General features: G+C 63.3%; 55 protein-coding genes (2 of these 55 running past the window's edge). 31 read left to right on the top strand and 24 right to left on the bottom strand.

Annotated features, from left to right (window positions below):
- Both rimI and AACZ17_RS15090 read left to right on the top strand, forming a co-directional pair.
- Positions 1–116, top strand: the end of a protein-coding gene (gene rimI / locus AACZ17_RS15095) for a ribosomal protein S18-alanine N-acetyltransferase (RefSeq protein ID WP_290741519.1). 340 nt of this gene lie to the left of the window's left edge; 116 of the gene's 456 nt are visible here — the last part of the coding sequence; its start codon lies off the left edge, out of view; its stop codon occupies positions 114–116.
- Between the two features lie 7 nt (positions 117–123).
- Entirely contained in the window at positions 124–534 is a 411-nt protein-coding gene (locus tag AACZ17_RS15090) for a hypothetical protein (RefSeq protein ID WP_290741521.1), read from the top strand.
- Positions 535–560: 26 nt separating this feature from the next.
- Here AACZ17_RS15090 and AACZ17_RS15085 read toward each other — a convergent pair whose 3' ends face one another.
- From AACZ17_RS15085 to metG, 7 genes are all read right to left on the bottom strand, one after another.
- A complete protein-coding gene (locus AACZ17_RS15085; RefSeq protein WP_290741523.1) occupies positions 561–1,274 on the bottom strand; it encodes an electron transport complex subunit E in 714 nt (237 codons plus the stop codon).
- On the bottom strand, positions 1,271–1,939 hold the full coding sequence (gene rsxG, locus AACZ17_RS15080) for an electron transport complex subunit RsxG (RefSeq protein WP_290741525.1): 669 nt from the start codon (positions 1,937–1,939) through the stop codon (positions 1,271–1,273). The genes AACZ17_RS15085 and rsxG overlap by 4 nt, the downstream gene beginning before the upstream one ends.
- Complete coding sequence (gene rsxD, locus AACZ17_RS15075) at positions 1,939–2,967, bottom strand: electron transport complex subunit RsxD (protein ID WP_290741526.1); 1,029 nt, start codon at positions 2,965–2,967, stop codon at positions 1,939–1,941. Before rsxD ends, rsxG begins: the two co-directional genes overlap by 1 nt.
- The gene (gene rsxC, locus AACZ17_RS15070) at positions 2,967–4,700 is read right to left on the bottom strand and encodes an electron transport complex subunit RsxC (RefSeq protein WP_290741529.1); all 1,734 of its coding nucleotides are present in this window, start codon (positions 4,698–4,700) and stop codon (positions 2,967–2,969) included. Before rsxC ends, rsxD begins: the two co-directional genes overlap by 1 nt.
- Positions 4,697–5,311, bottom strand: a complete 615-nt coding sequence (gene rsxB, locus AACZ17_RS15065) for an electron transport complex subunit RsxB (protein WP_290741531.1) — start codon at positions 5,309–5,311, stop codon at positions 4,697–4,699. The genes rsxC and rsxB overlap by 4 nt, the downstream gene beginning before the upstream one ends.
- 4 nt (positions 5,312–5,315) lie before the next feature.
- On the bottom strand, positions 5,316–5,891 hold the full coding sequence (gene rsxA, locus AACZ17_RS15060; RefSeq protein WP_205622557.1) for an electron transport complex subunit RsxA: 576 nt from the start codon (positions 5,889–5,891) through the stop codon (positions 5,316–5,318).
- Positions 5,892–5,985: 94 nt separating this feature from the next.
- Positions 5,986–7,656 carry a methionine--tRNA ligase gene (gene metG, locus AACZ17_RS15055; RefSeq protein ID WP_339638725.1) on the bottom strand — a complete coding sequence of 557 codons (1,671 nt, stop codon included), beginning with the start codon at positions 7,654–7,656 and terminating at the stop codon, positions 5,986–5,988.
- On the opposite strand from metG, the gene apbC reads away from it, so the two are divergent.
- Together apbC and dcd are read left to right on the top strand one after the other, a co-directional pair.
- Positions 7,657–8,631 (top strand): iron-sulfur cluster carrier protein ApbC, encoded by a 975-nt coding sequence (gene apbC / locus AACZ17_RS15050; protein ID WP_339638723.1) that lies wholly within the window; start codon positions 7,657–7,659, stop codon positions 8,629–8,631.
- Positions 8,632–8,648: 17 nt separating this feature from the next.
- A complete protein-coding gene (dcd, locus tag AACZ17_RS15045) occupies positions 8,649–9,215 on the top strand; it encodes a dCTP deaminase (protein WP_290741533.1) in 567 nt (188 codons plus the stop codon).
- A 10-nt stretch (positions 9,216–9,225) separates the two neighbouring features.
- Here the strand turns inward: dcd and AACZ17_RS15040 are convergent, their stop codons facing one another.
- Genes AACZ17_RS15040 through purM form a run of 3 tightly spaced genes read right to left on the bottom strand, consistent with a single transcriptional unit; the run spans position 9,226 to position 11,646 of the window.
- Positions 9,226–9,996: a DUF3108 domain-containing protein gene (locus AACZ17_RS15040; RefSeq protein WP_290741535.1), complete on the bottom strand. Its 771-nt coding sequence runs from the start codon at positions 9,994–9,996 to the stop codon at positions 9,226–9,228.
- On the bottom strand, positions 9,914–10,609 hold the full coding sequence (purN, locus tag AACZ17_RS15035) for a phosphoribosylglycinamide formyltransferase (RefSeq protein ID WP_290741537.1): 696 nt from the start codon (positions 10,607–10,609) through the stop codon (positions 9,914–9,916). Before purN ends, AACZ17_RS15040 begins: the two co-directional genes overlap by 83 nt.
- The gene (purM, locus tag AACZ17_RS15030) at positions 10,609–11,646 is read right to left on the bottom strand and encodes a phosphoribosylformylglycinamidine cyclo-ligase (RefSeq protein WP_290741539.1); all 1,038 of its coding nucleotides are present in this window, start codon (positions 11,644–11,646) and stop codon (positions 10,609–10,611) included. Before purM ends, purN begins: the two co-directional genes overlap by 1 nt.
- Before the next feature lie 165 nt (positions 11,647–11,811).
- Between purM and AACZ17_RS15025 the strand changes: the two genes are divergently transcribed.
- The 4 genes from AACZ17_RS15025 (at position 11,812) to AACZ17_RS15010 (ending at position 15,788) form a co-directional block, all read left to right on the top strand.
- Positions 11,812–12,852, top strand: coding sequence for a DUF2066 domain-containing protein (locus AACZ17_RS15025; RefSeq protein WP_290741541.1), 1,041 nt, complete (start codon positions 11,812–11,814; stop codon positions 12,850–12,852).
- A complete protein-coding gene (locus AACZ17_RS15020; protein WP_290741543.1) occupies positions 12,840–13,922 on the top strand; it encodes an AI-2E family transporter in 1,083 nt (360 codons plus the stop codon). The genes AACZ17_RS15025 and AACZ17_RS15020 overlap by 13 nt, the downstream gene beginning before the upstream one ends.
- A 4-nt stretch (positions 13,923–13,926) precedes the next feature.
- Entirely contained in the window at positions 13,927–14,628 is a 702-nt protein-coding gene (gene hda, locus AACZ17_RS15015) for a DnaA regulatory inactivator Hda (RefSeq protein ID WP_290741545.1), read from the top strand.
- 131 nt (positions 14,629–14,759) lie between these two features.
- The gene (locus tag AACZ17_RS15010; protein WP_290741547.1) at positions 14,760–15,788 is read left to right on the top strand and encodes an OmpA family protein; all 1,029 of its coding nucleotides are present in this window, start codon (positions 14,760–14,762) and stop codon (positions 15,786–15,788) included.
- A gap of 37 nt (positions 15,789–15,825) precedes the next feature.
- Here AACZ17_RS15010 and AACZ17_RS15005 read toward each other — a convergent pair whose 3' ends face one another.
- Genes AACZ17_RS15005 through AACZ17_RS14995 form a run of 3 tightly spaced genes read right to left on the bottom strand, consistent with a single transcriptional unit; the run spans position 15,826 to position 18,216 of the window.
- Positions 15,826–16,602, bottom strand: coding sequence for an amidohydrolase (locus AACZ17_RS15005; RefSeq protein ID WP_290741549.1), 777 nt, complete (start codon positions 16,600–16,602; stop codon positions 15,826–15,828).
- The gene (locus AACZ17_RS15000) at positions 16,590–17,732 is read right to left on the bottom strand and encodes a methionine aminotransferase (protein ID WP_290741551.1); all 1,143 of its coding nucleotides are present in this window, start codon (positions 17,730–17,732) and stop codon (positions 16,590–16,592) included. Before AACZ17_RS15000 ends, AACZ17_RS15005 begins: the two co-directional genes overlap by 13 nt.
- Before the next feature lie 7 nt (positions 17,733–17,739).
- Positions 17,740–18,216: an Lrp/AsnC family transcriptional regulator gene (locus AACZ17_RS14995; protein WP_290741553.1), complete on the bottom strand. Its 477-nt coding sequence runs from the start codon at positions 18,214–18,216 to the stop codon at positions 17,740–17,742.
- Between the two features lie 124 nt (positions 18,217–18,340).
- Here AACZ17_RS14995 and AACZ17_RS14990 point away from each other — a divergent pair, with 124 nt between their 5' ends.
- Positions 18,341–21,844 carry an indolepyruvate ferredoxin oxidoreductase family protein gene (locus tag AACZ17_RS14990; RefSeq protein ID WP_290741554.1) on the top strand — a complete coding sequence of 1,168 codons (3,504 nt, stop codon included), beginning with the start codon at positions 18,341–18,343 and terminating at the stop codon, positions 21,842–21,844.
- Between the two features lie 29 nt (positions 21,845–21,873).
- The gene (locus tag AACZ17_RS14985; RefSeq protein ID WP_290741555.1) at positions 21,874–22,965 is read left to right on the top strand and encodes a Glu/Leu/Phe/Val dehydrogenase dimerization domain-containing protein; all 1,092 of its coding nucleotides are present in this window, start codon (positions 21,874–21,876) and stop codon (positions 22,963–22,965) included.
- 247 nt (positions 22,966–23,212) lie between these two features.
- On the opposite strand, the gene AACZ17_RS14980 is transcribed toward AACZ17_RS14985, so the two are convergent.
- From AACZ17_RS14980 to AACZ17_RS14960, 5 genes are all read right to left on the bottom strand, one after another.
- Positions 23,213–25,372: a GAF domain-containing hybrid sensor histidine kinase/response regulator gene (locus AACZ17_RS14980; protein WP_290741557.1), complete on the bottom strand. Its 2,160-nt coding sequence runs from the start codon at positions 25,370–25,372 to the stop codon at positions 23,213–23,215.
- A 5-nt stretch (positions 25,373–25,377) separates the two neighbouring features.
- On the bottom strand, positions 25,378–25,746 hold the full coding sequence (locus AACZ17_RS14975) for an Hpt domain-containing protein (RefSeq protein ID WP_290741559.1): 369 nt from the start codon (positions 25,744–25,746) through the stop codon (positions 25,378–25,380).
- Complete coding sequence (locus AACZ17_RS14970) at positions 25,743–26,489, bottom strand: response regulator transcription factor (protein ID WP_290741562.1); 747 nt, start codon at positions 26,487–26,489, stop codon at positions 25,743–25,745. Before AACZ17_RS14970 ends, AACZ17_RS14975 begins: the two co-directional genes overlap by 4 nt.
- A gap of 120 nt (positions 26,490–26,609) precedes the next feature.
- Positions 26,610–27,398, bottom strand: a complete 789-nt coding sequence (locus AACZ17_RS14965; RefSeq protein ID WP_290741565.1) for a queuosine precursor transporter — start codon at positions 27,396–27,398, stop codon at positions 26,610–26,612.
- 1 nt (position 27,399) lies between these two features.
- On the bottom strand, positions 27,400–28,104 hold the full coding sequence (locus tag AACZ17_RS14960; protein WP_290741568.1) for an SDR family oxidoreductase: 705 nt from the start codon (positions 28,102–28,104) through the stop codon (positions 27,400–27,402).
- Between the two features lie 192 nt (positions 28,105–28,296).
- Here AACZ17_RS14960 and AACZ17_RS14955 point away from each other — a divergent pair, with 192 nt between their 5' ends.
- A complete protein-coding gene (locus AACZ17_RS14955) occupies positions 28,297–28,779 on the top strand; it encodes a 6-carboxytetrahydropterin synthase (protein ID WP_290741570.1) in 483 nt (160 codons plus the stop codon).
- Positions 28,780–28,788: 9 nt separating this feature from the next.
- On the opposite strand, the gene prlC is transcribed toward AACZ17_RS14955, so the two are convergent.
- Complete coding sequence (prlC, locus tag AACZ17_RS14950; RefSeq protein WP_290741572.1) at positions 28,789–30,819, bottom strand: oligopeptidase A; 2,031 nt, start codon at positions 30,817–30,819, stop codon at positions 28,789–28,791.
- A 136-nt stretch (positions 30,820–30,955) separates the two neighbouring features.
- Positions 30,956–32,290, bottom strand: coding sequence for a DEAD/DEAH box helicase (locus tag AACZ17_RS14945; protein WP_339638706.1), 1,335 nt, complete (start codon positions 32,288–32,290; stop codon positions 30,956–30,958).
- 162 nt (positions 32,291–32,452) lie between these two features.
- On the opposite strand from AACZ17_RS14945, the gene AACZ17_RS14940 reads away from it, so the two are divergent.
- Both AACZ17_RS14940 and AACZ17_RS14935 read left to right on the top strand, forming a co-directional pair.
- Entirely contained in the window at positions 32,453–33,436 is a 984-nt protein-coding gene (locus tag AACZ17_RS14940) for a quinone oxidoreductase (RefSeq protein WP_290741575.1), read from the top strand.
- The gene (locus AACZ17_RS14935; RefSeq protein WP_290741577.1) at positions 33,433–34,032 is read left to right on the top strand and encodes a GNAT family protein; all 600 of its coding nucleotides are present in this window, start codon (positions 33,433–33,435) and stop codon (positions 34,030–34,032) included. Before AACZ17_RS14940 ends, AACZ17_RS14935 begins: the two co-directional genes overlap by 4 nt.
- 12 nt (positions 34,033–34,044) lie before the next feature.
- Here the strand turns inward: AACZ17_RS14935 and cysK are convergent, their stop codons facing one another.
- Complete coding sequence (gene cysK, locus AACZ17_RS14930; RefSeq protein ID WP_290741579.1) at positions 34,045–35,013, bottom strand: cysteine synthase A; 969 nt, start codon at positions 35,011–35,013, stop codon at positions 34,045–34,047.
- Positions 35,014–35,213: 200 nt separating this feature from the next.
- On the opposite strand from cysK, the gene gspC reads away from it, so the two are divergent.
- The 16 genes from gspC to AACZ17_RS14850 are packed head-to-tail and all read left to right on the top strand — an operon-like array spanning position 35,214 to position 51,537.
- A complete protein-coding gene (gene gspC / locus AACZ17_RS14925) occupies positions 35,214–36,254 on the top strand; it encodes a type II secretion system protein GspC (RefSeq protein ID WP_290741581.1) in 1,041 nt (346 codons plus the stop codon).
- A gap of 45 nt (positions 36,255–36,299) precedes the next feature.
- Complete coding sequence (gene gspD / locus AACZ17_RS14920; RefSeq protein WP_290741740.1) at positions 36,300–38,327, top strand: type II secretion system secretin GspD; 2,028 nt, start codon at positions 36,300–36,302, stop codon at positions 38,325–38,327.
- The gene (gspE, locus tag AACZ17_RS14915; protein WP_290741583.1) at positions 38,327–39,832 is read left to right on the top strand and encodes a type II secretion system ATPase GspE; all 1,506 of its coding nucleotides are present in this window, start codon (positions 38,327–38,329) and stop codon (positions 39,830–39,832) included. The genes gspD and gspE overlap by 1 nt, the downstream gene beginning before the upstream one ends.
- Positions 39,833–39,845: 13 nt before the next feature.
- Complete coding sequence (gene gspF, locus AACZ17_RS14910) at positions 39,846–41,066, top strand: type II secretion system inner membrane protein GspF (RefSeq protein ID WP_290741585.1); 1,221 nt, start codon at positions 39,846–39,848, stop codon at positions 41,064–41,066.
- A gap of 4 nt (positions 41,067–41,070) precedes the next feature.
- Positions 41,071–41,517, top strand: coding sequence for a type II secretion system major pseudopilin GspG (gene gspG, locus AACZ17_RS14905; protein ID WP_290741587.1), 447 nt, complete (start codon positions 41,071–41,073; stop codon positions 41,515–41,517).
- Positions 41,518–41,521: 4 nt separating this feature from the next.
- The gene (locus AACZ17_RS14900; RefSeq protein ID WP_290741590.1) at positions 41,522–42,124 is read left to right on the top strand and encodes a GspH/FimT family pseudopilin; all 603 of its coding nucleotides are present in this window, start codon (positions 41,522–41,524) and stop codon (positions 42,122–42,124) included.
- Positions 42,111–42,569: a type II secretion system minor pseudopilin GspI gene (gspI, locus tag AACZ17_RS14895; protein ID WP_290741592.1), complete on the top strand. Its 459-nt coding sequence runs from the start codon at positions 42,111–42,113 to the stop codon at positions 42,567–42,569. Before AACZ17_RS14900 ends, gspI begins: the two co-directional genes overlap by 14 nt.
- On the top strand, positions 42,550–43,203 hold the full coding sequence (gspJ, locus tag AACZ17_RS14890) for a type II secretion system minor pseudopilin GspJ (RefSeq protein ID WP_290741594.1): 654 nt from the start codon (positions 42,550–42,552) through the stop codon (positions 43,201–43,203). Before gspI ends, gspJ begins: the two co-directional genes overlap by 20 nt.
- Positions 43,184–44,200, top strand: a complete 1,017-nt coding sequence (gene gspK / locus AACZ17_RS14885) for a type II secretion system minor pseudopilin GspK (RefSeq protein ID WP_290741596.1) — start codon at positions 43,184–43,186, stop codon at positions 44,198–44,200. Before gspJ ends, gspK begins: the two co-directional genes overlap by 20 nt.
- Positions 44,201–44,243: 43 nt before the next feature.
- Positions 44,244–45,437 (top strand): type II secretion system protein GspL, encoded by a 1,194-nt coding sequence (gene gspL, locus AACZ17_RS14880; RefSeq protein WP_290741598.1) that lies wholly within the window; start codon positions 44,244–44,246, stop codon positions 45,435–45,437.
- Positions 45,437–45,907 carry a type II secretion system protein M gene (locus AACZ17_RS14875; RefSeq protein WP_290741600.1) on the top strand — a complete coding sequence of 157 codons (471 nt, stop codon included), beginning with the start codon at positions 45,437–45,439 and terminating at the stop codon, positions 45,905–45,907. The genes gspL and AACZ17_RS14875 overlap by 1 nt, the downstream gene beginning before the upstream one ends.
- A complete protein-coding gene (gene gspN / locus AACZ17_RS14870; protein ID WP_290741602.1) occupies positions 45,904–46,668 on the top strand; it encodes a type II secretion system protein N in 765 nt (254 codons plus the stop codon). Before AACZ17_RS14875 ends, gspN begins: the two co-directional genes overlap by 4 nt.
- Positions 46,669–46,697: 29 nt before the next feature.
- Positions 46,698–46,877, top strand: coding sequence for a rubredoxin (locus AACZ17_RS14865; protein ID WP_290741604.1), 180 nt, complete (start codon positions 46,698–46,700; stop codon positions 46,875–46,877).
- Positions 46,878–46,907: 30 nt separating this feature from the next.
- A complete protein-coding gene (locus tag AACZ17_RS14860; RefSeq protein WP_290741606.1) occupies positions 46,908–48,692 on the top strand; it encodes an aminopeptidase P family protein in 1,785 nt (594 codons plus the stop codon).
- A 60-nt stretch (positions 48,693–48,752) separates the two neighbouring features.
- Entirely contained in the window at positions 48,753–50,102 is a 1,350-nt protein-coding gene (locus AACZ17_RS14855; RefSeq protein ID WP_290741608.1) for a sodium-dependent transporter, read from the top strand.
- Positions 50,103–50,148: 46 nt separating this feature from the next.
- On the top strand, positions 50,149–51,537 hold the full coding sequence (locus AACZ17_RS14850; RefSeq protein ID WP_290741610.1) for an alanine/glycine:cation symporter family protein: 1,389 nt from the start codon (positions 50,149–50,151) through the stop codon (positions 51,535–51,537).
- Between the two features lie 23 nt (positions 51,538–51,560).
- Here the strand turns inward: AACZ17_RS14850 and cls are convergent, their stop codons facing one another.
- From cls to AACZ17_RS14835, 3 genes are all read right to left on the bottom strand, one after another.
- On the bottom strand, positions 51,561–52,991 hold the full coding sequence (gene cls / locus AACZ17_RS14845; protein ID WP_290741612.1) for a cardiolipin synthase: 1,431 nt from the start codon (positions 52,989–52,991) through the stop codon (positions 51,561–51,563).
- Positions 52,992–53,008: 17 nt separating this feature from the next.
- Positions 53,009–53,917 carry a tyrosine-protein phosphatase gene (locus AACZ17_RS14840; RefSeq protein WP_290741614.1) on the bottom strand — a complete coding sequence of 303 codons (909 nt, stop codon included), beginning with the start codon at positions 53,915–53,917 and terminating at the stop codon, positions 53,009–53,011.
- Between the two features lie 64 nt (positions 53,918–53,981).
- Positions 53,982–54,776: a class II aldolase/adducin family protein gene (locus AACZ17_RS14835; protein ID WP_290741616.1), complete on the bottom strand. Its 795-nt coding sequence runs from the start codon at positions 54,774–54,776 to the stop codon at positions 53,982–53,984.
- A 137-nt stretch (positions 54,777–54,913) separates the two neighbouring features.
- On the opposite strand from AACZ17_RS14835, the gene AACZ17_RS14830 reads away from it, so the two are divergent.
- The gene (locus tag AACZ17_RS14830; RefSeq protein ID WP_290741618.1) at positions 54,914–55,219 is read left to right on the top strand and encodes a metalloregulator ArsR/SmtB family transcription factor; all 306 of its coding nucleotides are present in this window, start codon (positions 54,914–54,916) and stop codon (positions 55,217–55,219) included.
- A 2-nt stretch (positions 55,220–55,221) separates the two neighbouring features.
- A protein-coding gene (locus tag AACZ17_RS14825) for an efflux RND transporter permease subunit (protein ID WP_290741620.1) crosses the window boundary here: on the top strand, positions 55,222–55,603 show its start. It continues 2,936 nt past the right edge of the window; 382 of the gene's 3,318 nt are visible here — the first part of the coding sequence; it begins with the start codon at positions 55,222–55,224; the stop codon falls past the right edge of the window.

Genomic DNA, 55,603 nt, shown 5'->3' with positions numbered 1-55,603 from the left:
GCGCGGCGCGCAAGCTGTATGAGCAGATGGGGTTTCACGTCGACGGCATGCGGCGCAACTATTACCCCCTGCCGACCGGACGTGAAGATGCGGTACTGATGTCACTGGACCTGTGAGAGACCGATGGACGTAGTGGAAACCGAGTGGTGGACGATGGCATTGGCGCCCGAGTGGTGGGCTGATGTGGAAGAGGACGGCACGGTGCTGGTCGCAGATGAGGACGACGTGGGCTGCCTCGAGATGACCACCTTGCACAAAACCGATGGCCAACTCACCCCGGCCGAGCTCAAGCAGATAGCGGTAACCGAATCGCCTTCGGTGCCTGCCTGGAAGGCCGTAAACTGCGGCGACTTCCGCGGCTTCACGGCGAGCTTTTCCGAGGCGGAGGCTGCGGTGCGCGAGTGGTACCTGGCGTCCGGGGGCCTTCTGCTATTTGTCAGTTACAGTTGTGATCTGGATAACCGCGGTATGGATGACGCGGCGGTGGACGCGCTGCTTGATACCCTTGCCCGCAGCGCGCCCGCCGCTGTGTAAAGCTGGCCCGGCCCGGCACCCTCAGCTCAGCTGATGGTGCCGGTGACGCGCACCCGCTTGGCACCCTTGACCGGCCTGGCCTTCAGGGCGTCCTGGCGGCGTTTGATATGTCCGTCGACAAGGTTTTTACCGGCGATCATCAGCCCGGTGAAGATGAATGCGCCCGGCGGCAGTACGGCCAGTAGAAAGGGTTGGTAATCGTCGATCAGCACCAGTTTCCAACTCGCCGCTGCAGGTCCGAACAGCAATTGCATATCGGCAAACAGTGCGCCGGTGCCGAGCAGTTCGCGCAGGGCGCCGAGCAGCACCAGTACCACCCCGAACCCCAGCCCCATGATCAGCCCATCGTACAGCGCCGGCGCGACGGCGTGTTTGCTGGCAAAGGCATCGGCGCGCCCGAGAATGACGCAGTTGGTGGTGATCAGTGGCAGGAAAATCCCCAGAATCTGGTACAGCTCAAAGGCAAAAGCCTGCATCAACAGTTCGGTACAGGTCACGGCAGAGGCGATAATCATGACAAACACCGGCAGGCGCACCGCATCCGAGACGACATTGCGGATCACCGAGACGGCCGTGTTGGAGCAGGCCAGCACCAGGGTGGTGGCGGCGGCCAGCCCGAGTGCGTTGACCACGTTGCCGGTGACCGCGAGCAGTGGGCAGAGGCCCAGCAGTTGCACGATCGCCGGGTTGTTCTTCCACAGGCCGTTGAGTGTCAGCTCGCTGTAGGCGGGGGTGCTCATGCGGTGGGGCCCTCCTCGGGTGTGCTGTCGCGGCCTGGTACTCCGGGGCCGAACAGCGTGGCGCGTTCGCGTTGCACGTAGCGCAGTGCCCGCTGTACCGCAGCGACCACGGCGCGCGGCGTAATGGTCGCGCCGGTAAATTGGTCAAAGTTGCCACCGTCCTTGCGCACGGCCCAGCCTGCCGGCTTCGGGTTATCCAGCGAGGCGCCGGTGAAATCAAGTATCCACTGCGATTTACGCAGATCGACCTTGTCACCGAGACCCGGGGTTTCGCGGTGCTTGACGGTGCGGACGCCGGCGATGGTGCCATCGGCGTTCACCCCGACGATCAACTCGATATCGCCGCTGTAACCGTCTCGCGCCACCACCGGTACGATCACGGCCACGGCCCTGCCCCCCTGGCGCGCAATGTACAGCGGACGCGGTTCGCGTAGCCCGAGATCTGTGAACTCCGGCCGCAGTGTGCGTGTGTCATCCAGCATACTGTTGTCATGGCGCTCACGCGGCACGATTTCCAGCAGGGCTTTCTCTTCGGCATGTCGCTGCTCGAGGGCAATGGTGTCGCGGGTGGCCAGCCAGGTACCACCAATCAGCAGGGCGGTGAACAGGGCGAACAGGGCGAGCAGCGCGCTGTTGCGGGTGATGGATTGCCCGAGTAGCTGCATCAGCCTGTGCCCCCTGATTTGCCGTGGCCGTAGACACGGGGCTGCGTGTAGTGGTCGATGAAGGGCGCCGCGAAGTTGGCGATGAGCACCGCGAATGCCACGGCATCGGGGTAGTTACCCCAGACGCGAATCAGGTACACCAGCACGCCGATCAGCGCGCCGAATACCAGTCGCCCGCGCACCGAAACGGCAGAGGACACTGGGTCGGTGATGATGAAAAAGGCGCCGAACATGGTCGCGCCGCTGAGCAGATGAAACAGCGGCGAGCCGCCACTGCTGGAACTGCCGCCGTCGTAGAACAGGGCCGCCATCAGCGCCAGACTGGCGAGCATGGCCACCGGCGCATGCCAGGTGAATATGCGTCGGTACAGCAGCCAGAGTCCGCCAGCCAGGAAAGCCAGGTTGACCCACTCCCAGCCAATGCCTGCCCAGCGTCCGAACTGCGGTGTCTGTGCCCAGAGATCTTCAAGCAACAGCCCCTGGTTCTGGCGCAGTACATCCAGCGGCGTCGCCATGGTGACCGCGTCGTACCGGGCGGGCAGGAAGCAGGCCTGCAGTGCCTCCCAGAGGCCGGGCACCTCGCCCAGGCCGCGTGGTGGTGTCCAGGCGGTCATTTGCACCGGGAAGGAAATCAGCAGCACTACGTAGCCAACCATGGCGGGGTTGAACGGGTTGTAGCCCAGCCCCCCATAGAGTTGCTTGGCCATCAGTATCGATGCCGCCACCCCCACTGCAATCAACCACCAGGGTGCGTAGGGCGGCAGGGCGATGCCCAGCAGTACGCAGGTGACCAGCGCGCTGCAGTCCTTCAGGTAGAAAGCCAGGGACCGGCCGCGCAGCAACAGGGCGACAGACTCACAGGCCAGGCCCACGAGACAGGCCCAAAGCACGTTGACCAGGGTGCCAAAGCCAAAGAACAGCGTCAGCACAAACACGCCCGGCACCGTGGCCAGAAGCACCTGGCGCATGACCATGCCGGTGCTGTAGCGACCGTGGGCATGGGGTGAACTGACGCGCATCAGTGCCATCAGTCGGTGCCCGATTCCGTTGCCGCTGCTTCCGCTTCGGCCAGTTTATCCTTCAGTCGCTGCACGGTCGCCTCCAGGGCGCTGACGATCTTGGCATCTTCGCCGGCAGCGATGCTTTGCGCCAGGCGCTGTTCCGACTTTGCCAGTTTCTGCCGCAGCGCCACTTCCGGGGATGCCTTCACCGGGGTGGCAGCCGTGCCATCGCCGGCCTGCTGTGCCGCCTTTTTCGCCTTGGCGCGCTCAATGGCAGCCTGGATGGGGTCCTCTTCGCCGCCCTGCTCGGCGAGGGCCGCACGCTTTTCCGCAGCCGCCTTGCGTGCGGCACGCTTCGCTTCGCGCTCTTCCTCTTCCTGGGCAAGCCGCGCCTGGCGCGCCTCAAACCGCAGCCGCGCCTGTTCCGACTTGGCGTGTTCGCGGCGTTGCTGCAGGATGTCCGCTTTCGATGCGCGGTAGTACTGTACCAGCGGTATATGGCTGGGGCACACCCAGGAGCAGGCGCCACATTCGATGCAGTCGAACAGATTGTGTTGCTCCAGCTTTTCGAATTCCTTGCCCTGGGCGAACCAGAACAACTGCTGTGGCAGCAGGCTTGCCGGGCAGGCCTCCGCACAGAGGCCGCAGCGGATGCAGGGCTGCGCGGGCGGTGGGGGTGGCAGTTCCTCGGGGGTCGGGGCAAGTATACAGTTGGTGGTTTTGACAACCGGAGCTTCGGCTGTGGTGACGGTGAAGCCCATCATCGGTCCGCCCATCACCAGCCGCTCGCAGCGCTCGGGGTGCAGGCCAGCAAGATCCAGCAGGTACTGCATCGGCGTGCCCAGCAATACCTCGAAATTCTGTGGGTGGTCCACGGCATTGCCGGTGACGGTGGTTATGCGGGAAATCAGCGGGCGCCCGTGGCAAATGGCGTCGCGTACCGCGACGGCCGTGCCCACGTTCTGGCAGACAATGCCCAGGTCTCCGGGCAGGCCACCGCTGGGTACCTGCAGCCCGGTGAGTATCTCGATGAGCTGTTTTTCACCGCCCGAGGGGTACTTGGTGGGAAAGGTCACCACCTCTATGGCACTGCCGGCTGCGGCCGCCTGGAGTGCGGCAATGGCCTCGGGTTTATTGTCTTCGACGCCCAGCAGGGTCTCCTGCGGCTGCAGGATATGCTGCAGTATGGCGATGCCGGCAACGATGTCGTCAGCGCGCTCGCGCATGAGGATATCGTCGGCCGTGATATAGGGCTCGCACTCGGTACCGTTGATGATCAGCGTCTTGACGCTTTGCCCGGACTTGCCGGCGAGCTTGACCGCGGTGGGGAAACCGGCTCCGCCCATGCCCGCGATGCCGGCGCTGCGAATCAGTTCAAGCAATTCGGTGGCTTCGCAATCCCTGTAGTTTGCCACGCCCTGCAGTGGCGCCCATGCATCCTCACCGTCACAGTCGATGACGATGCAGGGCGCAGGGAAGCCAGAGGGGTGCGGGATCGGGCGTTCTTCGATGGCGCTGATATGTCCAGAGCTCGGCGCGTGCAAGGGCACACTGACGTGGCCGACGGGCTCAGCGATCATCTGCCCTTTCAGCACCCGGTCACCGACCGCCACGACCGGTCGGGCGGGTGCACCAATGTGTTGGGAAAGGGGCAGGATCAGCTGCTGCGGTATGCCCGCCTGCTGGATTTTGCTGCCCAGCGACTGGTGTTTGTTTTCGGCGGGGTGTATGCCGCCGTGAAAACCGTAAACCCGCCTCATGCCGCACGCTCGGCCGAGGGCGCGTCGGTGGCGATGATATCCAGGTTGCGGCTGCGCGGTGCGGGCAGTTGCCAGTGCCAGGTTTGCAGGGTTTCCTCCTGCGGAATCATGTCGATGCAGTCGACCGGGCAGGGCTCCACACACAGGTCGCAGCCGGTGCACTCGCTGGCGATCACGGTGTGCATCTGCTTGGCAGCGCCCAGAATGGCGTCCACAGGGCAGGCCTGAATGCACTTGGTACAGCCGATGCACTCGTCCTCGCGGATGAACGCGACAGCCTTGACCTTTTCTTCCCCGTGTTCTTCATCCAGCGGCGGGGCCTCGACATCCAGCAGGTCGGCCAGCGCCTGGATCGTGGCTTCGCCGCCCGGGGGACACTTGTTGATCGCCTCACCACCGGCAATCGCCTCGGCGTAGGGACGGCAGCCCGGAAACCCGCACTGGCCGCACTGTGTCTGCGGCAGTATGGCGTTGATCTGGTCGGCGATGGGGTTGCCTTCGGTACGGAAACGCACCGCGGCAAAGCCCAGTAGCGCCCCAAACGGCGCACCGAGGCCGACCAGCGCCAGCAGCGCCGCCAGCAGCGGGTAATCAGCAATCCAGTTCGGCATCGCGCTACACCAGCCCCGCAAAGCCCATAAAGGCCAGCGACATCAAACCGGCCGTGACCATGCCAATGGCGGCGCCCCGGAAGGGCTCCGGTACATCGGCAACCGCAAGCCGCTCGCGCATCGCAGCAAACAGAATGAGCACGAGGGAAAAGCCGAGGGCGGCGCCGAACCCGTAGAACAGGGCCTGCAGGAAACTGTGATCCTTGTTGATGTTGAGCAGCGCCACGCCCAGTACGGCACAGTTGGTGGTAATCAGCGGCAGGTAAACGCCCAGGACACGGTGCAGCAGGGGGCTGCTTTTGCGCACCACCATTTCCGTAAACTGCACCACCACGGCGATCACCAGGATGAAGGAGATGGTGCGCAGGTATTCAAGGCCCAGCGGTTCCAGCAGCAGGTAGTAGGTCAGGTGGCTGCAGGCCGATGCCAGGGTGAGCACAAACGTGGTCGCCATCGACATGCCCATGGCCGTTTCCAGTTTGTTGGACACGCCCATGAACGGGCACAGCCCAAGGAACTGTACGAGCACGAAGTTGTTGACCAGAATGGCTCCGATCAGAAGGATGGAATAGTCGGCCAGCACAATAGTGTCATCAAGGGGTCGTCAAATCGCCTAATGGTAAGTAGTTATCCCGGTGGAAACAATCGCCACCGGGGTATAAAGCCGCCGCGGTTCAAACCTGGCTGGCCTGCGCCTCGTTCGCACTCGCTGCGAGCAGCGCCTCCACCTGGGCGGGATCTATCCGCGTCAGCAACGGCTGGAAGGGCTCCAACTGATGCCCCAGCAAGGGCCCCTCCACCAGCGCTGTCCAGTCCAGCGAACAGTTGAGGAAAAGCTCGGATTTGTCTGCCATCGCGGGCAGTACCGGCTTCAGGTAGGTCATGAGTACTCGAAACAGGTTGATGCCGACACTGCACACGGCGTGCACCTCAGCCTCACGGCCGCTTTCCTTGGCCAGAACCCATGGCTTGCGCTCATCGATGTACTGGTTGGCCCGATCGGCCAGCGCGACGATAGCCCGAATCGCCTTGCTGTACTCGCGTTGTTCATAGGCGTCCGCGATCGACTCTCCCTCGTCGAGAAACAACTGTAGCAGCTCCGGCTCTGCGCAGTCAGTGCTGGTCCTGTTTTCAAAGTTCTTGCGCAGGAAGCCGGCGCAGCGGCTCGCGATATTGACCACCTTGCCGATCACATCGGCGTTGACGCGCTGCACGAAGTCGGTCAGGTTGAGGTCGATATCGTCCACAGCGGCGCTGAGCTTGGCGGCAAAGTAGTAGCGCAGGTATTCGGCGTCCAGGTGGTCCAGGTAGGTGCCGGCGTTGATGAATGTGCCGCGGCTCTTGGACATCTTGGTCCCGTTCACGGTCAGGAAGCCATGCGCATAGATTGCGGTAGGCGTGCGCAGGCCGGCGGAATGCAGCATCGCCGGCCAGAACAGGCCGTGGAAGTTGATGATGTCCTTGCCGATAAAGTGAAACAGCTCGGCGTCGGCGTCGGCATGCCAATAGGCCGCAAAGTCCCGCCCGGTGCGCTCGCAGTAGTTCTGGAAGCTGGCGATGTAGCCGATGGGGGCATCGAGCCAGACGTAGAAGTATTTGCCCGGCTCCCCCGGAATCTCGAAGCCAAAGTAGGGGGCGTCGCGGCTGATATCCCACTCCTGCAGACCCGCTGCCGTCCATTCACGGAGTTTGTTGGCAATCTGCGGCTGCAGGGTGCCGGAGTCGATCCACTCGGCAAGCATGTCAGACAGCGCGGGCAGGTTGAAAAAGAAGTGGGTCGACTCCTTGTCCACCGGGCGTGCACCGGAAATGGCGGAAACCGGGTCAATGAGGTCTGCGGGCGTGTAGGTTGCTCCGCAGGCTTCGCAATTGTCGCCGTACTGGCCGGGCGTCTTGCAGCGCGGACAGGTGCCCTTGATAAAGCGATCCGCGAGAAAAAGCTGCTTTTCGGGGTCGAAGGCCTGCACGATATCGCGGCGCGTGATGTGCCCGTTGGCCTGCAGGCGACGGTAGATTTCCTCGCTCCAGTAGCGGTTTTCCTCGGAGTGGGTGCTGTAGTAGTTGTCGAACCCTATGCAGAAGCCCGCTGCGTCCCGCTCGTGTTCTGCCTTGATCTTTGCAATCTGCTGCTCGGGGGTGATGCCCAGCTTCTCGGCTGTGAGCATGATGGCGGTACCGTGCGCATCGTCGGCACATACGTAGAGGCAGTCGTGGCCGCGCGACTTCTGGAAGCGAACCCAGATGTCGGTCTGCACCATCTCCAGCATGTGGCCCAGATGCAGTGGGCCGTTGGCATAGGGTAGGGCGCTGGTGACCAGTATCTTGCGCGCGCGGCTGTCCGGCATGTGCTTGTCGATTCCCTGCAGTTCAGAAAAAGGGGGGCGTATCATAGCGGGTTTGGGCTCCTCAGTCATTGTCGGGGCCCCTGCAACTGCCTATACTGCCAAGCCATACGCGGGGCCTTCCTCCCCGCCGGTACGCGCATTTCACGGATCCCGGCAGTCATGAACACAATCAGGCACATTATCGCCGTTGCCTCAGGCAAGGGCGGCGTGGGTAAATCGACCACAGCAGTTAATCTGGCCCTGGCGCTGCAGTCACTGGGCAGCCGCGTGGGCCTGCTCGATGCCGATATCTACGGGCCGAGTCAGCAGCGCATGCTGGGCATCGCCGAGGGCACCAAGCCGGAGCAGAAGGATGGCAAGTGGCTGCTGCCGGTCATGGCGCACGGCTTGAAAACCATGTCGATGGGTTTCCTCGCCAGCGAGCGCACGCCGATGGTCTGGCGTGGTCCCATGGCCGGAGGTGCCCTGGTGCAGATGCTGGAGCAGACACTCTGGGGGGAGCTGGACTACCTGGTGATTGACATGCCACCGGGCACGGGTGACATACAGCTCACCCTGTCGCAAAAGGCCACGGTCGCGGGTGCCGTCATCGTGACCACACCGCAGGACATTGCCCTGCTGGACGCGCGCAAGGGTATCGAGATGTTTCGCAAGGTGGATGTGCCCATCCTGGGCATTGTCGAGAACATGGCAGTACATGTCTGCGGCCAGTGCGGCCACGTCGAACATATCTTCGGCAGCGAGGGCGGCGAGCGTGTGTCCCGGGACTACGGCGTGCCGCTGCTGGCGAGCCTGCCCCTGGCGCTGTCGATACGGGAGCAGACTGACAGCGGCACCCCTACCGTCGTGGCGGCACCCGACTCCGCCGAGGCGCAGCTTTATCTTTCGGCCGCGCGCGCCATTCAGGCGGCACTGTCGGGTACAGCGTCCGCGGGAGACTCGCAGGTGCCCACTATTCGAATAACTGACGACTGACCGGAGCGTAAGACAGCGTGAGTATCAAGGCAGACAAATGGATTCGCCGCATGGCGGAGCAACACGGCATGATCGAGCCCTTTGAGCCGAGCCAGGTGCGCAACGACGGAGATCGCCGGCTGATCTCCTACGGTACATCCAGCTATGGGTACGACGTGCGCTGCTCCGACCATTTCAAGGTGTTCACCAACATCAACTCCGCGACGGTGGACCCCAAGGCCTTCGACGAGAACAGCTTCGTGGACGTGCGCGGTGATGTGTGCGTGATTCCACCCAATTCCTTTGCGCTGGCGGTGACCGTTGAATACTTTCGCATTCCGCGCAATGTGTTGACGATCTGCCTGGGCAAGTCCACGTATGCCCGCTGCGGCATAATCGTTAATGTCACGCCCCTGGAGCCGGAGTGGGAGGGGCATGTGACGCTGGAGTTCTCCAACACCACGACCTTGCCGGCGAAGATCTATGCGAATGAGGGCGTCGCCCAGATGCTGTTCTTCGAATCGGATGAAGTGTGTGAGACCAGCTATCGCGACCGCGGTGGCAAATACCAGGGGCAGCGCGGCGTAACCCTGCCGCGCGCCTGAGTTTGGCGGTTCAGGGCACCAGCGCCTGCAGCGGAGTGCCCGCCATGCTGCCTTCAGCCAGCAGCACTTCAACAGGCTTGTCGTCCTCGACGTGGATGGTTTTCACCATCAGGTAGTCCCAGTCCGGCGCCAGCCACATGGCTGATTCACGGTCAGGCTCTTCGTGCAGGCGCTCGAAATGCAGCGTGTTCACCGGGCCCAGGGGCGTATCGACGACTTCCTCACCCACATAGACCAGTTCGTAGTCGCGGATGCGCTTGCCGTCGGCGATGCGCACCTGCAGGTTCTCGCGCGGGTTTTCCTTGGCCATCAATTGCAGGCGCAGCTGCTCCTGCTGGCTCATGCGATCCAGTGTGCCTTCGGTATACGGGAGCTCATACCACTCGTCCTTGTACAGACTGCGGACCGTGTCGGAGCCGGGCGTGAAATGCACCTCACGGCGCCGGTTGATCAGCCCCGTGCCCTGGTAGATGTAGGACTTGGGATGGATTTCACTGCCTTCGACGCTGAATACGGCGACCTCGTGGAAGCCCACGACGAGCAGCTTGCCACCGTTGGTGAGGGTGTAGCGCCCCTCGCCTTCGTCTTTCAGTTCACGCTCCAGGGTAACCGTCATGCCCCGCGCCGAGGTGGAATACTTGACGAGATAGGGCTGCAACACCGGCTCGCCGGCGACTTTGGCCGCCGACAAGGGTGCGCTAACCAAGGCCGCCAGCAGCAGCGTCACCAGTGACAGAGGGCGGCCGATATTGAAGCCCGTTCGCGGGTATCGTCTGGCCATCGAAAAGTGCTCCTTGTTTGTCCAGTGTGAGCCTGCCCTGCAGGAACCAGAGGGCGGCCAGCGGGTAGATGGCGTGCTCCATCTCCAGTACACGCTGCGCCAGGCTGTCTGCGGTGTCATCCGCCCGTATCGGCACGCGTGCCTGCAGCACGGGCGGGCCGCCATCCAGTTCGGGTGTCACAAAATGAACCGTACTGCCGGCTTCGCTGTCGCCGGCGTCAATCGCCCGCTGGTGCGTATGCAGCCCCGGGTACTTTGGCAACAATGACGGATGAATGTTCAATAATCTACCGGCAAAAGGTGTGATAAATACCGGCGTGAGGATGCGCATGAACCCGGCCAGGGCCACCAGGTCCGGGTCTACCTGTTGCAGCCGGTGGACCAGGGCGGCATCGAAGGCTTCGCGGCTGGGGTAGTCGGCATGGGCGATGCAGGCGGTTTCAATGCCGGCTTCCCGCGCCGCCTGCAGGCCTTCAGCGTCAGCGCGGTTGCTGACCACCAGGCTGATCTCTGCCGGCAATGTGCCATGATTGCAGGCGTCGAGCAGCGCTCGCATATTCGAGCCCCGCCCGGATATCAGCACGGCGATGCGAGCGCGGGGCGAGGCCGACATCAGGCCAGATCCACACCGCGCTCGCCGCTTTCGATGCGCCCCAGCCGCCAGGCGTTCAGGCCCTCATCGGACAGCAGTTGCAGGGTGGCGGGGGCATCGGACTCTGCGACGCAGAGGACCATACCCACACCGCAGTTGAAGGTCCGGTACATTTCCGGCGTGGCGACGTTGCCCTGCGACTGCAGCCAGCTGAAAATCGGCGGCCAGTTCCAGGATGCGGTGTCCACCACGGCCCGGCAGTCAGCGGGGAGGACGCGCGGCAGATTCTCGGGCAAACCACCGCCGGTGATGTGGCTCAGTGCCTTGACCTCCACCCGGCGGAACAGCGCGAGCAGTGCCTTGACATATATCACGGTCGGGGTGAGCAGCGTCTCCCCCAGGGTGCTGTCGCCAAAAGGCTCGTCGAGGCGGGCGCCACTGACCTCGAGTATCTTGCGGATCAGGGAGTAGCCGTTGGAGTGTGGCCCGCTGCTGCCGATACCGATCAGCGTGTCACCCGCCGCGACTTTGCTGCCGTCAATGATCGCGGATTTCTCTACGACGCCAACGCAGAAACCCGCCAGGTCATAGTCTTCACCCTCGTACACGCCGGGCATTTCCGCAGTTTCCCCGCCGACCAGCGCGCATCCTGCCAGTTCACAGCCCTGCCCAATGCCGGCGACAACCGCTGCGGCGGTGTCAACATTCAGCGCGCCGGTGGCGTAGTAGTCGAGGAAGAACAGAGGTTCGGCGCCGGCGACCACCAGGTCGTTGACGCACATGGCCACCAGGTCGATGCCGATGGTGTCATGCACACCCATCTCCATCGCCAGTCGCAGTTTGGTTCCCACGCCATCGGTGCCCGATACCAGCACCGGCTGGCGATAGCCGGCGGGAATTTCGCACAGTGCGCCAAAGCCGCCCAGTCCGCCGAGCACCTCGGGGCGTGCCGTGCGCCGGGAAACGTGCTTGATGCGCTCCACCAGAGCGTTGCCGGCGTCGATGTTGACGCCGGCGTCCTTGTAGCTGAGGGCCTTGCCCTGGTTGTCTGTGCTCATGGTGTGCGGGGTCCGGTTCAGTTGCGGGCAGCTGTCGTTGCAGGGTGGCGTATTCTAGCCTTAATCGAGGGGCGATTCACGCCTGCGGCAATTTTCACGCTGAGCATCTCGCCAGCACCCGCCTGCTGTTACACTAGGCGTTTACCCTATACGCCGGAGGCCGACTTGCGGGCGCCCCTGAACTGGCTGGCAGCGTTGCTGCTACTCTTCGTCATCAACGCCTGGCCGGCGGAGCTGGTCCGCGACCTGTACGTGGCTGACATCCCGGTTGCCGACCGTGGCGAGGCGGAGCTGGCACGCGCCGCCACAGAGGGGTTGGCCCAGGTACTGGTGAAGGTGTCCGGGTCCGTGGACGTGCTGCAGCGACCGGAGATCGCGCCGGCCCTGCAGGGCGCCCGGGGGCGCGTGCAGCAGTACTCCTACAGCCGGGTCGATGCCGGTTCGGGGGAGTTGTCGGCACGGGTCGAGTTCGATGCAGCGCAGGTGCGTGACATGCTGGTGAGCGCAGGGGCACCCATCTGGACCGCAACGCGCCCAGCGGTGCTGGTATGGCTGGTGGTTGAGGAGGCCGGTGAGCGCCGCTTTCTCAGCCCCGGTACGCATCCCGAGCTGGCCACTCAGCTGGCTGAGGGGTTCCGGCGGCGCGGGGTGCCGCTGCGGTTTCCCTTGCTGGACCTGACCGATGCGGCGGCTCTGGACCCCGCAGAGGCCTGGCACCTGCCCTCGCCGTTGCTGGTTGCCGCGTCGACGCGCTACCGCGCAGGCGAGGTGCTGGCGGGTCGACTGGCGGTACTCGCCTCCGGCGACGTGGTTGGCGATTGGGCTTACCTGTCAACGCAGGGTCGGCAGGGACGCAGTGTGCCTCGCACAGAGCCGGGCCTGTTCATGCAGGCCGGCGTTGAGCTGGTGGTCGAGGACATGGCCGCACGCTACGCGATCAGTGGCGTGGAGGCCAGCGGTGCCGTCTCGCTGCGTGTACGCGGCGTATCCAGCTACGCTGACTACGCGGCAATCATAAGCTGGCTGGAGGGTTTGGAACCTATCAGCCAGGCGCGGCTTACGGCACTGGACGAGGGGACCCTGACGCTGGCGATCGTTGCGGCGGCAGACCTCGCGCAATTGGCGTCTATCATCGAGTTGAACCCGCGTATGCGGCCGTTGCCTGGCAACAGCGGGGAAGGTTTGGAGTACCAGTGGCGCAACTAGAACCTGAAAACGCATTGCCGGTGCAGCGGTGGCCATGGGCGCTGGCGGCGCTGGTGGCGGTCTCATTGGCCTTTTACCTGTTAAAGCCCATCCTGCTGCCGTTCGTGCTGGGTGCGCTCATCGGTTATCTCGGCGATCCCCTGGTGGATGCCCTGGAGCGTCGCCGGCTGGGGCGTACCACCGGTGTGCTGGTGGTGTTCGTTCTGTTCTCTGCGCTGGTGGTGGTGGGCGTGCTGGTTGCCGTGCCCCTCGTGTTGCAGCAGCTCGATGCGCTTGTGCAGAAAATTCCTGTTTTATATCAGTGGCTTACAAAAACCCTGCTGCCCTGGCTGCAGGAGCGGCTGAGTGTGCCGGCGGCCCAGCTGCCACAGATCGACTGGTCAGGGCAGCTCGCCGAGCATTGGCAGTCCCTGGGCAAGGTGACGGCATCAACGCTCAAGAGCATCACGGGCTCCGGGGCAGGTTTTCTCGCGGGTTTGTTCAATCTGGCACTGGTGCCCGTGGTGGCATTTTACCTGATGCGCGACTGGGACATCCTGATGCAGAAGGCGCTCGGTATTGTGCCGGTCGCCTGGCACAAGAACGCGATAGCCCTGGTAAGCGAGGCGGATGAGGTGCTCAGCGCCTTCCTGCGTGGACAGTTCCTGGTCATGTGTTCGCTGGGCGTGATCTACAGCACCGGGCTGTGGCTGGTCGGGGTGCAGTTTGCCCTGGTGCTGGGCGTTGTCGCCGGGCTCGCCAGCATCGTGCCTTATCTGGGCTTTGTGGTGGGCATTCTCACGTCCTGCATACTGGCGTACGTGCAGTTCCAGGACTGGACCGTTCTGCTTTGGGTCGCTCTGGTGTTCGGCGTCGGCCAGGTGCTCGAAAGTGTCCTCCTGACACCGGTGCTGGTAGGCGATCGTATCGGCCTGCACCCGGTGGCGGTGATCTTTGCGCTGATGGCAGGCGGCCAGATTGCAGGGTTTGTCGGTGTGCTGGTGGCACTGCCCGTATCGGCGGTGATCATGGTCTTCGTGCGCCATGCGCTGGCCTATTACCGCGCCAGCCAGCTGTACAGCGGGGATTGAGGTCGTGTCGGTGGCGCCGGCCAGTCAGCTGGCCTTGAACATGCGGCTGCGTGACGACGCCACCTTTGCCAGCTTTCTCGCCACCGCGGCGCACGAACCCCTGCTGGCGGCGCTGCGCGGGCAGGGCCTGGCCACGGGAGAGCCGGCCATTTATCTCTACGGCCCTCACGGCGGTGGCAAATCACATCTGCTGCAGGCGGCGTGCCACCTGATCCCTGACAACAGCTCATACCTGCCGCTGACAGAGTTGCAGGCCGCGCCCGCGGCGGAGTTGCTCAGCGGGCTGGAGCGGCAGGGCCTGGTGTGCATTGACGACCTGGACCGGGTTGCGGGCAATCCGGCCTGGGAGGAAGCGCTGTTTCATTTCTACAATCGCGCGCGCGAGCGCGGTTGTCGCCTTCTGTTTGCGGGCCGCAACAGCCCCCGTCAACTGGCAGTGACGCTGGATGACCTGCGCTCGCGTTTGGGGTGGGGACCGGTGTTTCAGCTGCCCGCACCGGATGACGAGCAGCTACAGGCCATCCTGCAGTTCCGCGCGCGCTGCCGTGGCCTCGACATGCCGTCCGAAGTTGGTCGCTTTCTGGTCAGCCGCGCCCCGCGGGAAATGGCGGCGCTGATGCAGGTCCTGGACCGGCTCGATGCCCGCTCCCTCGCCGACCAGCGCGCACTCACCGTGCCGTTTGTGAAGCAGGTGCTGGGCGTCTAGTTGCTGAAATATTCCGCATTAAGACTGTGAATTTTTTAACCCCGTCGTGCTGGAGATTGGCGCCCGACTCTGTATCATTGCGTAATGGCCATTGTGTAGGGGGCCTTGTCCGTTCAACAGGAGTGTATGTAATGAAACAACAATTTCTTGCCGGCGTTGCCGCAGTGGCAACTGCCGCATCCATGTTTGCTGCACCGGTCTCCGCGGAGGTCCCGCTGACTTTCAACGTCGGTATCGGCCAGTTCGTGTTTGACGGCGATCGGCGCCTGAAAGACACCGAAACTCCCGTCGTCGGCCTGGAGTACGCCTTCACTGACAACTGGGCGGCTGAAGTCATGTACGCCGAAGACAGCACGCGCTACAACGATGGTACCGAAACCGACGTCGCAGCCTGGCAGGTCGGCATGATGTACTACACCGGCAGCTACATCGGTGGCGGCAACCGCGTTCGCCCCTACCTGGCTTTCGGTATGGGTGAGATCGACATCGACGCCGATGTCTTTGATACGGTTGAAACCACGGCCAATGCCGGTGGTGGTTTGCGCTGGATGCTGACTCCGCGCTTCGGTGCCCGTCTGGATGCGCGCATGCTGCACAGCCTGGACGAAAGCGAGAACGATTTCCTGCTCACCGCTGGTCTCAACTTCTACTTCGGCAAGGTCGAAGCGGATCCTGAGCCGACCCGTGTTGCAGCAGCTCCGGTTGATTCCGATGGTGACGGCGTCACTGACGACCGCGACCAGTGCCCCGGCACGCCTGCTGGCACCCGCGTAGACGCGACGGGCTGCCCGCTGCCGGTCGCCCAGGTGGCGTCCATCAAGCTGAAGGTCAACTTCGACTTCGACTCCACCAAGGTGAAGGAAGTGTACTTTGGCGACATCAGCGAGCTGGCCGCGTTCCTGAAGCGCTTCAGCGACCTGCAGGTTGACGTCGAAGGCCACACCGACAGCGTGGGTCCCGAGAACTACAACCAGCAACTGTCCCAGCGTCGCGCGCAGGCAGTGGTTGATCTGCTGGTCAACCAGCACGGCATCAGCGCTGACCGTCTGGAAGCCGTTGGTTACGGTGAGTCTCGCCCGGTTGCGAGCAACGACACCAGTGAAGGCCGCGCCGAGAACCGTCGCGTAATGGCTACGCTGGAAGTTGAATACAAGGAGTAAATCGGCGCCCTGACGCCGCAAGCGGTGGGACGACTGTTCAGCGCAGCTGGAAGTCGTCCGCATCCAGGTGGCAGGGAAATCGGGTCCGGTAAGCAAGAAGATCGGCACTGTTCAGTACGACGCTGACAGTGCCGTTTTCATTTGTAAGGTCCGCCAGCATGTTGCCGTCTGCCGCAATGGCGAGACTGTCACCCGCGTAATCCACGTCTTTGGCATCCCTGCCGATCCTGTTCACACCCACCACGCAGGCCGCGTTTTCAATCGCCCGAGCCGGCAGCAGCGCACGCCAGTGCAGACGTCTGGCTGCAGGCCAGTTGGCGACATACAGCGCCAGATCGTAATCTCCCCGGTTCCGGCTGAACACGGGAAAGCGCAGGTCGTAGCACACCTGCAGCAGAATGCGCCAACCACGCCAGGTCACAGTGACCCGCTCCTTGCCGCCGGCATAGCGCTCGTGTTCGCCCGCCATGCGAAACAGGTGGCGTTTATCGTAGTGGGTAATGCCGCCGTCGGGAGTGACAAACAGCATGCGGTTGTAAACGGCATCGCCCTCGGTGCGCACGGCGATGCTGCCGGTGATGGCGCAGTCGTGTTGCCGCGCCAGCCGCTGCATCCAGCGCTCGGTGTCGCCGCCGGTTGGCTCGGCATTGGCCAGCGCATTCATCGAAAAGCCGGTGGTGAACATTTCCGGCAGCACCACGAGATCGCTGCCCGCTGCGCTGCGTTCAAGCAGCGCCTCGAGGTGCCGCCGGTTGTCGGCAGGTGCTTCCCAGGCCAGTTCACATTGCACCAGGGTAACCGTCAGATCTTGCATAGTCGCTCCGCGGCCTGCTGCAGCACGGCGTCCTGCTTGGCGAAGCAGAAGCGCAGCAGGTGCTGCTCAGGCGGTTGCTGGTAAAACACTGAAATGGGTATGGAGGCCACGCCAGGGTCCTTCGTCCACAGCTCACAGAGTTGGGCGTCCGGTGTGTCAGTGATGTCAGTGTAGTCGAGAAGCTGGAAATAACTTCCGGCGCTGGGTTCCAGGCGAAACGGTGAGCCCGTCAGTGCGCGGTTGAACAGGTCGCGCTTGCCCTGGTAGAGCGCAGCAAGGGTAAGCGGATAGTCCGGCTCCGCGCACATGAAGTCGGCCAGGGCCTGCTGCACCGGCGTTACCGCGACAAAGCAGACGAATTGGTGAACCTTGCGCAGCTCTGCCGTCAGCGCCGGCGGGGCAACACAATATCCGGTTTTCCAACCAGTCACGCCGTAGGTTTTGCCAAAGGAGAACACGGCGAAGGTGGCCGCGCGCAACGCGTCAAACTGCAGCGCGCTGTAGTGCACCCGGCCATCGTAGACCAGATATTCGTACACTTCGTCGCTCACCACCAGAAGGCCGTAATTCGCGACCAGTGCGTTCAGGGTTTCAAGATCCTCTTTTTCCAGCATTGCCCCGGTAGGATTGTGTGGCGAGTTGACCACCAGCATGCGCGTGCGGCGGCTGATTGCGGCTTCGACCCGCGCCCAGTCCGGTCGGAAGGTGCCCGGAGTAAGAGGTATGTGGACAGGCACGCCCCCCGCGAGGAGCACCGCCGGTCGATAGCTGTCATAACAGGGGTCAAGCAGGATGACCTCGTCACCGAGGTTGATACAGGCGGTGATCGCGCAGTAGATGGCCTCCGTCGCGCCGGGCAGCACCGTGATTTCACTTTCCGGGTCACATTCGACGTTGCGGTGCCGCGCCAGCTGTGCCGCAATTGCCTCGCGCAGCTCGGGCAACCCAGCCATCGGTGCGTATTGGTTGTGCCCCTCCAGGGCATGGCGCGCCAGTGCTTTACGCAGGGCCTCGGGGGCCGCGAAATCCGGGAAACCCTGTGAGAGATTCAGCGCGCCCTGCTTCTGGGCCAGTGCGGACATGCGCGTAAAAATGGTGGTGCCCACTGCCGGAAGTTTGCTCTGCAACATGGTCGACCTACAGTTGTGTGTCCAGCGGCAATTCGGTGGTGTTCTTGATTTCGGTTACCGCCATATGGGAATGCAGCTCGCGGATGCCGGGGCTGGTGGTGAGCGTGTTGCGCACAAAGTCTTCGTAGTGGCGGATGTCCCGGGTGACGATTTTCAGCATGTAGTCCCAGATGCCCGTCATGGTGTAGCACTCCACGACTTCGGGATGATTGACGATTTCCGTTTCAAAACTGACCAGGTTCTGCCGCCCGGTGGCGGTCAGGTTAATCGTGGCGAACACCACCACATCCATACCCAACTGCGCGCGGTCCAGCAGGGCGACACGCCGCTGGATAATGCCATCTTCCTCAAGGCGATTGATGCGCCGCCAGCAGGGTGACTGGGACAGGTTGATCCTCTCGGCGATGCTGGCGGTACTGGTGGTGGCATCCCGCTGCAGGATCTTCAGTATCTCGATGTCCTGATTGGCCAGCTTGTTAGTCATTTTTGCCTTTAATCGTCATTGAAATGCATATTTTATTCATAATATGCCCCAAACAGCCGGAAAATCAAATAACAAATCCTCGCCGTCTGGCGCAGAATTCCACATCCGTGCAGGAGCAGCCGTCATGACAAACGATAACCGCAAGGCTCTAACCAAAGTGTCGCTGGACGACAAATACGCGCTGGACACGACCCGCGCGTACATGACCGGCATCGAGGCGCTGGTCCGGTTGCCGATGCTGCAGCAGCAACGCGACCGCCGCGCGGGTCTCAACACGGCGGGTTTCATTTCCGGATACCGCGGCTCACCCGTGGGCGGTGTCGACCAGGCCATGTGGAAGGCGGAGCCGTGGCTGAAGCAGCACAATATCCACTTCCAGCCGGGATTGAACGAGGACCTGGCGGCAACCTCGGTGTGGGGAAGCCAGCAAACCAATCTGTTTGCAGGGGCGCGCTACGACGGTGTGTTCGGTATGTGGTACGGCAAGGGGCCCGGGGTTGACCGCAGCATGGATGTCATCAAACACGCCAACGCCTTCGGCACTTCGCGTTATGGCGGCGTGCTGGCGGTGGCCGGCGATGACCACGCCTGTAAATCGTCTACCCTGCCTCACCAGTCGGAGCACATGTTCATCGGCGCCTCAGTGCCGGTGTTGAGCCCGGCCAACGTGCAGGAAGTGCTCGATCTGGGTATTTTTGGCTGGGAGTTGTCGCGCTACAGCGGTTGCTGGGTGGCGCTCAAGGCCATCACCGAGAATATGGACTCGGCGATCTCTGCCGACATCGATCCCAATCGTATCAACATTGTCCTCCCTGAGGACTTCCAGCTGCCGGCAGACGGTGTGCATGCCCGCTGGCCCGACAAGCCACTTGAGCAGGAACTGCGGCTCAACAAGTTCAAGATCTACGCGGCCCGCGAATTTGCCCGGGTTAACGGCATCAATCGCATTGTCGTGGACTGCCTGAATCCACGCCTCGGCATCATCACGACGGGCAAGGCCTACCTCGATGTGATGCAGGCGCTGGAGGACATGGGCATTGATGATGCGGTCGCGGCGGAGATCGGCCTGCGCGTCTACAAGGTGGGCATGCCCTGGCCACTTGAGCCGCGTGTAACCCACGACTTTGCTGAGGGGCTGGAAGAAATCCTGGTCGTGGAAGAGAAGCGCTCCATCATCGAAGACCAGCTTACCGGGCAGCTTTATAATTACCCTGTCGCAGCGCGGCCGCGTGTCATCGGTGAGTTTGATGAGGCCGGCAGGGACCTCCTGCCCAATCTGGCAGAGTTGACCCCGGCCATGGTGGCGCTGGCCATCGCCAGCCGGATTCGCCGCTTCTACCAGTCCGACAGCATGGATCGACGTATCCGCTGGATAGAGGAGAAAGAACGCTCCCTGGCGCAGCCGCGCGAGACCATTGAGCGCGTGCCGCATTTTTGCTCGGGGTGCCCACACAACACGTCAACCCGGGTGCCCGAGGGCAGTCACGCCCTGGGGGGTATCGGTTGTCACTACATGGCGACCTGGATGCCTGACCGGCAGACCCACACCTTCACACAAATGGGGGGAGAGGGCGCCACGTGGATCGGGCAGGCACCGTTCACCGATACCCGGCATGTCTTCCAGAATCTTGGGGACGGCACCTATTTTCACTCGGGTATTCTCGCCATTCGTGCGGCTGTCGCGGCGGGCGTGAATATCACCTACAAGATTCTCTATAACGATGCGGTTGCCATGACCGGCGGACAGCCACTGGATGGCACCCTGACTGTGGGCGATCTGGTGCGCCAGGTCGCCGCCGAGGGCGTGCGGCGTATCGCGCTGGTCAGCGATCATCCGGAAGCCTGGAGCGGACAGTTCCACGGCATTACCGACTATTACAGTTTGCATGACCGCAGCGAGATGGACGCCCTGCAGCGGGAGCTGCGGGAATTCGCCGGGACCTCGGTGATCGTTTACGTACAGACCTGTGCAGCGGAAAAGCGCCGCCGCCGCAAGAAGGGGCAGCTGGAAGATCCCGCCAAGCGCCTGTTCATCAATGACGCCGTCTGTGAAGGCTGCGGCGATTGCAGTATCAAGTCCAACTGCCTTTCGGTACTGCCCAAGGAAACGGAGCTGGGGCGCAAGCGCCAGATAGACCAGAGTTCATGCAACAAGGATTACAGCTGCGCCAACGGCTTTTGTCCGAGCTTTGTGTCCGTGGTTGGGGGCAGGCTGCGCAAGCCGGAAGGCGCCGCGGGCGGCGTTGAAGCCCTGTTTGACCCGCTGCCGGAGCCCAGTCTGCCTTCACTGGACAAACCGTGGAATACCGTGGTGACGGGTGTTGGTGGTACCGGTGTCCTGACGATTACGGCACTGGTGGCGATGGCGGCACACATTGAGGGCAAGGGCTGCGCGACCATGAACCAGACCGGGCTGGCACAGAAGTTCGGCGCTGTGGTCAGCCATGTGCGGGTCAGCGCAAGGCAGGAGGACATCAAGGCAGTGCGCATTCCTGCCGGGGAAGCCGACCTGCTGCTGGGCTGCGACCTTGTCGTCACCTCGACGTATGAGGCACTGGGCAAGGTCGCGCACGGTCGCACGCACGCCGTGGTCAACGATGCTGAAGTGCCCACGTCGGCTTTCATCCTGGATCCGGACGCGCGCTTCCCCACGGCGTCGATGAAAGCCAAGGTCAGTGACGAAGTGGGTGAGGCGTCTGCGTTCTTCATTGATGCCACGAGGATTGCCACACAACTACTGGGCGACTCCATTGCCGCCAACCTGTTTCTGCTCGGCTATGCCTGGCAGCAGGGCCTGGTGCCGGTTTCGGCCGCTGCGCTGGAAGAGGCGATAGAACTGAACGCGGTTGCCGTCAACTTCAACAAGCAGGCGTTCCTGTGGGGACGCCGCTGTGCAGACCAGCCGCAACAGGTGCTGGCCCTGGTGGAAGAACTGGCGCCTCGCGCCGCTCCCCGCCTCGAGCAGGTGGACGAGATCGCAGCCGACCGCGCTGCACGTCTAACGGCGTACCAGGATGCCGCTTACGCGGAGCGTTACCTGCAGCAGGTGAACAGTGTGCGCGCTGCGGACCCGCGGGCGGAGGAGCCTGGCAGCCTGAGCGCAGTTGTCGCCAGGGCACTCTACAAGTTGATGGCTTACAAGGATGAGTACGAAGTTGCCAGGTTGTACAGTGATGGCGAGTTCCTGCACAAGGTGCAACAACAGTTCGAGGGGGATTTCGAACTGCGCTTCAACCTGGCGCCGCCTCTGTTCAGCAAGCGTGACCCATCTACCGGCCACCTGATCAAGCAGGAGTTCGGCCCGTGGATGCTGAAGGCCTTCGGCTGGCTGGCCAGGCTGCGCCGGCTGCGTGGAACGCGTCTGGATATCTTTGGGTACACGGCAGAGCGTCGCCAGGAGCGCGCGGACATTGATGACTACATCGCGCTGCTTGCGGAGCTGTGCGCAGGTCTGAACCCCGACAATTACGCCACGGCTGTGGCGCTGGCGGCCCTGCCGTCCCGCTTGCGCGGCTTTGGTCACGTCAAGGATCGCAACCGCGAAAACCTGGCGGAGCAGCGTGCGGCGCTGCTGCGGCAGTTTCGAGGGGACACTGCTGATCCGGTCACCATCGTCAACGCCGCCTGAGTACAGGCGGTAGATAAAAGGAACTCTTCATGAGCGTGTTTTCAGCCCCCGCCTGGGATAGCCACGAACTGGTGGCGTTTGGCAGCGATGCCCGCACAGGACTGCGAGCGATTATCGCCGTGCACGACTCCACGCTCGGCCCGGGCGTCGGGGGCTGCCGCATGTTTCCCTATGCCAGTGATGCCGATGCCCTGCACGATGTGCTGCGCCTGTCCCGCGGCATGACCTACAAATCGGCTCTGGCCGGGCTGCCCATGGGCGGCGGCAAGTCGGTGATCATAGGCGACCCCCGTCGTGATAAAACGCCCGCGCTGATCAGCGCCATGGGCGATTTTGTGCATGCCCAGGGAGGTCGCTACGTCGCTGCAGAAGATTCGGGAACCGGTGTGGAGGACCTGCGCAGAATGGCCGGGCGCACCCCCTATGTCAGCGGTATAGACGACAATGAACACGGTGGCGATCCGTCTCCGAGTACCGCCTACGGCGTATTTCTCGCGATTCGTACGGCAGTGCAGCACCGCCTCGGCGTTGCCAGCACGTCGGGGCTGCGCGTGGCGGTGCAGGGCCTCGGCCATGTCGGATACCACCTGGCCCGTCATCTGCGCACGGACGGTGCCGTGGTCTACGGCGCCGACGTCAATCCGGCAAACATTGCACGTGCAAGTGACGAGTTGGGTGTGATAGCCGTGGATCCCGCGGAGATCCTCAGCCTTGAAGTGGACGTTCTTGCACCCTGCGCCATGGGCGCCGTGCTGAACGCGCGGTCAATCGACACCCTGCGTGCGGGGATCGTGGCCGGGGCTGCCAATAACCAGCTGGCCACGGCAGAGGATTCCGCGCGGCTGCAGGGTCATGGCATTCTTTACTGTCCTGACTTCCTGATCAATGCAGGAGGTATCATTGATGTGCACTATCAGCGTGCCGGTTTGCCGGCGGAAGCGAAGCGGGCGCACATTGAGCGCATTGTCGACACCTTGGCGGAGGTGCTGCACCGCGCAGATGTGACGGGAAGGCCGTCGAACGAGGTTGCCGAGGCGCTGGCGGTGGAATACCTGCGCGATGCAGCGCGGGCTCCCCGAGCTACTGAGTTACCAGGCCGAGCAGCGCCTGCAGCGCGATAATACTGGTCAAGCCGCTCGCCACGACAAGCGGCAAGAGGGCAGGGGAGGCTGCGTGAAGGCGGCGCCGCTCTTCTCTTGCTCCGCCAGTGAGTGTGCCGGGTCGACAGTCAAGCGCCGCCAGTGCGGCCTCCGGTGTCTGCTGTGCCATGCTGATTCTCGAATGGGAAAAGCGGCTAGCCTAGCAGAGGTCGTGTGCGCGCACTGTAACGTTGGGTATCCGTATCCTGCCCCGGTCGCACTACTGGGCTCAGGTGACCCTGGCAATCCACTGCGCGACAGCTGCAATCAGTTCCTGGCGCGAAAAGGGCTTGCTGAGCATGTCATCCATGCCCGCGCTGAGACACCTTTCCCTGTCCCCCTGTACAGAATTGGCGGTGACGGCCAGGATGGCGGGCTGGTGTCGCTGCTTCTGCCGCAGTATGGCGCGGATCTCGCGGGTCGCGTCGAAGCCGTTCATGACAGGCATCTGGCAGTCCATCAGTATCAGGTCGAAGTCGTGTTGGGTCACCAGTGCCACGGCTTCTTCACCGGTTTCGGCAAACATGAGTTCGCAGTCAAGGCTCCGCAGGTGCGTTTGCACAAGGCGCTGGTTCATCAGGTTGTCTTCCGCCAGCAGGATACGCCTGCCGTGAAATGTGTCGGCAAACTCGCTGCCCGCATGGGTTTGGTTTGCGCCGCTGGCTGAATGCCCTGTGCTCTCCTGTTCAGCCAGCGGCTGGAGTGGCAGGCTCACCGCGAACTGAGAGCCTTTTCCCAGCTCGCTGTCTACCGTGACAGTGCCGCCCATCGCGCTGACCAGGTTATAGACAATGGCCAGACCCAGCCCGGTGCCGCCTGCCCTTGCGGGGCCGTCCGCCGCAGCCTGGTAGAACGGTTCGTGCAAATGCGCCAGCACGCTCTTTGGCATGCCGATACCCGTATCGCTAACCGTGACATGCAGGCGCCAGAGGTTCCTGTCTGCCTGTGCCCGTGGTGGCGTCACGCGCAGTGCCACATCCACGCCGCCCCGTTCAGTGAATTTGATGGCATTGCCGACCAGGTTCTGGATCACCTGGCGGATCCTGATGGCATCGTTGAAGAAGCGGCAGGACGCATCTTCCGGCAGACTGAACCGCAGCCCGATGCGCTTGCGCTCGGCCAGCGGCCGCATGACCTTTTCCACGGGGCCGCTGAGGTCCTGCAATGCAAGTGGCACCGGCTGCAGCGCGAGGTTACCGCTCTCGATGCGCGACACTTCGAGAATGTCGCCAATCAGCTCGGCAAGGTTTCGCCCTGAGGATTCCAGCGCGTCAAGCTGGGAGCGCTGGTTCTCGTCCAGCACGGTTGCCTTCAGTAGCTCGGTCATCCCCAGAATGACATGCAGGGGCGTACGAATTTCATGGCTCATGGTTGCCACGAAGCGTGATTTCGCCTCATTGGCGGAACTGGCCACGGCGGCCATGGTCAGCGCAGAGTTGCGTGATTCCTTCAGCGAACGCAGGGTGTCCAATAACTCCTGTTCCCGGCGCCGACGCTCTACGGTATGGGCGATGAGGTCGCCCAGCAGTTCCAGCAGCCTGATTTCCACATCACTGTACTGGCGCGTGCTGCGCACCGAGTCGAAGCCGATGAAGCCAATACACTCCGCACCCAATAGCTCGGGAAAAGTCGCCAGAGACTGAATGCCCTGCGGCTCAAGTACCGCGCGCACTGCGTCTTCAGGACTGCGTCCACGCACCGAGGAGATGATGAACGGCAACCGCTTCCTGTGGTTGCTGCTCCACATCTCCATGCCCCGCAGCGAAATATCCTGCAGGAAGTCAATCTGGGGATCGATGCCCTCCGCGCACCACTCGTGGGTATTGCTGCATGTCCCATGTTCCCAGTCATAGGTGAACCGGTAGCCTCGGTCGGCGCCGACATACCGTGAGGTGTCACCCAGGGCCTCAATGATGATGGCGTCTATGCTCTCGATCGGCGCTTCCAGCAGCTTGATGGAAATGGAGATGATCAGCCGCTCCAATTCGGACTTCTGCAGTGTTTCTGTGCGGGCAAGTTCTGCCTGCGTCACGTCGCGCAGCAGAATCATCAGGTCGTCCTGCGGCAGCGCAGGGTCGGCAACGAGGCTGAGCACGCACTGTAGTTTGCGCATGGCGCCGCCCGGTGTGATAACCCGCAGGGGTATCTCCACGGCTTCCTCAAGGCCCTGTTCCATGTAATGGTCGAGACTGCGGGTCGCTCTTGCGCGATCCTCCTCGTACACCATGGCCCAGAAATCTTCTTCGAGTATCGTATGGGTGTCCGCCGGCAGCGCCAGTGCGCTTGCGACCGCGCGGTTCATCGCGATGGCGCCCACTCCCTTGCGCCAGTGCATCGCGCCAAGCTCGCAGGCGTTCAGTGCCTCGAAAACAGCGCGCGTGGCGGCCATGCCGGTCAGCCGCGCCCGGCCGTCGAAAGGTGTGAGGCAACGGCGCGGTGGGTGTCTGCACCCAGCCCGACAATCTCGGTCAGCAGCCTGCTTCGCGTGTCGGTATCTGCCGCACATCTGCACAGGTTTTCCAGCTCCTCAAGTAACGTCGCCAGCGCAGGGGCGCCGACAGTGCGGCAGGAAGAGCCGAGTTTGTGCGCATGATGACGCTGCTCCTCCAGCTCCATTGCCGGCGCCGTGGCCTGTGCTTGCTTCAGGAACTCTTCCAGTTGTCGCAGAAACGTGGTGTAGAAGTCCGCAAGCACCTCCCAATCCTCCAGCTCAAGTGACCGGGGCAGGTGGTCGCTGTCGAAAACGCTGCGTTGCGTGCTCATGGTGCCGGTTCTCCGGGGGTGCTTCTGCTTGCTCTGGCGGGCTGCAGGGCATAACCCGTGCCACGTACCGAACGGATTCGGTAGTCGTCGGTGAGCGATCTGAGTTTCTTCCGGGTGCGCCCGACCAGTACATCCATGGCGCGGTTCATGGAGTCGAAATCCCGGCCGTAAACGATGCTGTAGAGCTCGCGGCGTTCAACGGCGTTGCCTGCGCTGCGCATCAGCACTGAGAGCACCGCCAGCTCTTTTTCAGACAGCGGTACCTCATTGCCGTAGGCGCTGAGTGTGCGGTGTAGCGGGTCAATTTGCAGGGCGCCCCACTCGAGAACGCGACTGGACTCGGCAGTGTCGCGTGAGCGGTCGCTGCTCCCATGCTGTCGCAACACAGCCCGAACGCGTGCCATGAGCTCCTCAATATCGTAGGGCTTCACGATGTACTGATCGGCGCCGGCGTCCAGGCAGGAGATGGTGGTGCGCACTTCGTCGTTTGCGGTGAGCATGATGACGGGCACAGTGCAGATCGACTTGATCTGGCTGCAAAGCTGCAGCCCGTTCAGGTCCTGGGGCCCGAGAAAGTAGTCCAGCAGTATGAGGTCGGGCGGTGGTGAGTGTTGCAGCCGCTTCAGGGCCTGCACGGAGGAATCGACGAATTCACAGTCGTACTTGCGAACGCCCAGTTGGTAGCGCAGAACCTTGCAGAACAGCAGGTCGTCGTCAATGATCAGTAGATTGGCCTCTGCCACGGCGGTTTCCTTGTTCTCGGCGGCACACGACTGAGATGATACGCGCTGTTACCCGCCGGCACATGTACGGCTTTGTAACAGTTTGCAAGCGCCGTGGCGTACGACAAGGTTGGGGTGCCGTTAGCCGCCGGCAACGCCGTCTGAACGCCCCCCCGGCACGGCATACTCCTCGGGGCCCAGCTCGAGATAGCGCCGCAGGTAGTGCACGAGCAGGTAGAACGGGCCAGTGTCCAGCAGCGCGACGGTAGCCTTGAACAGATAGTTGCTGCCGATCAACACCAGCAGCGCCTGGAAGGCGATGTCACCGCGCAGGAAGGCGGCGCCGAAGGTCACGGTGATCACCATCACGGAATCGACCATCTGGCTCATCAGGGTACTGAAATTGTTGCGCACCCACAGGTATTTGCCCCGCGTCACCCGTTTCCAGAAATGAAACAGCTGTACGTCGCAGTACTGTGCCGCAATGTAGGCCATCATCGAGGCGAAAACGGCACCGGATGTGGTGGCGTAGATCAGCTGGTACAGGCCGATGCTGTTACTGACGACCTCGCCGCTGGGTAGTGTGACCGGCTGGGCGAGTTGCAGCACCTGCCAGGGCGGCATCGCCTCCGGTCCGACCGAGGGCATGGTGTCGCCGAGGAACAGTACGAGGAGAATGAAGAAGTTCAGGCCAAGGCCGACGCTGACGAGAAAATTGGCGCGCGCCCGGCCGTACAGTTCACAGACGAGGTCGGTGCAGAGAAAAGTCAGCGGGTAGGGCAGGACGCCCACAGCCAATGCCATGGGGCCCAGCTGAATAAAGCGGGTGATGCCGATCACATTCAGCAGCGTCATCGCGCAGAGGAACGTCCCTGCCAGAACCAGGAAAACCCGCTCCCGGCGTTCCCATACGGTGACGGCCGCAGTCATGTCAGGCTTCCTTTTGTCCCAGATTGGCGTGCAGTACCGCGCCGTTGATGACCGGGTTGCTGTGTGACCAGACCACCAGCTCCGCAATTTCACCCGGATCGATGAGTCGTCCGTAGGCATTCATTCCGCCGATGGCGGCAACAACCTGCGGGTCATTGCCGATGTGCGTGCGCAGCATCTCGGTGTCGGTGAAGCCGGGGCAGATCAACGCTGTGTGGATGCCCGTACCCATAAGATCCTGGCAGCTGGCCCGCATCATGCCCAGCTGGGCATGTTTGCTCAGAACATAGCTGAAGGAGCCGGCCACCGCCTTTTCGGACAGTGTGGAGCCGATGTACAACAGGCTGGAACCTCGCGGCAGTACCGGCAGCAGTTGCTGATTGATGGTGTTGACCGCGACCACGTTGGTTTCCAGAACCTCGCGCAGGCTGTCACTGCTGCAGCTTCCAGCCGCATCCTTGCGCATCTGGCTGGCGTTGTGCAACAGGCAGACCGAGGCACTTTCGCGCACGACGGGCAGCAGCGTTGCGCAGGCGCTGGCGATGGAGGTGTCGGAAGCGAGGTCACAGGCGATGTTCTCCACGCCGGGCTCCGGGCAGGCGCGTCGTGACAGGTTATAGACGCGGTAGCCGAGCGCCACAAAGCGCTGTGCCGTGGCGCGACCGATACCGACGCTGGCGCCGGTGATGATTGCAGTGTGCTGCATAGAGTCCCCCTGATGGTGCGGTGCGCCCGGCTGGGTGGTACTGCGGCGGGCGTTGCTGTCTGGTAATACGCAGGTCTGCCGGATTCAGTTTGCGCGCACCGCGGCAGCGGTATTGTGCCCCAGCGGTCCAGCCTTGCCTATTCTGCGTAGACTCGTAACAATGAATCAACATAACCGGGTTGGAAGTATCTCATGGAGCGCTTGACCACGCTGTACATTGACAAGGAGAGTCACAAGTTTTCTGCGGCGCATTTCACGATATTTTCCGCGACTGAACGCGAGCGTCTGCACGGGCACAATTATTCCGTGTCGGCAAAGATCGTGGCGCCTATGGGCGACAACGGCTTTGCCGCCGACTACAACGTGTACAAGCGACGCCTGAAATCGCTGTGCGATGCGCTTGACGAGTATCTTGTGCTGGCTGGAGACTCACCACACCAGCGCATTGAAGATGCCGATGCCTATTACCGGGTGCACTTCGCCAGTGAGGAGATGCTTTTTCTCAAGACGGACACCCGAGTCCTGCCACTGCGCAATGCCACTGTGGAGGAGTTCTCCCGTTACCTGCTACAGCAGCTGCTGCTGGCCTCGGAGGGAGACGACCTGCGCGAAGTGGAGCTGTGTGTTGCCTCGGGGCCCGGACAAAAGGGCTGCGCCAGCTGGCACAAGCCCTGAGTCAGTGCCCTACGCCGCGATACCGCTGTGCCGCAGCAGCGGTTCGACGTCCGGCTCCCGGCCGCGGAAGGCCACAAACAGCGCCATAGCGTCCTGTGACCCGCCAGCCTCGAGGATGTGACGCCGGAAATCGCTGCCGGTATGCGGGTTGAAGATGCCTTCTTCCTCAAACCGGGCAAAGGCATCAGCGGACAGCACCTCGGCCCATTTGTAGCTGTAGTAGCCTGCCGCATAGCCCCCGGCAAAGATGTGGCTGAAGGCGTGCTGGAAGCGGTTTTCGGGTACCGCTGGCACGACCGCGACGCGTGCGCGCACATCGTCCAGCAAGCCCTGCACCGTGACCCCCGGCTCTCCCCACTGCTGGTGCAGCTGAAAGTCGAAAAGGGCAAACTCCAGCTGACGCATCATCTGCATTCCGGATTGGAAATTGCGCGCCGCCAGCATCTTGTCCAGCAGGGCCTGGGGCAGGGGCTCTCCAGTGTCCACGTGCCCCGAGATGAACGCCAGTGCCTCGGGCTGGTAGCACCAGTTTTCCAGGAATTGGCTGGGCAGTTCCACGGCATCCCACGCCACGCCGTTGATGCCTGATACTGCCGCCACATGCTGTGCCGTGAGCATGTGATGCAATCCGTGTCCAAATTCGTGGAACAGTGTCACCAGTTCGTTTTCAGTGAGCAGCGAGGGCTGGTCGCCCACCGGGGCGGTAAAGTTGCAGACCAGATAGGCCGCCGGCAGTTGCAGGCCCTCCGGCGTCAGGCGTCGCACCCGGCAATCGTCCATCCACGCGCCACCGCGCTTGTGGCTGCGGGCGTACAGGTCGAGATAGAAGCGCGCCAGCGTTTTCCCCGCCTGGCTGATTTCGAACAGGCGCACGTCCGGGTGGTAGCTGTCGAACTCGCTCACTTCGCTGACCGTCACGCCGTAGAGACGTTGAACGACCTCAAACAGGCCGCCCAGTACGCGGTCGACCGGCAGATACGGGCGCAGCTCTTCCTGCGCAATACTGAAGGTTCGCTGGCGCAGTTTTTCGCTGTAGTAGGCCACGTCCCAGGGTTCAAGTTGCGCAAGGCGGTGCTCGCTCTCCGCGAAGGCACACAGATCCCGCCATTCAGCCTGCGCTTGCGGCCTGGAGCGCTCCGCCAGTTCGGTGAGGAACTCTATGACGCGCTCAGGGCTATCGGCCATCTTCGTCGCCAGCGAGCATTCCGCGTAGTGGGCGAAACCCAGCAGGCGAGCGAGTTCCTGGCGCAGGTCGAGTATCTCCGCCATCAGGGTGCTGTTGTCAAACTGGCCACCATGGGGACCGATCTCGGAGGCGCGCGTTACATTGGCGAGGTAGACCTCGCGGCGCAGCTCGCGGTCATCACAGTAGGTCAACACCGGGTATACCGAAGGGAAGTCCAGTGTCAGCAGGCAGCCGTCGAGGTCGCGCTGTCGTGCGGCCTGGGCCGCACTGTCAAGCGCCGAAGCCGGCAGGCCCTGTAGTTGCTCCGCCGTAACGTGCTTGCTCCAGGCATTGGTGGCGTCCAGCACGTTATCGCTGAAACGGCTGCTGAGCTCGGACAGGCGCTGCTGTATTTCCCCGAAGCGTTTTTTACCAGCCTCAGGGAGTGCGACACCGGCCAGTTCGAAATCGCGCAGGGCATAGCGCACAGACTGTTGCTGCGGCTGGCTGAGATCGGCAAACCCGGGGCTCTCCGCAAGCTCGCGGTAGGCGGCATACAGCGCGGCATTCTGGCCCACCCAGGTACGGTATTCGGACAGCAGCGGAAGGCAGGCGTTGTAGGCGGATCGCAGCGCCTCGCTGTTCAGGACTCCGTTCAAATGCCCGACGGGTGACCAGGCCTGCGCCAGCTCGTCGTCCATGGCCTCGATAGGTGCAACCAGCGAGTCCCAGCGGCGGGGACCGGGTTGGGCAAGCAGCCCGTCAAGTGCAGCCTTGTGGCGCTCAATGAGTGTGCGTATTGCCGGCTCAACATGCTCTGCGCGGATGGCAGAGAATGGCGGCAGAAGGTTCTTTTCCAGCAGGGGGTTCGTCATATTCCGAAATTTCCTGAAAGTTCGGCCACAGTTTAACGGATAGTGGCACCGTTGCGGAATGAATGCGGCGGGCTGCCGGTCACTACCGTCGTAGCAACCCTCCACCGGTTTGTCCGCGCCGGTGGCATGACCGGTACTAGTCCTTGTCGGGCTCGCGCCGTTTTTTCATCAGTGGTGCGAAGCCGTCGTTTGCCGGGCGCGTGACTGCGGATTTGCGTGGCCTGCCCTTTGCTTTGCTGTCCCGCGCGCGCACTTTTTTCCTGGCGGCGGGCGTCTTCTTCTTGGTGCCGCTGGCCTTGCCTGACGACTTCATCTTTTTTGGGCCCGCATAGCGCGCTTTCAGGCCCGGGAGCGAGCGCGGCTCCATCTCGATCTTCAGGTAGCGCTGGATGCTGATCATCAGGTTCCAGTCGGCAGCGCTGACCAGGGAGATGGCAACGCCCTTGTGATCCGCTCTGCCAGTGCGACCGGTGCGGTGCAGGTAATCGTCGCCGCTGCGTGGCAGATCGTAGTTGATGACCGTGTCGATGCCCTGTATGTCCAGCCCCCGTGCAGCCACATCGCTGGCGGTCACCGTCGTCACCCCGCCCTGTTCGAAACGCGTGACAATGGCCTTGCGCTCCTCGGTGCTCATCTCGCCGTGCAGGCAGCCTGCGCGCAGGCCGTGGTGGCGCAGATAATCAGCCAGCCGAGACGCCGTGCTGCGCTTGTTGGCAAAGACCAGCTGTTTGCGCCCACTGTCCTGCAGCAGCGCGAGCAGGAGTTTGTCCTTGTGCTCCTGGCTGTCGGCGAGGATCCGCTGGTGATGAATGCTTTCATGGGCGGCGCGAATGTCGCCGCAGCTTACCGCGACAGGGTCCTTCTGCAGCGCTGCACTCATGTCGCCGAGCCCGCGCGCATGCAGCGTGGCCGAAAGCAGCAGGGTTTGCCGCTGCGGGGGGCAGAACGCCGCGATTTTGAGAACATCGTCCCTGAAACCCATGTCCAGCATGCGGTCCGCCTCGTCAATGACCAGTACGCGAAGGCCGCTGAGGTCGGCGCTGCGATGTTCGCAGTGTTCCAGCAGGCGCCCCGGTGTCGCTATGACGACCTCGGGATTTTTCCGCAGCAGGGATTTCTGGTACTTGAAGTCGGCACCCCCGGTCAGGGCATCCGCGCGCAGTGAGCTCTTGGCCAGCAACTGGCGACAGCTTTTCAGCACCTGCCGGGCCAGTTCCCGCGTGGGTACCAGCACCAGCATGAGGGTTCCGCCGCCGGTGGGCAGAGTGTCCCCCAGCAGGGCCTGCAGGCCCGGCAGCAGGTAGGCCAGCGTCTTGCCACTGCCGGTGGGGGCGCTCACACGCAGGTCGGCACCCGCCAGCGCCAGGGGAATAACGTCCTGCTGTACCGCCGTGGGCTGCCCGAAAGCCAGCTCCTCCAGCGCAAGTTGCAGGCTACGGTCAAGGTCGAGGTTCTCTAACACATGGGTCATCTCGTGCCGCGGCGCGGGTGCTTTCCCTGCGCCTGTCAGGGAGTAAAGTGTATCACGCCGACGATGTATCCCCGACACGCATGGTTAACCGTAACTAGTCGTTCCCTCTGCTTCGCTTGTTTGGCACACTAAGCCGCATCGACACGGGGATCAGACAGTCGCATGCACACAGGAACGGTAAAAGCGGTTCGTATCGAGGAAACGGGCGGGCCCGAGGTCATGCAGCTGGTGGATGTTGAACTGCCGCAGCCGGGGCCCGGCATGGTGACGGTGACGCAACAGGCCATCGGCCTGAACTTTATCGACACCTACCACCGCAGCGGCCTGTATCCGATCCCGCTACCCAGTGGGTTGGGCATGGAGGGCGCCGGCGTCGTAACCGCCGTCGGGGAGGGCGCCGAATTCGCCGTCGGAGACCGTGTTGCCTACTGCTCGGCCCTGTTCGGTGCCTACGCCCAGGCGGTGAACCTGCCGGCCTCACGGCTGGTCAGGATCCCGGATGGCATCGACTTCGAAACAGCGGCCGCGGCCCTGTTGAAGGGCCAGACCACCGAGTTTCTGCTGCAGCGGGTGTTCCCGATGAAGGCCGGTCAGACCTGCCTGTTCCACGCGGCGGCCGGCGGCGTGGGGCTGCTGTTTGGCCAGTGGGCGCGTGCCATGGGTGTTACGGCCATTGGCACGGTCAGCTCGGCGGCAAAGGCGGAGCTGGCGCTGGCGCACGGTTATGCGCAGGTGGTGAATTACGCCGAGGAGAATGTTGCAGAACGAGTGCGTGAGCTGACAGGGGGACAGGGTGTGCCCGTGGTCTATGATGGCGTAGGCCGCGACACCTTCGATGCCTCACTCGCCAGCCTGCAGCCGCGCGGCATGCTGGTCAGTTTCGGCAATGCGTCCGGCAAGCCTGAGCCACTGGACCTGCAAACTCTGGCCAATATGGGTTCGCTCTACGTGACCCGCCCCACGCTGCTCACCTATACCGCATCGACCGAAGACCTGCGCATGTCCTCTGCGGCGGTATTTGATCGTCTGCTCGCGGGTGAGGTACAGGTCAGCATCGGCCAGCGTTACCCGCTGGCGGAGGTTGCGCGAGCCCATACCGACCTGGAGTGCCGCCTGACCACCGGCTCCACACTCCTGCTACCGTGAACGCTCCCCCGGGTGCCGAGGGGCATACGCGCGTGCTGCAGGGCGAGCAGGTGCGACTGGAGCCACTTTCGCAGGCGCACGCCCAGGGCCTGTTTTTGCGCGGTTGCCATGCCCCTGACTGGGCCTATATGCCGCGCAGCTGCTTCATCGACCTGGCAGACACGCGGCAGTGGATCGATGAGGCCATTGCCGCGCCCGGTGAACAGGCGTGGGCGATCGTCGAGAACGCCAAGGGCAAGATTGTGGGCAGTACGCGCTACCTGAATATGCTGCCCGAACATCGCAGCCTGGAGATCGGCTGGACCTGGCTGGGCCAGGAGTGGCAGCGCACGGGTATCAACACGGAAACCAAGCTGTTGTTGCTCACCCACGCCTTCGAGCGCTTGCGCTGCCTGCGCGTGGAGTTCAAGGCCGACGCGCGCAATTTACGCTCCCAGCGCGCGCTGGAGCGGATCGGCGCGATCCGGGAGGGCGTGCTGCGCAAACACCGCATTGTGCAGAACGACTTCTCGAGGGACTCCGTCTACTTCAGCGTCCTGGATACCGAGTGGCCCGCGGTCAAGCGACGCCTGGCACAGCTGCGTGAGGGACGCTGAGAGGCCTTGCGTCTACTGCACCATTTCGTTTTCGCTGAAGCGGCCTTCGAACAGTGCGGCGCTGAGGTAGCGCTCGCCGGAATCCGGGAGAATCACTACAACCATCTTGCCCGCATTCTCGGGCTCGCGTGATACGCGGTCGGCAACAGCCATTGCGGCGCCGCAGGATACGCCGGCGAGGATGCCCTCCTGCTGCATCAGTTTGTGCGCCCAGGATATCGCGTCCTCGTTGCTGACCTGCTCCACGCGGTCGACCATGGACAGATCCAGGTTGACGGGCAGGAATCCGGCGCCGATGCCCTGTATCTTGTGCGGCGCGTGGGTCGGCTCCGTACCCGCCTTGGCTGCGGTGATGATCGTCGTACTCGCGGGTTCGACCGCTATCGTCTGTATGGCCTTGCCCGCGGTGCCCTTGATGTAGCGCGAGGTGCCGGTCAGGGTGCCGCCGGTGCCAACGCCTGCAACCAGAATATCGATCCCCCCATCGGTGTCCTGCCAGATCTCCGGCCCCGTCGTGCGCTCGTGAATCGCCGGGTTGGCCGGGTTTTCAAACTGGCGCGCGCCCCAGTAGCGCCCCGGGTCTGAGGCGATGATCTCCTCTGCCCGGGCGATGGCGGCGGGCATGCCCTTGCTGCCGTCAGTGAGAATGATTTCCGCGCCCAGCGCCTTCATCAACTTCCGCCGCTCCAGGCTCATGGTGTTGGGCATGGTAAGGGTGCAGCCGTAGCCGCGGGCCGCAGCGACGAAGGCCAGCGCGATGCCGGTGTTGCCGCTGGTGGGTTCAACAATGGTCATGCCGGGTTTCAGGCTGCCGTCCCGCTCTGCTGCCAGCACCATGCTGGTGCCGATGCGGCATTTCACCGACATGGCCGGGTTGCGGTTCTCGAGCTTGGCGTACACATTGCCCGTGCTGATGTGGTTGATGCGAACCAGCGGTGTGCCGCCAATGGTCTCCGAATTGTCGTTGAAGATGCGTCCCATCGGTGATGCTCCTGAAAAGTTGTCGGCAGCGGGCAAGGTTAGTCAACTGGCCTCTCCCTGTCCATCGACCTCGTGTCACGGGGCGGTCATCTCGCTGTCACGCAACCGTCACGGTTTTATCTTTTAATGGCGCACCCTATAATCGAGGCGTTTCGCCCATCGGGCCGCCGCTGGCGGGCGGGGCATATCGGGAGAGAGCATTGGCCGCAGGTTCACTGAGTCACAGCAGCGTTGCAGGCAAGGCGGTCGATGCGTTGCTGCGCCTGGTCTCGGCCCTGAGCCGCCCGCGCAGCGTGCTCTGGTTGCGCAGGGCGGTGGTGTTGCTGGCCTGCATCTGGATGTTGGCGGCTGCCGTGCAGCTGTTCTGGGCGCTGTTCCCGGCGGCGCCGGCGGCCAGGCTGGAGGGTGCGGTGATCAACCCTCCGGCGCAGGCCCTGGCGACCACAAGTGACCGGGCCCAGGTGGACATCGAGGCGCTGCGTGGCTGGGCCCTGTTTGGTGAGCCTGGCGCCGCAACGGACATCGAGGCGGCTGTGGAAAGTGCCAGCGAGGTACGCAGCGCGCGGGAGGGCATCGAGCGAGGGGCGCGAGAGAGCCGCCTCGAGCTCACGCTCCGCGGGATTATCGCTTTCAATGCTGCCGGGGAGGGCAGCGCCGTGATCGAACACCGCGGTCGCCAAGCCATTTACTCCGTGGACGACGAGTTGCCGGTGGCCGGCAAAGTGATGCTGGCGAAGGTCATGCCGGATCAGGTTGTGCTCGACAACGGCGGTACCTACGAGCTGCTGCGCCTGTATCCCCCCTCGACGCTGGACGCCCAACTGACGGGCGGGCAGACCGGGTTGCCCCGCATCGCCCAACCCTCGGGAGCCGCTGCGACGGTGGTGGATCGTCGTACGGACCCCGAGTCCGCAGCCTTGGCGGCGGAGTATCGCGACCAGCTGTATGAGGATCCGCAGTCCCTCGCCGACCTCGTGCGTATCAGTGCAGTGCGTGAAGAGGGCGTGTTGCGCGGCTACCGAGTCACCCCGGGGCAGCACCGGGAGCAATTCGAACAATTGGGCTTCCGCCCCGGTGATCTGGTTGTTGCGGTAAACGGCTTGTCCCTGTCAGACCCGGCGAACACCATGCGGCTTTATCAGGCCATGCGCTCCGCGAGCGAGGTGTCTTTCGACCTGCTGCGCGGGGCGGAGTCCGTGGCGCTGAGTGTGAGGCTTGATGATGCTTCGGCCGATCGGTGATAGAGTCACCTCTACTCATTTAAGGACACAGACTCAGTGAGAATCATGTCGCGGGCACTGCGAGTACTGCTCTTTTATCTACTGGCCGCCCTGGGCGCGGCCACCGCGAGCGCCCAGGATTTCACCGTCAACCTGAAAGAAGCGGATATCCAGGAGCTGATCAAGTTTGTCGCCGAGGCCACTGAAACGACCATCGTTGTGGACCCGGCGGTGAAGGGCAAGGTCAAGGTTGTGTCCTCCAAGCCGGTCTCGCGGGCAGAGCTCTATGATCTGTTCCTCTCCATACTTGAAGTGCATGGCTACACGGCGGTTCGCTCCGGCGGCGTGGTGCGTGTCATCCAGAGCAAGGATGCCCGCTCGGCGCCGGTAACCGTGCGCGATGATGAGGGCCAACGCGGCAACGACGAGTACGTCACCCAGGTGATGCGCCTGAAGAATATCTCCGCGGCCAAGCTGATACCCGTACTGCGTCCACTGGTGCCCCAGCAGGCGCACATGGCGGCCTATGCGCCGAGTAACGCGATCATTATTTCCGATGTTGCCTCCAATATCGATCGCATAGCGGCAATCATCGAGCGTATGGATCGCACAGCCACCCAGGAAACCGAGGTCATCAAGCTGCGCTACGGCGTAGCCGAGGATGTGGTGCGGATGCTCGATCAGTTGAACAGCTCGGAGGCGCAGCAGGGCACCGAGGTCGAGGTGATGCTGGTCGCGGATGCGCGAACCAACAGCGTGCTGGTCAGCGCCGACGAGCTCGAGCGCGCGCGCCTGACCCAGCTGATTCGGTATCTGGATACCCCGCTCGAGCAGAGCGGCAACGTGAAAGTCATCTACCTCGAGTACGCCAAGGCCGAGGAGGTGGCGGAGGTCCTGACTCGCGTCATGCAGAATATCGGTCGCGTCGATGCGGGTGAGGCGGGGCGCCCGCAGCGTGCAGGTGAAACCAGCGCCACCATTGAGGCCGACAAGAACACCAACGCACTCATCATCACGGCCCCAACCGACAAAATGGCGGCGCTGGAGGCGGTGGTCGCGCGTCTGGATATCCGTCGGGCCCAGGTGCTCGTGGAGGCCATCATCGTTGAGATGGAAGTGCGCGACGGCCAGGATCTGGGCTTGCAGTGGCTGTTTGCCAATGACAGCGGCTTTTTTGGCAGCAGTATCAATGCCGACGACGCGCGTGCCCGGCGCATCGCGGGCGCGATCCTGCCGGAAGATGGCGGGGACGATACCACCAGCGGCGTGACCACGGGCGACTTTGACGTGGGTGCCCTGGCCGGGGCGCTGGCACAGTCGCCGGGTGTGTCCCTGGGTTGGGGGGTGATCGACGATGACCTGTCCATGACCGTCATCCTCAATGCACTGAAGGAGAACTCCAATGCCAATATTCTCTCCACGCCCAGTCTGCTGACCCTGGATAACCAGGAAGCCTACATCACCGTAGGCCAGAATGTGCCTTTCGTGACCGGTTCGTTTACCAGTACCGGTACCGGCGATGGCGCCCAGAACCCGTTCCAGACTATCGAGCGGGAAAATGTGGGGATTACGCTGAAAGTCACGCCGCACATCAATGAAGGCGATGCCGTGGTGCTGGACATTTCCCAGGAAGTGTCCAGCCTGAGCAATACCTCGGTGGTATTGCAGGCCTCGGATCTCATCACCAATGAGCGTGTGTTGCAAACCAAGGTGCTCGCAGCGGATGGCCGTGTGGTGGTGTTGGGCGGTCTGATTAAAGACGATGTGCAGGACGCCACCCAGAAGGTGCCGCTGCTTGGCGACATTCCGTTCTTTGGGCGCCTGTTCCGCAACGATGCGGTGCAGGTTGTGAAGACCAACCTGCTGATTTTCATACGCCCCACCATCATCCGTGATGACGAGCAGTTGGCCGGTGCCACGGCGGACAAGTATCGCTACATTCGCGACCAGCAGGTACTGCGTCGAGAGCGCGGCCTGATGTTCCTCGATGATGGCAATATGCCGGTTCTGCCCGAGTGGGAGGAGCAGATCCGCCAGCTCGAGGAGATCCGCGACGAGGCGGGTAACGCACCGGCGGCCGTGGAGGCCAACTGATGTCTGCCGCGGACGTCACAGCGCCCGCAGCGTCGAGGTCAAACCTGCCCTTCGGCTTCGCCAAGCAGTATGGTGTGCTGGTGGACAGCCGTGCGCAGGGCGCCGTGCTCATTCACCGCAATGCGCTGGAACCGCAGCTGCTGCTGGAGATCCGCCGCTGGCTGGGAACGCCTTTCGGGTTTGAACGCGTCTCTGACACCGAGTTCCAGCGGCGCCTGTCCCGCGCCTACCAGCGCGACAACAACGCCGCCGTGCAGATGGCCGAGGACATCAGTGCCGATGTGGATCTGAGCCGTCTCGCCGATGAGATACCTGACGCCGGCGATCTGATGGACGCTGAAGACGACGCGCCGATTATTCGCCTGATCAACGCGATCCTGTCACAGGCGGTGCGGGAGCAGGCTTCGGATATCCACATTGAAACCTTCGAGGACCGCCTGAGCGTGCGCTACCGGGTTGATGGTGTTCTGGCTGAGGTGCTGTCGCCCAAGCGTATGCTGGCACCACTGTTGGTGTCGCGGCTGAAGGTGATGGCGAAGCTGGATATTGCCGAGAAGCGCGTGCCGCAGGACGGTCGTATCTCGGTGCGCATCGCCGGCCATGCCATCGATATCCGGATGTCGACCATGCCTTCCGCCCACGGCGAGCGGGTGGTGCTGCGCCTGCTGGACAAGCAGGCGGGCCAGTTGGAGCTACAGCAGCTGAACATGAATGCGCAGGTTCTCTCGTGTTACGAGAAAGCCCTGCGCAGTCCCCACGGCATCATCCTGGTCACGGGCCCCACAGGGTCGGGGAAAACCACTACCCTGTATGCCGGCCTGACCCATATCAACCAGGCCACGCGCAATATCCTCACTATCGAAGACCCGGTGGAATACATGCTGCCGGGGGTCGGCCAGACGCAGGTCAACCCCAAGGTGGATATGACCTTTGCCCGCGGCCTGCGGGCCATCCTGCGGCAGGATCCCGATGTGGTGATGGTCGGGGAAATCCGCGACCTGGAAACCGCGGAAATTGCGGTGCAGGCTTCGCTTACCGGTCACCTGGTACTGTCCACGCTGCACACCAATACGGCTATCGGCGCAGTAACTCGCCTGCAGGATATGGGTATAGAGCCTTTCCTCTTGTCCTCCAGCCTGATCGGTGTCATGGCACAGCGTCTCGTACGACTGCTGTGCATCGAGTGCAAGGAACCCCACCCTCTGGTGGACGCCGAACGGACACTGCTCGGGCTGGCCGCCGATGATCACTCCGCCGTGAACGTCTACCGGGCGAAGGGCTGTGAGCAGTGCCACTACAGTGGATACCGCGGCCGCACCGGCATCTACGAGCTCATCGAGGTCACTGACGCGCTGCGCCTGATGATCCATGAGGGTGCGAGCGAGCAGCAGATGCTGGCGGAGGCGCGCAGGCACTATCCGGGGATCCAGGAGGACGGTCGCCGGCGCGTGCTCAGCGGTGAAACCAGCATCGAAGAGGTGCTGCGCGTCACCGCCGTGACCTGAGCGCGGAACCGGCATGACAGCATACCGTTATCAGGCACTGGATCCCGGCGGCAAGCTGGTCAAGGGCGTACTTGAGGGAGACTCCGAGCGCCAGGTACGCGGCCAGTTGCGCACACAGAAGCTGCGGCCGGTGGAAGTGTCGGTGGCGAACCGTCAGTCCGAAGGCAAGCGGCGGACGGGTTGGTCATTTCTGCAACCGCGTATCAGCGTGGCGGAACTCGCCCTGGTGACACGGCAGCTCGCCACGCTGGTCCAGTCCAACCTGCCGTTGGACGAGTGTTTGCAGGCCGCGGCGGAGCAAAGCCGCAAAGGGCGCACCCAGGGCCTGCTGCTGCAGGTGCGCTCCCGCGTGGCGGAGGGCCATACGCTGGCCTACGCGATGGGTGAGTTCCCGCTGGTATTCAATGAAATGTATCGGGCCATGGTCAACGCCGGCGAACACGCGGGCTTTCTCGGGCCGGTGCTGGCGCAGCTGGCGGATTACAACGAACAGCGGCAGTACACGGCGCAGAAACTGAAAATGGCCATGATTTACCCGTTTATTCTGATTGCTGTGGCGCTGGCCGTGGTCGTCGCGCTGATGATTTTTGTCGTGCCGGAACTGATCGGCATCTTCGCACATACCAACCGTGAACTGCCGCTGTTGACCCGGGGGCTGATAGTCGCCAGCGATTTCTCCCGTGACTATGCGCTCTGGGTGCTGCTGGCCGCGGTGGTACTGGTGTTCGCGCTGCGTCGCTGGTTGCGCCACCCGCAACGCCGCAGACGCTGGCATGCACTGCTGTTGCGCATTCCCGGTTTTTCACGGCTGGTGATTGCAATGGACACGGCCCGTTTTGCCTCGACCCTGAGCATTCTCATGGCCAGCGGGGTGCCCCTGCTGGAGTCGCTGCGCATCGCCGGGCAGGTATTGACCAACCTGCTGCTGCGAGAGGACAGTGCACGGGTGGCGGAGCGTGTCCAGGAGGGCAGTAGCCTGCACCGTGCGCTGCGCGAAAGTGGCCGCTTCCCGCCGATGATGGTGCACATGGTGGCCAGTGGCGAGGCAAGTGGAGAACTGGAAACGATGCTCGCGCGCTCTGCCAGCAATCAGGAGCGTGAGCTGGAAATGACGCTCGGCACGATGATGAGCCTGCTAGAGCCGCTTCTGGTGGTGTTTATGGGCGGGATGGTGTTGCTGATCGTGATGGCCATCCTGCTGCCAATTTTTGATCTCAATACGATGGTGCGATAGCGATATGAAACTCCGGACAACAGCAAGGCGGGCCAGCGGTTTTTCGCTGGTGGAGATTCTGGTGGTACTGGTGATCATGGGGCTGCTGATCAGTGTCGTGGCACCCACAGTGCTGAACCGTGCGGATGAGGCGCGCATCCAGAAGGTGCACGCGGATTTCAAGGCCATTGAGACCGCGCTGAAGATCTACCGCCTCGACAACTATGTGTATCCAAGCACGGAGCAGGGTCTGGAGGCTCTGGTAGAGGCCAGCAACCTCGACCCGCAGCCGCGTAACTTCAAGGATGGCGGCTACCTGCAGGAAGTTCCGCTGGACCCCTGGGGACGGCCCTACCTGTACCTGAGCCCCGGGGAAAACGGCGAAGTCGACATTTACAGCCTCGGTGCGGACGGCTTGTCGGGTGGTGAGGGACAGAACGCTGACATCGGTAACTGGAAGGAGCGGGACTGAGTCGATGCGCGCGCGGGCGGTGGTGGGTGCCCGCCGGGAGTCTGCCGCGCGGCGTCGCGGCTTCAGCCTGGTTGAACTGCTCGTCGTCCTGTTCGTGATTGTCATGATGACCTCACTGGCAACCCTGAACGTGGGCGATGGCGGGCAGCAGCAGCTGCTCGAATCCCAGGTGCGGGAGCTGCGGAACGTTGCAGAATTCGCGCTGGAGGAGGCGCAGATGGCCGGGCGCGATATGGGGTTGGTACTGGCCGTGGATCCGCGAGGCGCGGAAACCCGTTATCTATACGACTGGCGCGAACGCCGTCCTGAGGGTTGGCGGTCGCCGGCACTCGCCCGCGATGTGCTTGCGCCGCGCACGTTGGTGGCCGATGTAGAGCTGGTGCTGCTGCTCGACGGTGTGCCCGCGTCAGATCTGCTGACTGCCCCGCTGGCGGAGGATGCCGCGCCCCAGGTTGTGTTCTACGCCAGCGGCGAGGTGGCGCCGGGTGCGCTGGAATGGCGCAGCCGGGAGACTGCAGAGCTGTTGTGGCGACTGGAGTGGGATTTACTGGGGCGCATGGCGATGATGCCCCGCGGGCTGGCGGATGACGCGGATGCGCTGCGCTAGGTGTCCGCCGGGGGGGCTGCACGGTTTTACCCTGGTGGAGGTGATGGTGGCGCTGGCGATCGTCGCCCTGGCCTTACCCGCCCTGCTTTTTGCCCTGCATCAGCAGGTGGACGGTACCGGCTATCTGCGGGACAAGTCACTGGCGCAGCTGCTCGCCAACAGGAAACTGGTGGAGTTGCGGCTGCTGACGGCGGCCCGGGCAGAGTTGCTGCAGGGTGCGGACAGCGGTACCGAAGAGTTTGCCGGGCGCGCTTGGCACTGGCGACTGGAGAGCACCCCGACGCAGGTGCAGGGCTTTTTCCGGGTTGAGATTGTCGTACGCGCCGGCGAGGGCGAGAGCGGTCCGCTGATGTATTCGCTGGTGGCCTTCATGGCCATGCCCGGCGGCCTGCCGCAGGGCGTCGCCGCGCGGGCGCCTGTGGGGGATGTACCTCTTGCGGGCTAGAGGCTTTACGCTGGTGGAGGTGCTGATTGCGCTGGCGATTACGGCCTTTGTGGCCGCGGTAGCCTACAGCGGGCTCTCCACGGTCATCAGCGGCGTCGAAAGTACCCGCGTGGTGGCGGAGCGTACCTGGGAGGTGAATCGTGCCCTGCAGATACTGCAGCGTGACCTGCGACAGTTCGTGAACCGCCCCGTGCGTGACGAGTTCGGCGATGAGGAGCCGGCCTTGACCGGCGGCCCTGCGGCGCGCTTCCTGCTCAGCTTCACGCGCACCGGCTGGCACAACCCTGTGGCGCAGCCACGCAGTACGCTGCAACGTGTCAATTACGTCTGGGAGGACGACAGCCTCTGGCGCGAGAGCTATTCCGTACTGGACCGCACAGGCTCCACGGAGCCGCAGCGCGTGCGCCTGCTGGACGGTGTCACCGGCGTCCAGATCACCTTTCTGGCTGCCGTGTCGGCGCTGCAGCCGGGTGCTCGTGGCACGGCCGTGGATACCCGCAACTGGCCGGACAACTGGGTGGCGGATACCAGCCAGCCCGATGCCACACTGGAGCCGCCGGCGGCACTGGAGCTTACGCTGGAACTGGATGACCTGGGCGACCTGCGGATGTTGTATGCACTGCCCCCGCTATAATCGCACTGCGCAGCAGGGCGTGGCCCTGGTGGTGGCGCTATTGGTGTTTGGCCTGTGCGCGGCGCTGATGGTGGCCATGCAGCGCGAATTCACCCTGTTCGCACAGCGCGGTGCCAACCTGTTTCTGCAGGATCAGGGCTATGCGTACCTGCGTGGAGCCGAGGAGCTGGCGGCGGTGGCGCTGGTGATGGACTATGACGCCGACCAGTCGCGGGATGACAGGAGTGAACTCTGGGCGCAGCAGGCGACGCCCTATCCCCTGGACGAGGGTGGCTGGCTGGTGGGCTCACTGCAGGATCTGCAGGGGCGCTTCAACCTGAATGCGCTTGCGGCAACTCCGTCGGAGGCGGATGAAGCTGCGGCCTCGGACCGGTTTACCGCGGCGGAGGAGTTTTTTATTCGTCTGCTGCAGGCACTCCCTGACGCGCCTCTGGGGCAGGCGGAAGCGGTGGCGGTGACCCGCGCCATCGGCGACTGGCTGGATGCGGACGGCATCCCACGGGCGTACGGCGCTGAAGACGATGTCTACTTCCGTCAGTCGCCACCCTATCGGGCAGCCAACCGGCCGATGGCCAGCGTCAGTGAGCTGCGCGCAGTGGCCAATGTCACGCCGCAGCTGTATCTGGCGCTGGCGCCGTTGGTGACGGTCTGGCCGCGTACACCCGCACCGCTGAACATTCATACGGCGTCGCTGCCCCTGCTGCGGGCAGTCAATGCTGACGGTGACCTGGCGCCCCTGAGTGAAGCCCAGGGCGAGGCGTTGCTGCAAACACAGGAAGAGCAGGGTGGCTTTGCCGATGTGACGGCTTTTCTCGAGCATCCGGTGTTTGGCGATAAAAGCATGGCCAAGGTCCTCGCCCTGCTGGGTGAGAGCTCATCCTGGTTTCTGCTCTCGGCCGAGGTGGAAGTTGCCGAGCGCAAGATGCGCTTGTACAGTGTCCTGCAGCGCAACAAGCGCGAGGTGCAGCCGGTCGTGCGTGCGATGGGTAGCCTGTGACTCGCTCGCCATCCCCGGTATTGATGACAACGGAGAACGTCCTGTGCAGAACCTAGCCGTCGTGCGCCTGATGGATGATGCGCTTGTCTGGTACCCTCCCGGCGCCGGCGCACAGCCTCTGCCACTGCACAGCGCGGAAGACGTGGCAGACTTCGCCGCCAGGCTGCGCAGTGCGCGCTGGCAGGCCTGTTTTGCGGCGCCCGGAGCCGAAGTACGGGTGGTAACGCTTCCCGTGGCACCGGCCGAGAAAAAACACCTGGCGCGCGCGCTGCCCTACCTGTTCGAAGAGCAGGTCGCTGACGATATCGAAGCGCTGCATTTCGCGGCGCGCGCCCTCGACAAGTCCCGCTATGCCGTCGCCATCTGCAGCCACCACGCCATGCAGCGTTGGGCGGAGGCACTGGCGCACTTGCCGGACTTGCCCCAGTGGGTCCCGGAGGCGCTGTTGCTGCCCTGGCGCGCGGGTGAGTGGTGCCTGGTTATGGATGGCGAACAGGTTATCGTGCGCAGCGGTGAGGGTGACGGTTTTACCGTGGAGCGTGAGCTGCTCCCGGTAGTGCTCGAGGCTGCTGCTGAACAACAGCTGCCGGAGGCGATCATCGTCTACGCCGGGGACCACGCCGCCACACTCGAGTTGCTGCCGCCGGGCTTGCGTGAACGTGTGCAGTGGCGGCAGGGGAACCTGTGCAGCGCACTGTTGCTGTCCAACGAGGGGCCGGCGTTGAACCTGCGCCAGGGCGCTTATGCGCCGCGCCTGCCGCTGCAGCAATGGTGGAATCACTGGCGACTTGCAGCCGGGGTCGTCCTGGGCGCGTTCGCGCTGCAGCTGGCGGCGACCTGGGCCGACTATCGGTCACTCGCAGCCGAGAACCTCGCACTGCGCGGAGCCCTTGAAGCGAGCTATCGCCAGGCGATGCCCCAGGGTGCTCTGGTGGATGCCGAACGGCAGCTGCAGCGGCAGTTGGACAGCCTGCGTGGTGGCCCTGGTGCCGGCAGCTTTGTGCCGCTGCTGGAGCGCGCCGGCGGTGTTATCGCCCAGCGTCCGTCGGCCCGGGTGCTCAGCCTGAATTACAATCAACGCGGCGGCGAGATGCGGCTGAACATTGTCGCCAGCGACTTTTCCGCTGTTGAGCAGTTGCGCGCGGGGCTCGCCGATGCGGGTCTCGCCGCTGAAATGGAAAGCAGCAGTGCACAGAGCGACGGTGTGCGGGCGCGGATCCGGGTGAGGGGGGCGTGATGAAAACATGGTGGGCGGGCCTCGCTGTGCGGGAGCAGGCAAGCTTGCTCGTACTGGCCGTTGCCGTGGGTGTCTGGCTGCTTTGGATGGTGTTGTGGGTGCCCTTGGCGGCCAAGCGCGACCGCATGGCCGAGCAGAATATTGCCACAGCGGAAGCACTGGTGCGTGTCGATGCGCTGTCGGCGCTCGTCATGCAGGCGCGCGCAGACGGCGCTCCGGTTCGCGCCAGCAGCAACCTGGCTGCGGTGGTCAACCAGAGCACGGCGCGCTTCGGGCTTGCGGTGAGCAGGTTGCAGCCCGGCGCGGGCGGCGATCTGCAGGTGCGCCTGGAGAATGCCCGGTTTGCCGATCTGGCGGCCTGGCTGCATCAGCTTGAATCGCGCGATGGCCTGATATTCGAAGAGGTCGCAATCACCCAGGCAGGAGGTGCCGGCCGGGTGAATGTCACGGTGCGGATCAGCCAGCCATGACGCGGCCCCGCCTGCTCCTGGGCTGCGTTGCCCTCTGTTTGCTGTTGCTGTTCCTGCTGGCCAGCGCGCCCGCCCATCTGGTTGTCCGCGCCCTTGTCGGGACGCCAGTGGTGGCTGACGGTCTGGGGGGTACGCTGTGGCAGGGGCGTGCAAGTCGCGTCCGTGTGGCTACCGATGCGGGTGTCCTGCACCTGGGCGCGGTGACCTGGTCGTTGCGCCCGCTCTCGCTGCTTGCGCTCGCGCCCACCCTGCGCTTCAGCGCCCGCTGGGGTACCCAGCAGGTGGCGGGCGAAGCCACGTGGCGGGGTGCGAACGAGGTCCTGCTGAACGGCGTGGAGGCGCGGTTCGATGCATCGCTGCTGCGCCATCTGGCGCCGGTGGCGCTCACCGGGACGCTGGGTGCACAGATCGACACCCTGCACCTGCGCGACACAGTCCCCCTCGAAGCCGTGGCCCGCTTCACCTGGCAACAGGCGGGCTGGGACTCACCGCAGGGGCTGTTACCGCTGGGCAGTTACGCCGTTGATGTGCGTGGCGCGGCGCCGGCGCCATTGACCGGCACTATCGTGACCCTCGCCGGGCCGCTGCGCGCCGAGGGAGAGTTGCAGTTGCAGCAGCGCGACTATAGCATCGCCATCATGTTAACCCACGATGGCGCCTGGGATCCGCTGTTGCAGGAAGCGCTGGCACTGTTGGCGCGGCCAGTGGCGGAAGGCTACGATCTGCGACTCAGTGGTTCGCTCCCCGGGCCGGATCGCTGATTCCACACAACCAAACAGGACCAAGTACAATGAGTAAACCCGGCCAGCGCAAGTATGAATGTGTCATTTGCGGTTTCATTTATGACGAGGCTCTGGGTATCCCCGAGGACGGCATTGCGCCGGGCACCCTCTGGGAGGACCTGCCCGATGGCTGGGAATGCCCCGACTGCGGTATTTCGAAAGAAGACTTCGACCTCATGGAAGGCTGAGCCCGCCTCCCGACTTTCTGGACATCCCCGATGACGACAGCAACCCGGTTGCAAGCCCTGCGTACACTGATGGCGGAGCGGGGTTACGATGCCCTGGTGATTCCGCGTGCCGACGAGCATCTCGGCGAGTACATTCCCCTGCACAACGAACGCCTGCTCTGGGTGTCCGGCTTCACCGGGTCCGCAGGCATGGCGGTCGTCCTGCGTGATGCGGCTGCCATCTTTGTCGATGGGCGCTACACGGTGCAGGTACGGCAGCAGGTTGATGCCGCGCATTTCAGCTACCAGCACCTGATCAAAACCCCACCGGCTCACTGGTTAACGACGACGTTGCAGGCGGGCGCCCGCGTCGCCGTGGATCCCAGGCTGCACAGCCTGCACTGGTATCGGGAGACGGAAGACACGCTGCAGGCCTCTGGCATGCAGCTCTGTGCGGATGCAGACAACCTCGTGGACCAGTGCTGGCTGGAACGCCCCGCCGCCGATGTGCGCCCGGCGTTGCTGCTGGACGAGACCTTCACCGGTGAGTCCAGCGCCAGTAAACGCGCCCGCATCGCGGCGGGCCTGGATGCGCATCGCGCTGACGCCGCCCTGGTGTTCGCTCCGGACTCGGTCTCCTGGTTGCTCAACCTGCGTGGCCTGGATGTCCCCTGCCTGCCGGTGTTGCAGTCCATGGCGCTACTCCGACGCGACGGCTCGGTCGACCTTATCGTGGATCCGCGGCGCATGCCGGAGGGCTGGCAGGCGCACTGTGGCGCCGATGTACGGCTGCATGCGCCGGAGGCTGCGGCGACCCTGCTCGCCGCGCAGTCAGGCTGTCGGGTATTGGCGGACCCGCACACCGCAAACGCCTGGAGCCAGCAGCTGTTGCAGGACGGTGGTGCCACCCTGATCGCCGCGCCGGACCCGGTGCTGTTGCCCAAGGCCTGCAAGAACGCCGTGGAAATCGCTGGCGCGCGCAGTGCCCACGTGCGCGATGCGGTCGCCGTGGTCCGTTTTCTTGCCTGGCTGGATTCTGAGCTGCGGGCGGGTCGCTATCACGATGAAGCGGGGCTTGCCGATCAGCTGCTGGCCTTCCGCGAGGGTGGCGAGCACTTTCAGGGACCTTCATTCGACACGATTTCCGCCGCCGGCGGCAATGCGGCCATGTGCCACTACAATCACCGGAATGGCACCCCGGCGCAGTTGCCACCCAACTCGGTGTACCTCGTGGACTCTGGTGGCCAGTACACCGACGGTACCACGGACATCACACGTACCGTGGCAATCGGCGAACCACCGGCCGAGGTCCGCGAGCTGTTCACGCGGGTCTTGCAGGGTCACATCGCGCTGGACCAGGTGCAGTTTCCGGAGGGGACAACCGGCACTCACCTGGATGTGCTGGCGCGCCAGCCGCTCTGGCGCGCGGGTTTCGACTACGATCACGGCACGGGGCACGGTGTCGGCGCCTTTCTCAGCGTGCACGAAGGTCCGCAGCGTATCGGCCGGGCCTGGGGCGCAACCACCCTGCAACCGGGCATGATCCTCAGCAACGAGCCCGGCTATTACCGGGACGGCGCCTTCGGTATTCGCTGCGAAAACCTGGTGGTGGTGCAGGCGGTGGAGGGTGACCTGGAAACACCGATGTACGGCTTCGACGCACTGACGCTGGTGCCCTTCGACCGGCGGTTGATCGACGCCGGCATGCTGTCGCGCGATGAGCGGGTGTGGATCGACCGCTATCACAGGCGCGTGGAAGACGCGGTGGGCCCGCTGCTGGCGGGGCCTGATCGACAGTGGCTGGCCCAGGCCTGCGCCCCGCTCGCGGCCAGCTGATGCCCCGGGGGCTTTTGTGTACACTGTAAATAATAATGAGAATACCGGGGGTCGGATACCATGGCGGTAGCACAGGCGGACCATTGGTCCTCGCGATTTGCCTTCCTGATGGCAGCGGTCGGCTTTGCGGTCGGCCTCGGCAACATCTGGCGTTTCCCCTACATCACGGGTGAGAACGGTGGCGCGGCGTTTATCATCGTCTACCTGGTCTGTGCCTTTGGCATAGGGATGCCCATCCTGATCGCGGAGCTGATGGTCGGCCGGCGCGGCCAGGCCAGCCCGCCGGCGGCGATGGCGGCGGTCGCAGTGGAGAGTGCGCGCAGCCGGCAGTGGCAGTGGGTGGGCGGCATGGGTTTGCTCGCTGCCTACACCATCGAAATTGTGTACGCGGTCATTGTGGGCTGGGTGTTGTGGTATCTCTTCAAGGCGGTTACCACGGGTTTCGTAGGTGTCGATGCGGTAGACGCGGCCGCGCAGTTCAGCGCCGTGCAGGCGGATACCGCAGGGATGCTGTTCTGGACGCTGGTGGGACTGGCGATCACCGGGCTGATTATCTATGCCGGGGTCAAGGACGGCATTGAGCGGGCAGTGGTGGTGATGATGCCGCTGATGTTTCTGCTGCTCGTCGGCCTGGCCGTTTACAACTATTTCGCCGGAGGGTTCACTGCGGCCATCGACTGGCTGTTTACGCCGGACTTCAGCAAGATCGGCCCGGACGCGGTGTTGGCCGCCATTGGCCAGGCGTTTTTCTCCATCGGTGTGGCGATGGGCGGTATGATGATTTACGGCTCTTACCTGCCCAAGTCTATTTCCATTGGTCAGTCTGCGCTGATCGTGGTGATTGCGGATACCCTCGTGGCGCTGCTGGCGGGCCTGGTGATTTTCCCGGCCGTGTTCAATTACGGGCTGAACCCGGCTGCCGGTGCGGGCCTGATTTTCCAGACGCTGCCGGTAGCCTTCGCCCAGATGCCCGGGGGGCAGGTGTTCGGTGTGCTGTTTTTCACCATGCTGTCGGTGGCCGGCATCACCTCTATGGTGGGGCTTGTCGAGTGCGTGAATGCCTGGATCGAAGAGCGCTACGGCATGCCGCGGCATCGCAGCGCCTTGCTGGTTATTGGCTCCGTCGCCGTGTTCAGCGTGCTGAGCATCCTGTCCTATAACGTGTGGGTGGATTTCAGTATCGGTGGTCGCAACTTCAACGACAGTATGGATTATTTCTCCAACCAGATACTCCTGCCCCTGGGCGGCCTGTTGATTGCGGTGTTTGCCGGCTGGGTTATGACCTCCTGCGCGAGCCGCGATGAACTCTCCAGCATGCACGGCCTGGGGTATGCGCTTTGGCGTTTCATGATTCGCTTTGTCGTCCCGCCCGCGCTGGTGGTCATTTTCGTACGCGGTGTGACAGGCTGACACCGCGCGGATTCGCCCATGTCGGGTTTGCGCCCGCGGAGAACCCATGCTGACAGCTCTCAATGATTTCCTCTGGGGCCAGGTGCTCGTGCTGGTGCTGGTGGCCGTAGGCCTGTTGTTCACTGTAGCGTCCCGCGGGGTGCAGTTTCGCTATTTCAGGCGCATGTTCGGCGTGCTGCGCGGCGGCATGCACCATGAGCGCGGCCAGGTGAGTTCCTTCCAGGCACTGGTGGTGTCGGTGGCGGGCCGCGTGGGCAGCGGCAATATCGCGGGCGTCGCCGTGGCCATTACCCTCGGCGGCCCGGGTGCGGTGTTCTGGATGTGGCTGATTGGCTTGATGGGCATGGCAACAAGCTTTTTCGAGTGCTCGCTGGCGCAGCTGTTCAAGCGCACGGAACCCGACGGCAGTTTCCGCGGCGGGCCGGCCTATTACCTGACGCACGGCGTCGGACAGCGCGGTCTGGCCGCCGTGTATTCCGTATTGCTGCTGGTCACCTTTGGCCTCGGTTTCAATGCGGTACAGTCCTATGTTGTGGCAACGTCCCTGGCGGAGTCCTTTGGTATTTCCACCTGGATCACCGGCCTGGTCATGGTAGTGGTGCTGGGTTCGGTGATTTTCGGTGGCATTCGCCGCATCGCGCTGGTCTCCGAGGTGATTGTGCCGATCATGGCGCTCATGTACTTCCTGGCGGCGCTCGTGGTGATTGCACTGCATATCACTGAGGTTCCCGCCGCGCTGTTGCTTATCGTGAAGAGTGCATTTGGGCTGGAGCAGGCTGTGGGGGGTGGGCTCGGCGCCGTGATTCTGCAGGGTGTCAAACGGGGCCTGTTCAGTAACGAGGCGGGGCTTGGCAGCGCACCGAATGTCGCGGCGGTGGCGCATGTGCCGCACCCGGCCAATCAGGGCGTGGTGCAGGCTTTCAGCGTGTTTATTGACACCATGATCATGTGCAGCTGCACCGCCGTGATTATCCTGCTTTCCGATGTGTACCAGCCGGGTGCGCCGGATGTAGACGGTGTACTGCTCACCCAGCTTGCCATGGGCAGCCATGTGGGCGGCTGGGGTGCCACCTTCGTGTCAGTCGCTCTCGTGCTCTTTGCCTTCAGCTCTATCCTCTACAACTACTATCTGGGTGACAACAGCCTGAGTTTTTTCAGTCACGACAATGCCACGGTGGCGAACGGGTTTCGCGTGGCAGTGCTGGGGCTGGTGTTCTGGGGCTCGCTGCAGGACCTCAGTACCGTGTTCGGTTTTGCCGAAATCACCATGGGACTGCTGGCACTGGTCAATCTGGTGGGGCTGGTCTGGATGTACCGGATTGGCATGCGCCTGCTGCGCGACTACGATACACAGCTACGCCAGGGTGTGGAGCCGCGCCTGCGGCCGGACGCCTGGCGCGACCTCGATATTGATGCGAAGTCCTGGCCGGGTTAGCGGGCTGCAACCGCAGCGCTTGCTCACAGCACCGGTGAAAACAGGCGCGCCGCGCCCATCGCCAGGGGAAACCAGGCTGGTTTGGCGTCGATTTCCGCGAGCGTGACTTCGCGGCACTGTAGTAGATCTGCCTCCAGCATGGCCTGCACCTCGCTGGCAAACTGCTCGCCATCCACCAGCAGGGTAATTTCGAAGTTCAGTCTGAAGGAGCGATTATCGAAGTTGGCTGTTCCCACGCCCGCCAGGTGATGGTCCATGAGCAGGACTTTCTGGTGCAGGAAGCCGCCCTGATAGCGATACACCTTCACACCCGCGGGCAGCAGCTCCCGTGTGAATGACCAGTTGGCCATGCCGACGACCGGGCCATCGGGTTCATCGGGAATCATGACACGCACATCGACACCGCGCAGCGCGGCAAGCTGCAGTGCAGACACGATACTCCGGTCGGGCACGAAGTAGGGGCTGGCAATCCAGATGCGTTGCCGCGCGGCCACAATAACCTGCAGGAACATCAGCCCGGCCTGCTCCAGAATACTGGAAGGGTCCGAGGGGAAGACGAGCACGTTCTCGTTGCCCCGCTGGCTGTCCTCCGCGTCGGGGTGTACCACACTGAGCACGTTCTGGGTGGCCCAGCGCCAATCCGTGGCAAAGGCCAGCTCGACGCCCAGTACAGCCGGCCCCTGCAGACGCAGGTGGGTGTCGCGCCAGTGGCCGATGCGCGGGTCCAGGCCCAGATACTCGTCGCCGATGTTGTGCCCGCCGACCCAGGCGACGCGACCGTCCACCACGACGATCTTGCGGTGATTGCGAAAGTTCAGCTGAAACCGGTTGCGACGGCCCTGCGTCGTGTTGAATGCGGCAACCTGCACGCCAGTCTGGCGCAGCTGGCGGCAGAGTCCGGTACGGTGAAAGTTGCGGCTGCCAATCTCGTCGTACAGCACATGCACGCTGACCCCCGCTCGAGCCTTGTCCGACAGTACCCTGCCAAGACGACGGCCCAGGTTGTCGTCGCGAATGATGTAGGATTCCAGCAGGATGTGATGTTCTGCGGATTCCAGCCCGGCGAGGATACTGTCGAAGGTCTGCTGGCCGTCAATCAGCAGTTCAACGGCGTTGCCGCTCGCCGCGGGTATGCCGGTGAGGTTGAACAGGGCGTTATATACCGGTTCGGCGGGTGAGCTGGCGACCAGGTGCTTGGCGACTTCGGCGCGGGTCTGCTGGAGCAGCTCGCGGGTTTCCTGCTCCACGGCGTTGCGCTGTTCCAGGTAACCATCAAATTTGGTGCGACCGAATACCAGATAGCAGGGTACGGCGATGTAGGGCATGGTAAGCAGCGAGATGGCCCAGGCGATTGCCCCCTGCGCCGTGCGCACGTTGATGATGGCCTCCACCGCCGATACGATGCCCAGGGCGTAGAACAGGACCACCGCAACTGCGATGATCTCGGTGTACATCTCAAGCCCCAAGCCGCTTACCCGGCCCCCGCCAGCAGGTGCCGGCGCAGGGTCTGGACGTCCGCGGTGGAGAGCGCCAGGCCATCGCGAACATAGGCATCGAAGCTTCCCCAGCGCGCATCAATCTCGTCGAAACCTGCCTGTAGCCAGCGCGCATCTACACTCAACATGGTGGCCACGGTTTCCGCTGCGGCCTCGCCCCTGAACAGCCGCAGCAGCATCAATTCGCGGCTGCGGGCATCCAGCGACGGCTCGCGGCTGGCGAGGTAGTCCTGGATGATCTGCTCGTCGGGAACGCCCAGAATGCGCAGGAGAATGGCGGCGGCAAATCCGGTGCGGTCTTTGCCGGCAGTGCACTGCCAGGCCACCGGGCGACCCTCGGCCCGGAGCACTGCGTGCATGAACTGACGATACTGCGGGGTGAACTCGTCGGCAAACTGACGATTGGCCTGGAGCATGAAGGCATCGGCATCGAACCCTGTGAGATCGTCGCTTTCGATCCGCTCACGCAACTCGCTCACCATGGCGTTGTTCCCGGCATCGAGGGTGGGGATGCTCAACTGCGTGAACGGCGCATCCTCGGGTACGCGGCTGGGTTCCTCCTCGCGTTCGCCGGCAGAACGGAAGTCGATCAGCGTGTCCAGCTGCAGGCGCTGAAGTTGCTGCAGGTCGCTGCGTGTCGCGGTGGCGAAATGACCTGAGCGGTACAGTCTCCCCCAGGCTACGCGGCGTCCGTCTTCCGTGGTGTAGCCGCCGAGGTCGCGAAAATTGTGGATCCCTTCGAAGCCCAGCAGGCGGGCGGATTCCCGGTCAGCGTCGGGCAATTCCGCAGGCAACTGCAGGGGTGCAGGCGGTATGAACTGGATAATGGCCAGTGCGATAAGAAACACGGCCAACAGCAATTTGTACCAGAACGCTCGTGACATGCGGTATCCGTCTGGAAGAAGGCTCCGCGCAGGATACCACCCCCGCGCGGACGTTCGTAGCCGGTTATTCGAGGAGTTCGGGCTGCTCCGCAACAATCACGTCGTACAGTGGCTGGAAGCTGAACCAGCCCGCCAGGGACGAGCCAACGGTGCCACGGGTCTGTCGCGCGCATTCCGCGTCGATCAGCTTTGGCGTGCCGGCGGCCTCGGCCAGGAGTTGCGCCTGGCAGGAGCGCTCCATGGTGATAAACCACCAGGCGGCCTCGTCCACGCTTTCGCCAACGGTCAGCAGTCCGTGGTTCTGCAGGATGGCGGCCTTGTTGTCGCCGAGCGCCGCGGCGATTCGTTCGCCCTCCGAGTTGTCCAGCACAACGCCTGTGAAGTCGTCGAACAGCACATGGTCTTCGAAGAAGGCGCAGGCGTCCTGCGTGATGGGATCCAGCGTACGCCCGAGGGAAGCCCAGGCTTTGCCATACAGCGAGTGTGAATGGGCTGCTGCGGTGACCCTTGGATGTGCCATGTGGATGCGTGAATGAATGGTGAAGGCCGCGCCGTTCAGTAACCCGTCACCCTCTACGACATCGCCGGTGTGGCTGACCAGCAGAAGGTCGGATACCCGCATCTGTTTGAACGAACGCCCCATGGGATTGACCCAGAAGTGATCACTGTGCTCCGGGTCGCGCACGGTCACATGGCCCGCAACGCCTTCGTCGAAGCCGAACTTGCCGAACAGGCGCAGTGTCGCAGCAAGGCGCTGCTTGCGCTCAGTGCGCAGTTCGGTGAGGGATTTGTCGGTGGATTCACCGCCCATGCCGCTCGTGTCGCGGTTCATGATGATGTTGTTGTTCGCTGTACGCATTTTAATGCCTCTTCCGTGTATATTCTGCCTACCAGTGTAGACGTTTTCCCCTTGCGCAGGCGTCAAACTCTTTACATATTAACTAAATCTAATATAACGTTGTCAGCATTGCCGGAGGTGCAACAGGAATGTCAGAGATGGACGCTGCCGCAATGGCCCGGCAGGCGAGACAGGCAGTAGCCCTGCTCAAGGAACTCGCCAATGAACAGCGGCTGTTGATTCTGTGCACGCTGGTTGAGGGCGAGTGTTCGGTAGGTGCACTGAATGCAGGGCTGGATCTGTCGCAGTCCGCCTTGTCGCAGCACCTCGCGCGCCTGCGCGAAGCAGGTCTGGTAAATGCCCGGCGTGACGGACAACAGGTGTATTACTCGGTTGCCGCGGGCGAGGTAGCTGCTGTGCTACAGGTGCTGCACACATTGTACTGCGGTGAGGCGCAACGCTGAGCATGAGCCACCCGCTGGACCGTGTGGTGAATTACACCCTGGGCGGCGGCTTGCCCAAGCTGCTGTTCGTGATCGGCATCGTGGCGGGGCTGCTGGCCCTGCTGCTGACCCCGCGTGAGGAAGAGCCTCAGATCGTCGTGCCCGTGGTGGATGTGTTTGTCGAGGCGCCCGGGTTGACGGCCGTGCAGGTGGAGCGACAAGTCGCGGTGCCCCTGGAGAAACTTCTGGCACAGATTCCGGGGGTCGAGCACGTCTATTCCACAACAACAGCCGGGCGCTCGGCGGTCACGCTGTCGTTCTTCGTCGGCGAAGATCGGGAAGAAGCGCTGCTCAACACCTACAACAAGCTGTACTCCAACCCCCAGCACCTCCCCGCGGTCGTCA

The sequence above is a fragment of the uncultured Haliea sp. genome (assembly GCF_963973825.1).
In the GTDB taxonomy this organism is placed as follows: domain Bacteria; phylum Pseudomonadota; class Gammaproteobacteria; order Pseudomonadales; family Halieaceae; genus Haliea.
This window is presented reverse-complemented; position numbering and strand designations above follow the sequence as displayed.

Bases quoted from the DNA above. Each gene is read 5' to 3' on its own strand.
- AACZ17_RS15010 (WP_290741547.1), top strand. From the start codon at position 14,760: ATGAAACAACAATTTCTTGCCGGCGTTGCCGCAGTGGCAACTGCCGCA.
- gspE (WP_290741583.1), top strand. From the start codon at position 38,327: ATGTCTGCCGCGGACGTCACAGCGCCCGCAGCGTCGAGGTCAAACCTG.
- prlC (WP_290741572.1), bottom strand. From the start codon at position 30,819: ATGACGAACCCCCTGCTGGAAAAGAACCTTCTGCCGCCATTCTCTGCC.
- AACZ17_RS15000 (WP_290741551.1), bottom strand. From the start codon at position 17,732: ATGTTGCAGAGCAAACTTCCGGCAGTGGGCACCACCATTTTTACGCGC.
- rsxB (WP_290741531.1), bottom strand. From the start codon at position 5,311: ATGCCGAACTGGATTGCTGATTACCCGCTGCTGGCGGCGCTGCTGGCG.
- gspN (WP_290741602.1), top strand. From the start codon at position 45,904: ATGACGCGGCCCCGCCTGCTCCTGGGCTGCGTTGCCCTCTGTTTGCTG.
- AACZ17_RS14995 (WP_290741553.1), bottom strand. From the start codon at position 18,216: ATGACTAACAAGCTGGCCAATCAGGACATCGAGATACTGAAGATCCTG.
- AACZ17_RS14960 (WP_290741568.1), bottom strand. From the start codon at position 28,104: ATGCAGCACACTGCAATCATCACCGGCGCCAGCGTCGGTATCGGTCGC.
- AACZ17_RS14975 (WP_290741559.1), bottom strand. From the start codon at position 25,746: ATGAGCACGCAACGCAGCGTTTTCGACAGCGACCACCTGCCCCGGTCA.
- AACZ17_RS14850 (WP_290741610.1), top strand. From the start codon at position 50,149: ATGCTGACAGCTCTCAATGATTTCCTCTGGGGCCAGGTGCTCGTGCTG.
- AACZ17_RS15005 (WP_290741549.1), bottom strand. From the start codon at position 16,602: ATGCAAGATCTGACGGTTACCCTGGTGCAATGTGAACTGGCCTGGGAA.
- gspF (WP_290741585.1), top strand. From the start codon at position 39,846: ATGACAGCATACCGTTATCAGGCACTGGATCCCGGCGGCAAGCTGGTC.
- metG (WP_339638725.1), bottom strand. From the start codon at position 7,656: ATGCCGGACAGCCGCGCGCGCAAGATACTGGTCACCAGCGCCCTACCC.
- AACZ17_RS14860 (WP_290741606.1), top strand. From the start codon at position 46,908: ATGACGACAGCAACCCGGTTGCAAGCCCTGCGTACACTGATGGCGGAG.
- gspD (WP_290741740.1), top strand. From the start codon at position 36,300: ATGTCGCGGGCACTGCGAGTACTGCTCTTTTATCTACTGGCCGCCCTG.
- AACZ17_RS14835 (WP_290741616.1), bottom strand. From the start codon at position 54,776: ATGCGTACAGCGAACAACAACATCATCATGAACCGCGACACGAGCGGC.
- purN (WP_290741537.1), bottom strand. From the start codon at position 10,609: ATGTCGGCCTCGCCCCGCGCTCGCATCGCCGTGCTGATATCCGGGCGG.
- purM (WP_290741539.1), bottom strand. From the start codon at position 11,646: ATGAGCACAGACAACCAGGGCAAGGCCCTCAGCTACAAGGACGCCGGC.
- AACZ17_RS14985 (WP_290741555.1), top strand. From the start codon at position 21,874: ATGAGCGTGTTTTCAGCCCCCGCCTGGGATAGCCACGAACTGGTGGCG.
- AACZ17_RS14840 (WP_290741614.1), bottom strand. From the start codon at position 53,917: ATGTCACGAGCGTTCTGGTACAAATTGCTGTTGGCCGTGTTTCTTATC.
- AACZ17_RS14965 (WP_290741565.1), bottom strand. From the start codon at position 27,398: ATGACTGCGGCCGTCACCGTATGGGAACGCCGGGAGCGGGTTTTCCTG.
- gspK (WP_290741596.1), top strand. From the start codon at position 43,184: ATGCACTGCCCCCGCTATAATCGCACTGCGCAGCAGGGCGTGGCCCTG.
- AACZ17_RS14945 (WP_339638706.1), bottom strand. From the start codon at position 32,290: ATGACCCATGTGTTAGAGAACCTCGACCTTGACCGTAGCCTGCAACTT.
- cls (WP_290741612.1), bottom strand. From the start codon at position 52,991: ATGTACACCGAGATCATCGCAGTTGCGGTGGTCCTGTTCTACGCCCTG.
- AACZ17_RS15090 (WP_290741521.1), top strand. From the start codon at position 124: ATGGACGTAGTGGAAACCGAGTGGTGGACGATGGCATTGGCGCCCGAG.
- AACZ17_RS14830 (WP_290741618.1), top strand. From the start codon at position 54,914: ATGGACGCTGCCGCAATGGCCCGGCAGGCGAGACAGGCAGTAGCCCTG.
- gspJ (WP_290741594.1), top strand. From the start codon at position 42,550: ATGTACCTCTTGCGGGCTAGAGGCTTTACGCTGGTGGAGGTGCTGATT.
- rsxD (WP_290741526.1), bottom strand. From the start codon at position 2,967: ATGGCACTGATGCGCGTCAGTTCACCCCATGCCCACGGTCGCTACAGC.
- AACZ17_RS15085 (WP_290741523.1), bottom strand. From the start codon at position 1,274: ATGAGCACCCCCGCCTACAGCGAGCTGACACTCAACGGCCTGTGGAAG.
- gspG (WP_290741587.1), top strand. From the start codon at position 41,071: ATGAAACTCCGGACAACAGCAAGGCGGGCCAGCGGTTTTTCGCTGGTG.
- AACZ17_RS14865 (WP_290741604.1), top strand. From the start codon at position 46,698: ATGAGTAAACCCGGCCAGCGCAAGTATGAATGTGTCATTTGCGGTTTC.
- AACZ17_RS14990 (WP_290741554.1), top strand. From the start codon at position 18,341: ATGACAAACGATAACCGCAAGGCTCTAACCAAAGTGTCGCTGGACGAC.
- AACZ17_RS14955 (WP_290741570.1), top strand. From the start codon at position 28,297: ATGGAGCGCTTGACCACGCTGTACATTGACAAGGAGAGTCACAAGTTT.
- gspI (WP_290741592.1), top strand. From the start codon at position 42,111: ATGCGCTGCGCTAGGTGTCCGCCGGGGGGGCTGCACGGTTTTACCCTG.
- rsxC (WP_290741529.1), bottom strand. From the start codon at position 4,700: ATGAGGCGGGTTTACGGTTTTCACGGCGGCATACACCCCGCCGAAAAC.
- AACZ17_RS14900 (WP_290741590.1), top strand. From the start codon at position 41,522: ATGCGCGCGCGGGCGGTGGTGGGTGCCCGCCGGGAGTCTGCCGCGCGG.
- AACZ17_RS14940 (WP_290741575.1), top strand. From the start codon at position 32,453: ATGCACACAGGAACGGTAAAAGCGGTTCGTATCGAGGAAACGGGCGGG.
- cysK (WP_290741579.1), bottom strand. From the start codon at position 35,013: ATGGGACGCATCTTCAACGACAATTCGGAGACCATTGGCGGCACACCG.
- rsxG (WP_290741525.1), bottom strand. From the start codon at position 1,939: ATGCAGCTACTCGGGCAATCCATCACCCGCAACAGCGCGCTGCTCGCC.
- AACZ17_RS14855 (WP_290741608.1), top strand. From the start codon at position 48,753: ATGGCGGTAGCACAGGCGGACCATTGGTCCTCGCGATTTGCCTTCCTG.
- AACZ17_RS14980 (WP_290741557.1), bottom strand. From the start codon at position 25,372: ATGGCCGCCACGCGCGCTGTTTTCGAGGCACTGAACGCCTGCGAGCTT.
- AACZ17_RS15040 (WP_290741535.1), bottom strand. From the start codon at position 9,996: ATGGCCAGACGATACCCGCGAACGGGCTTCAATATCGGCCGCCCTCTG.
- AACZ17_RS14875 (WP_290741600.1), top strand. From the start codon at position 45,437: ATGAAAACATGGTGGGCGGGCCTCGCTGTGCGGGAGCAGGCAAGCTTG.